At 61.7% G+C, this 56,159-nt stretch carries 56 protein-coding genes, 4 pseudogenes and 1 riboswitch (1 of these 61 running past the window's edge); of the genes and pseudogenes, 41 read left to right on the forward strand and 19 right to left on the reverse strand.

Annotation, left to right across the window (positions count from 1 at the left end):
• Positions 1-62 precede the first annotated feature (62 nt).
• Positions 63-764 carry an S-adenosylmethionine:tRNA ribosyltransferase-isomerase gene (locus tag NKI97_RS11945; RefSeq protein ID WP_352834214.1) on the forward strand — a complete coding sequence of 234 codons (702 nt, stop codon included), beginning with the start codon at positions 63-65 and terminating at the stop codon, positions 762-764.
• Positions 765-1,052: 288 nt separating this feature from the next.
• Here the strand turns inward: NKI97_RS11945 and NKI97_RS11950 are convergent, their stop codons facing one another.
• Positions 1,053-1,559: an alpha/beta fold hydrolase gene (locus NKI97_RS11950; RefSeq protein ID WP_502901477.1), complete on the reverse strand. Its 507-nt coding sequence runs from the start codon at positions 1,557-1,559 to the stop codon at positions 1,053-1,055.
• An 862-nt stretch (positions 1,560-2,421) separates the two neighbouring features.
• Between NKI97_RS11950 and NKI97_RS11955 the strand changes: the two genes are divergently transcribed.
• Positions 2,422-3,351 carry a hypothetical protein gene (locus NKI97_RS11955; RefSeq protein WP_352747817.1) on the forward strand — a complete coding sequence of 310 codons (930 nt, stop codon included), beginning with the start codon at positions 2,422-2,424 and terminating at the stop codon, positions 3,349-3,351.
• A gap of 848 nt (positions 3,352-4,199) precedes the next feature.
• Here NKI97_RS11955 and NKI97_RS11960 read toward each other — a convergent pair.
• Positions 4,200-4,727, reverse strand: coding sequence for a DUF5996 family protein (locus NKI97_RS11960; RefSeq protein WP_352747820.1), 528 nt, complete (start codon positions 4,725-4,727; stop codon positions 4,200-4,202).
• A 27-nt stretch (positions 4,728-4,754) separates the two neighbouring features.
• Between NKI97_RS11960 and NKI97_RS11965 the strand changes: the two genes are divergently transcribed.
• Positions 4,755-5,630, forward strand: coding sequence for a MurR/RpiR family transcriptional regulator (locus tag NKI97_RS11965; protein ID WP_352449995.1), 876 nt, complete (start codon positions 4,755-4,757; stop codon positions 5,628-5,630).
• A gap of 73 nt (positions 5,631-5,703) precedes the next feature.
• Here NKI97_RS11965 and NKI97_RS11970 read toward each other — a convergent pair whose 3' ends face one another.
• The 3 genes from NKI97_RS11970 to iolD all read right to left on the reverse strand — a co-directional run bounded on the left by NKI97_RS11970 (position 5,704) and on the right by iolD (position 9,395).
• Positions 5,704-6,519, reverse strand: a complete 816-nt coding sequence (locus NKI97_RS11970) for an SDR family oxidoreductase (RefSeq protein ID WP_352449994.1) — start codon at positions 6,517-6,519, stop codon at positions 5,704-5,706.
• A gap of 4 nt (positions 6,520-6,523) precedes the next feature.
• The gene (gene iolE, locus NKI97_RS11975; protein ID WP_352708317.1) at positions 6,524-7,423 is read right to left on the reverse strand and encodes a myo-inosose-2 dehydratase; all 900 of its coding nucleotides are present in this window, start codon (positions 7,421-7,423) and stop codon (positions 6,524-6,526) included.
• Between the two features lie 124 nt (positions 7,424-7,547).
• Positions 7,548-9,395, reverse strand: a complete 1,848-nt coding sequence (gene iolD / locus NKI97_RS11980; RefSeq protein WP_352449992.1) for a 3D-(3,5/4)-trihydroxycyclohexane-1,2-dione acylhydrolase (decyclizing) — start codon at positions 9,393-9,395, stop codon at positions 7,548-7,550.
• 107 nt (positions 9,396-9,502) lie between these two features.
• Between iolD and iolG the strand changes: the two genes are divergently transcribed.
• From iolG to NKI97_RS12045, 11 genes and pseudogenes are all read left to right on the forward strand, one after another.
• Complete coding sequence (iolG, locus tag NKI97_RS11985; RefSeq protein WP_352834219.1) at positions 9,503-10,510, forward strand: inositol 2-dehydrogenase; 1,008 nt, start codon at positions 9,503-9,505, stop codon at positions 10,508-10,510.
• Between the two features lie 3 nt (positions 10,511-10,513).
• Complete coding sequence (locus tag NKI97_RS11990; protein ID WP_352449990.1) at positions 10,514-11,950, forward strand: NAD-dependent succinate-semialdehyde dehydrogenase; 1,437 nt, start codon at positions 10,514-10,516, stop codon at positions 11,948-11,950.
• A gap of 10 nt (positions 11,951-11,960) precedes the next feature.
• On the forward strand, positions 11,961-12,776 hold the full coding sequence (locus NKI97_RS11995; protein WP_352449989.1) for an HpcH/HpaI aldolase family protein: 816 nt from the start codon (positions 11,961-11,963) through the stop codon (positions 12,774-12,776).
• Positions 12,776-13,741, forward strand: coding sequence for a hydroxyacid dehydrogenase (locus tag NKI97_RS12000; RefSeq protein WP_352834224.1), 966 nt, complete (start codon positions 12,776-12,778; stop codon positions 13,739-13,741). Before NKI97_RS11995 ends, NKI97_RS12000 begins: the two co-directional genes overlap by 1 nt.
• A complete protein-coding gene (locus NKI97_RS12005) occupies positions 13,731-14,855 on the forward strand; it encodes a Gfo/Idh/MocA family protein (RefSeq protein WP_352449987.1) in 1,125 nt (374 codons plus the stop codon). Before NKI97_RS12000 ends, NKI97_RS12005 begins: the two co-directional genes overlap by 11 nt.
• A 137-nt stretch (positions 14,856-14,992) precedes the next feature.
• Positions 14,993-15,733 carry an ATP-binding cassette domain-containing protein gene (locus tag NKI97_RS12010; protein WP_352449986.1) on the forward strand — a complete coding sequence of 247 codons (741 nt, stop codon included), beginning with the start codon at positions 14,993-14,995 and terminating at the stop codon, positions 15,731-15,733.
• Complete coding sequence (locus tag NKI97_RS12015; protein ID WP_156937342.1) at positions 15,726-16,826, forward strand: ABC transporter permease; 1,101 nt, start codon at positions 15,726-15,728, stop codon at positions 16,824-16,826. The genes NKI97_RS12010 and NKI97_RS12015 overlap by 8 nt, the downstream gene beginning before the upstream one ends.
• 58 nt (positions 16,827-16,884) lie before the next feature.
• Positions 16,885-17,889 (forward strand): substrate-binding domain-containing protein, encoded by a 1,005-nt coding sequence (locus tag NKI97_RS12020; protein ID WP_352834227.1) that lies wholly within the window; start codon positions 16,885-16,887, stop codon positions 17,887-17,889.
• A 208-nt stretch (positions 17,890-18,097) separates the two neighbouring features.
• A complete protein-coding gene (locus NKI97_RS12025) occupies positions 18,098-19,147 on the forward strand; it encodes a Gfo/Idh/MocA family protein (RefSeq protein WP_352449985.1) in 1,050 nt (349 codons plus the stop codon).
• Between the two features lie 306 nt (positions 19,148-19,453).
• Positions 19,454-19,946: pseudogene (locus tag NKI97_RS35485) on the forward strand (IS66 family transposase); the annotation flags it as partial.
• 762 nt (positions 19,947-20,708) lie between these two features.
• Positions 20,709-20,936 carry a transposase domain-containing protein gene (locus tag NKI97_RS12045; RefSeq protein ID WP_502901478.1) on the forward strand — a complete coding sequence of 76 codons (228 nt, stop codon included), beginning with the start codon at positions 20,709-20,711 and terminating at the stop codon, positions 20,934-20,936.
• 684 nt (positions 20,937-21,620) lie between these two features.
• On the opposite strand, the gene NKI97_RS12050 is transcribed toward NKI97_RS12045, so the two are convergent.
• The 6 genes from NKI97_RS12050 to NKI97_RS12075 form a co-directional block, all read right to left on the reverse strand.
• A complete protein-coding gene (locus NKI97_RS12050) occupies positions 21,621-21,881 on the reverse strand; it encodes a pyocin activator PrtN family protein (protein WP_352449984.1) in 261 nt (86 codons plus the stop codon).
• A 1,025-nt stretch (positions 21,882-22,906) separates the two neighbouring features.
• The gene (locus tag NKI97_RS12055; RefSeq protein WP_352449983.1) at positions 22,907-23,962 is read right to left on the reverse strand and encodes a lipocalin-like domain-containing protein; all 1,056 of its coding nucleotides are present in this window, start codon (positions 23,960-23,962) and stop codon (positions 22,907-22,909) included.
• The gene (locus tag NKI97_RS12060) at positions 23,952-26,360 is read right to left on the reverse strand and encodes an ABC transporter permease (protein WP_352450127.1); all 2,409 of its coding nucleotides are present in this window, start codon (positions 26,358-26,360) and stop codon (positions 23,952-23,954) included. The genes NKI97_RS12055 and NKI97_RS12060 overlap by 11 nt, the downstream gene beginning before the upstream one ends.
• On the reverse strand, positions 26,360-27,016 hold the full coding sequence (locus NKI97_RS12065; protein ID WP_031211739.1) for an ABC transporter ATP-binding protein: 657 nt from the start codon (positions 27,014-27,016) through the stop codon (positions 26,360-26,362). The genes NKI97_RS12060 and NKI97_RS12065 overlap by 1 nt, the downstream gene beginning before the upstream one ends.
• A gap of 371 nt (positions 27,017-27,387) precedes the next feature.
• Positions 27,388-27,573, reverse strand: coding sequence for a DUF3606 domain-containing protein (locus tag NKI97_RS12070; RefSeq protein WP_023676578.1), 186 nt, complete (start codon positions 27,571-27,573; stop codon positions 27,388-27,390).
• A 50-nt stretch (positions 27,574-27,623) separates the two neighbouring features.
• Positions 27,624-27,998, reverse strand: coding sequence for a DUF1488 family protein (locus NKI97_RS12075; protein WP_352834231.1), 375 nt, complete (start codon positions 27,996-27,998; stop codon positions 27,624-27,626).
• 411 nt (positions 27,999-28,409) lie between these two features.
• On the opposite strand from NKI97_RS12075, the gene NKI97_RS12080 reads away from it, so the two are divergent.
• The 9 genes and pseudogenes from NKI97_RS12080 (at position 28,410) to NKI97_RS12120 (ending at position 35,052) form a co-directional block, all read left to right on the forward strand.
• Positions 28,410-28,847 (forward strand): hypothetical protein, encoded by a 438-nt coding sequence (locus NKI97_RS12080; protein ID WP_352449982.1) that lies wholly within the window; start codon positions 28,410-28,412, stop codon positions 28,845-28,847.
• A gap of 629 nt (positions 28,848-29,476) precedes the next feature.
• The gene (gene groES, locus NKI97_RS12085) at positions 29,477-29,791 is read left to right on the forward strand and encodes a co-chaperone GroES (protein ID WP_352449981.1); all 315 of its coding nucleotides are present in this window, start codon (positions 29,477-29,479) and stop codon (positions 29,789-29,791) included.
• A 50-nt stretch (positions 29,792-29,841) separates the two neighbouring features.
• Complete coding sequence (groL, locus tag NKI97_RS12090; RefSeq protein WP_352449980.1) at positions 29,842-31,485, forward strand: chaperonin GroEL; 1,644 nt, start codon at positions 29,842-29,844, stop codon at positions 31,483-31,485.
• A 42-nt stretch (positions 31,486-31,527) separates the two neighbouring features.
• Positions 31,528-31,602 (forward strand): annotated as a pseudogene (locus NKI97_RS12095) (NADH-quinone oxidoreductase subunit D-related protein); the annotation flags it as partial.
• A 49-nt stretch (positions 31,603-31,651) separates the two neighbouring features.
• Complete coding sequence (locus tag NKI97_RS12100; RefSeq protein WP_352834234.1) at positions 31,652-32,044, forward strand: 4a-hydroxytetrahydrobiopterin dehydratase; 393 nt, start codon at positions 31,652-31,654, stop codon at positions 32,042-32,044.
• Between the two features lie 8 nt (positions 32,045-32,052).
• On the forward strand, positions 32,053-32,379 hold the full coding sequence (locus NKI97_RS12105; protein WP_352747838.1) for an antibiotic biosynthesis monooxygenase family protein: 327 nt from the start codon (positions 32,053-32,055) through the stop codon (positions 32,377-32,379).
• A 358-nt stretch (positions 32,380-32,737) separates the two neighbouring features.
• Positions 32,738-32,866, forward strand: a pseudogene (locus tag NKI97_RS12110) (DUF736 family protein); the annotation flags it as partial.
• A 370-nt stretch (positions 32,867-33,236) separates the two neighbouring features.
• Entirely contained in the window at positions 33,237-33,371 is a 135-nt protein-coding gene (locus NKI97_RS12115) for a hypothetical protein (protein WP_352747914.1), read from the forward strand.
• 1,129 nt (positions 33,372-34,500) lie between these two features.
• A complete protein-coding gene (locus NKI97_RS12120) occupies positions 34,501-35,052 on the forward strand; it encodes a hypothetical protein (protein ID WP_352834237.1) in 552 nt (183 codons plus the stop codon).
• Positions 35,053-35,142: 90 nt separating this feature from the next.
• Here NKI97_RS12120 and NKI97_RS12125 read toward each other — a convergent pair whose 3' ends face one another.
• Positions 35,143-35,556, reverse strand: a complete 414-nt coding sequence (locus NKI97_RS12125; protein ID WP_352834240.1) for a hypothetical protein — start codon at positions 35,554-35,556, stop codon at positions 35,143-35,145.
• A gap of 533 nt (positions 35,557-36,089) precedes the next feature.
• Here NKI97_RS12125 and NKI97_RS12130 point away from each other — a divergent pair.
• The 3 genes and pseudogenes from NKI97_RS12130 to NKI97_RS12140 all read left to right on the forward strand — a co-directional run.
• Positions 36,090-36,569, forward strand: a pseudogene (locus tag NKI97_RS12130) (IS1 family transposase); the annotation flags it as partial.
• The gene (locus tag NKI97_RS12135) at positions 36,566-36,871 is read left to right on the forward strand and encodes a hypothetical protein (protein ID WP_352834243.1); all 306 of its coding nucleotides are present in this window, start codon (positions 36,566-36,568) and stop codon (positions 36,869-36,871) included. The pseudogene NKI97_RS12130 and the gene NKI97_RS12135, both read left to right, overlap by 4 nt.
• A gap of 91 nt (positions 36,872-36,962) precedes the next feature.
• Positions 36,963-38,030 carry a cyclic nucleotide-gated potassium channel gene (locus NKI97_RS12140; RefSeq protein ID WP_352449975.1) on the forward strand — a complete coding sequence of 356 codons (1,068 nt, stop codon included), beginning with the start codon at positions 36,963-36,965 and terminating at the stop codon, positions 38,028-38,030.
• 341 nt (positions 38,031-38,371) lie between these two features.
• On the opposite strand, the gene NKI97_RS12145 is transcribed toward NKI97_RS12140, so the two are convergent.
• Positions 38,372-39,283 carry a phosphatase PAP2 family protein gene (locus NKI97_RS12145; protein ID WP_352834518.1) on the reverse strand — a complete coding sequence of 304 codons (912 nt, stop codon included), beginning with the start codon at positions 39,281-39,283 and terminating at the stop codon, positions 38,372-38,374.
• 348 nt (positions 39,284-39,631) lie between these two features.
• Here NKI97_RS12145 and NKI97_RS12150 point away from each other — a divergent pair, with 348 nt between their 5' ends.
• From NKI97_RS12150 to NKI97_RS12165, 4 genes are all read left to right on the forward strand, one after another.
• On the forward strand, positions 39,632-39,949 hold the full coding sequence (locus tag NKI97_RS12150; protein ID WP_352834246.1) for an ArsR/SmtB family transcription factor: 318 nt from the start codon (positions 39,632-39,634) through the stop codon (positions 39,947-39,949).
• Positions 39,946-40,428, forward strand: coding sequence for an SRPBCC family protein (locus NKI97_RS12155; protein ID WP_254818127.1), 483 nt, complete (start codon positions 39,946-39,948; stop codon positions 40,426-40,428). Before NKI97_RS12150 ends, NKI97_RS12155 begins: the two co-directional genes overlap by 4 nt.
• Before the next feature lie 346 nt (positions 40,429-40,774).
• A complete protein-coding gene (mgtE, locus tag NKI97_RS12160) occupies positions 40,775-42,172 on the forward strand; it encodes a magnesium transporter (RefSeq protein ID WP_502894205.1) in 1,398 nt (465 codons plus the stop codon).
• 140 nt (positions 42,173-42,312) lie between these two features.
• Entirely contained in the window at positions 42,313-42,699 is a 387-nt protein-coding gene (locus tag NKI97_RS12165; RefSeq protein ID WP_023676566.1) for a MerR family transcriptional regulator, read from the forward strand.
• A gap of 19 nt (positions 42,700-42,718) precedes the next feature.
• On the opposite strand, the gene NKI97_RS12170 is transcribed toward NKI97_RS12165, so the two are convergent.
• The 3 genes from NKI97_RS12170 to NKI97_RS12180 all read right to left on the reverse strand — a co-directional run bounded on the left by NKI97_RS12170 (position 42,719) and on the right by NKI97_RS12180 (position 44,884).
• Complete coding sequence (locus NKI97_RS12170; protein ID WP_352449971.1) at positions 42,719-43,225, reverse strand: methyltransferase family protein; 507 nt, start codon at positions 43,223-43,225, stop codon at positions 42,719-42,721.
• 16 nt (positions 43,226-43,241) lie between these two features.
• Entirely contained in the window at positions 43,242-44,240 is a 999-nt protein-coding gene (locus NKI97_RS12175; RefSeq protein ID WP_352834249.1) for a heparan-alpha-glucosaminide N-acetyltransferase, read from the reverse strand.
• Positions 44,241-44,458: 218 nt separating this feature from the next.
• Positions 44,459-44,884, reverse strand: coding sequence for an SRPBCC family protein (locus tag NKI97_RS12180; protein WP_352834252.1), 426 nt, complete (start codon positions 44,882-44,884; stop codon positions 44,459-44,461).
• An 89-nt stretch (positions 44,885-44,973) separates the two neighbouring features.
• Positions 44,974-45,171: riboswitch (cobalamin riboswitch) on the forward strand.
• Positions 45,172-45,207: 36 nt separating this feature from the next.
• Here NKI97_RS12180 and NKI97_RS12185 point away from each other — a divergent pair.
• Genes NKI97_RS12185 through cobO form a run of 4 tightly spaced genes read left to right on the forward strand, consistent with a single transcriptional unit; the run spans position 45,208 to position 47,318 of the window.
• Positions 45,208-45,387, forward strand: a complete 180-nt coding sequence (locus tag NKI97_RS12185) for a CbtB domain-containing protein (RefSeq protein WP_023676561.1) — start codon at positions 45,208-45,210, stop codon at positions 45,385-45,387.
• Positions 45,388-45,402: 15 nt separating this feature from the next.
• Positions 45,403-46,185, forward strand: a complete 783-nt coding sequence (locus NKI97_RS12190; protein ID WP_352834255.1) for a CbtA family protein — start codon at positions 45,403-45,405, stop codon at positions 46,183-46,185.
• Positions 46,178-46,699, forward strand: a complete 522-nt coding sequence (gene cobU, locus NKI97_RS12195; RefSeq protein ID WP_352834258.1) for a bifunctional adenosylcobinamide kinase/adenosylcobinamide-phosphate guanylyltransferase — start codon at positions 46,178-46,180, stop codon at positions 46,697-46,699. Before NKI97_RS12190 ends, cobU begins: the two co-directional genes overlap by 8 nt.
• Before the next feature lies 1 nt (position 46,700).
• Positions 46,701-47,318 (forward strand): cob(I)yrinic acid a,c-diamide adenosyltransferase, encoded by a 618-nt coding sequence (gene cobO / locus NKI97_RS12200; RefSeq protein WP_352747859.1) that lies wholly within the window; start codon positions 46,701-46,703, stop codon positions 47,316-47,318.
• 345 nt (positions 47,319-47,663) lie between these two features.
• Here the strand turns inward: cobO and cbiB are convergent, their stop codons facing one another.
• The gene (cbiB, locus tag NKI97_RS12205) at positions 47,664-48,635 is read right to left on the reverse strand and encodes an adenosylcobinamide-phosphate synthase CbiB (RefSeq protein ID WP_352834261.1); all 972 of its coding nucleotides are present in this window, start codon (positions 48,633-48,635) and stop codon (positions 47,664-47,666) included.
• On the opposite strand from cbiB, the gene cobD reads away from it, so the two are divergent.
• From cobD to NKI97_RS12220, 3 genes are all read left to right on the forward strand, one after another.
• Positions 48,634-49,692 carry a threonine-phosphate decarboxylase CobD gene (cobD, locus tag NKI97_RS12210; protein ID WP_352834264.1) on the forward strand — a complete coding sequence of 353 codons (1,059 nt, stop codon included), beginning with the start codon at positions 48,634-48,636 and terminating at the stop codon, positions 49,690-49,692. The two genes, cbiB and cobD, sit on opposite strands and share 2 nt — an antisense overlap.
• A complete protein-coding gene (locus NKI97_RS12215) occupies positions 49,689-50,192 on the forward strand; it encodes a tyrosine phosphatase family protein (protein WP_352742316.1) in 504 nt (167 codons plus the stop codon). Before cobD ends, NKI97_RS12215 begins: the two co-directional genes overlap by 4 nt.
• 119 nt (positions 50,193-50,311) lie before the next feature.
• Complete coding sequence (locus NKI97_RS12220) at positions 50,312-51,466, forward strand: serine hydrolase domain-containing protein (protein WP_352834267.1); 1,155 nt, start codon at positions 50,312-50,314, stop codon at positions 51,464-51,466.
• 64 nt (positions 51,467-51,530) lie between these two features.
• On the opposite strand, the gene NKI97_RS12225 is transcribed toward NKI97_RS12220, so the two are convergent.
• Together NKI97_RS12225 and NKI97_RS12230 are read right to left on the reverse strand one after the other, a co-directional pair.
• Complete coding sequence (locus NKI97_RS12225; RefSeq protein WP_352834270.1) at positions 51,531-52,334, reverse strand: creatininase family protein; 804 nt, start codon at positions 52,332-52,334, stop codon at positions 51,531-51,533.
• Positions 52,335-52,390: 56 nt separating this feature from the next.
• The gene (locus tag NKI97_RS12230) at positions 52,391-52,774 is read right to left on the reverse strand and encodes a RidA family protein (protein WP_352679907.1); all 384 of its coding nucleotides are present in this window, start codon (positions 52,772-52,774) and stop codon (positions 52,391-52,393) included.
• 276 nt (positions 52,775-53,050) lie between these two features.
• On the opposite strand from NKI97_RS12230, the gene NKI97_RS12235 reads away from it, so the two are divergent.
• The 4 genes from NKI97_RS12235 to NKI97_RS12250 all read left to right on the forward strand — a co-directional run.
• On the forward strand, positions 53,051-54,055 hold the full coding sequence (locus NKI97_RS12235; protein WP_352834273.1) for an ABC transporter substrate-binding protein: 1,005 nt from the start codon (positions 53,051-53,053) through the stop codon (positions 54,053-54,055).
• A 3-nt stretch (positions 54,056-54,058) separates the two neighbouring features.
• Entirely contained in the window at positions 54,059-54,901 is an 843-nt protein-coding gene (locus NKI97_RS12240) for an ABC transporter ATP-binding protein (protein WP_352679913.1), read from the forward strand.
• Positions 54,888-55,739, forward strand: coding sequence for an ABC transporter permease (locus NKI97_RS12245; protein ID WP_352587607.1), 852 nt, complete (start codon positions 54,888-54,890; stop codon positions 55,737-55,739). The genes NKI97_RS12240 and NKI97_RS12245 overlap by 14 nt, the downstream gene beginning before the upstream one ends.
• 193 nt (positions 55,740-55,932) lie before the next feature.
• Positions 55,933-56,159: the 5' portion of a cytosine deaminase gene (locus NKI97_RS12250; RefSeq protein WP_352834275.1), read on the forward strand. It continues 1,072 nt past the right edge of the window; 227 of the gene's 1,299 nt are visible here — the first part of the coding sequence; its start codon is at positions 55,933-55,935; its stop codon lies off the right edge, out of view.

Consider the following 56,159-nt stretch of genomic DNA (forward strand, 5'->3'; position numbering starts at 1 on the left):
CGGTGCTTGCAGCACTGGCGCACTACGGCCGGCCGATCCAATACGCGCATGTTCCCGAGCCGTTGGCATTGTGGGATGTTTGGACGAAGATTGCCGCCGGGCCGGTCGCGTTCGAGGCGCCGTCGGCAGGCTTCGCGCTCGACTGGCGCACGCTCCAAGCCTGGCGTCGGCACGACGTTGGTTTTGCAACCCTCACGCATGCTGCGGGCGTCTCTTCCACCGGCGATCCCGCGCTCGACTCGCGCCTTCCCTTCGACGAGCCCTACCGCATCCCTGGGCGCACCGCGGCGCAGGTCGCGCGGGCGAAGCTCCGCGGCAGCCGCATCATTGCGATCGGCACGAGCGTAGTGCGCGCACTTGAGGCAGCCGCCAATCCCGGCGGCAATGTGCGTGCCGGAAATGGCATTGCGACAGGGCGCATCGCGCGGGGCACGCGGCTTCGCGTGGTCGATGCGATTCTCACAGGCGTCCACCAGCCCGGCGAAAGCCATTTCGAGCTCCTGCGCGCCTTTGCCGACGATGCTCTGCTCGCCAAGGCCTCCGCAGCCTTCACTGCGTATCGATACCGCGCGCATGAATTCGGCGATTCCATGCTGCTCAATCGCCAACCGCCGCTTCTATCGCGCGAACAAAATCGGGGCGAGGGGCTCGAGACGAAGGCTTTACTCGAGGTGTGCCATGATGTCGGCAGGATCGGTGGTATTTCGTGCTCGGCGCGCAAGGAAGTCGGAGCTATGTTACAGCGGACCAAATTCGGCATTTGACCCAAAGTCGAAGTTCCGAAGCCCTCACATTGGGTCCGCATTGCGGGCGAAGCGGACAACATGGCTTGCCGGGCGTCAATGCTTCGATACGTGCCACGGCAGGCAGAGCCTAGCAGGGTCCCAAGAATCGCAGGATTTCGGCCGCGAGCGCATCCGGTGCTTCCTCAGCCATGTGGTGACCACAGTCCAGGCCCTTCCCCTGCAGTCTCGCCGCCGTCCACGGTCGCCAAACTTCGAGAACATCGCCGTAAAGCTGCTCAAGGTCATCACGCAGCGACCACAGAACCATCATTCAATACGGCGGCCCGCCTCTCGGTCTTCCGCGTCGTGCAGACGGTCTATCGTGATACCTGCCCTATAATCTTCTATCATTCCGTGAATGACCCGCGGATCGTGAACGGCCGCGCTGTAATCGGCATAGGCCTCTGGGCCCATCTGTTCGGCGGAGCCACCATGCCAAGCATCGGGATCGGCATTGATAGCGCGCTCCGGCTTCTCTTGCTGGGCGAAGAAGAACCAATGCCACCACGCGGTTGCAAAGCGTGTATCACATCGTTCAAGCGCTTCGAGGATAGGAACGGCATCGAGCACGATGAGATGTGTCACCGCGGAGGGATGATCCATAGCAGTCCGAAAGGCGGTGTGGCTTCCCCGATCGTGCCCGGCGATTGCGAAGCGATCAAATCCAAGGTGCTGCATCAGGGCGATGTCAACGTTAGCATTGCTAATTGCCGTAGGTTCGGCGCATTTATCAAATGCACTGTCAATCGCCAATTGGCCTAATTGGTCAATCAAGTGTCTGCGCTAACCATATGACAGTTCGCGGTGCTTAGCGTCGTTCGACGCATTGAGTTCGTCATTGCGGACAATGCAGTGTTCGTTCGCTAGTGCGGCTAGCGCCATCGGCTAGTGTTTGTTCGTACGCGTCGTATTGGCCTGTCTAGCGTCAATGAAATTGGCGCGTAGTGTTTCTCGTATTCGCCGTTCAGTTGCCGCACGTACTGCGCGCCTGTGTTTGCGCTTGCCGTCGAATGACAGGAGCGTGTCACCATAAAACGCAACACGGTTTGCGGAGCGCTATAGAGTAAGCAGCAACAAAGGATGCCGCTTATGACACTTCTCCAGATCGCTTATCTCTGCCTCGCCGCGGGCGCGTTCATTGCCTTCGTTGGCTACCTCATCGCGTTCTTCGGTATGGGAGGGCACTGAACCGCAGCGCGATCTTTCCGGATTTCGGAAAAAGATTTGTCGTGCGTGACAAAGGATTTGTCACCCATGACAAAAAATCTTCGATAAATGGCTAGGTCATCGTCCAACGGAGCGACCTCGATGACCCTGCTTCAAATCGCTTACGCAATGCTCGCCGTCTTGTATATTGTGCCGTGGTGGCGTTGGCGGTAGGACATTCAGATGTCGCAAGATAACGAAGACGAAGCAATTCCCAAGTCTTCGTCGGCTACTGCCGCGATCGTGCAGTTCATTGAACGGGTAGGAAGGCCCTTCGTACCCGACGTCGTGAAGAGCTGGGCGTCGCGCCCGACTATCACCGAACGACCGAAAGAGAACAGGTGGCATCTGGCGAGACAGTCGGATCCTTCAACTGCAAAACGATTGGTGGCTGACTAACAACAGCGACCGTCCTCTGCGTATGGTGGGGGTGGAAATCGACCGACCACGTGTCAAGGGCGATCTTATTGTGGATGGGCCGAGGGCGCACGATGGCGAACCTGTCATCCCGCCAAAGGCGACGGTCCCGATTTCCACGCACTTCATGGTCCCCACTAGGAAGCATCACCTGAAGGCCACGAAACGCTACGATTTCACATTCGTCGATCACAACGGGCATCGGACGCGAAAACGGGGCATCGAATACAAGCCCGAGCGCCAACGCGTCAAGACGACGAAACTCAACTCCGAGGCGATTGCAGAGATCGCTGACCAAGACGAGAAGGCTCTGGCGTCGCTCCTGAAAGAGGAGATTGGGCGCTATGCGCGGCACGGTCGCCAGCATGGCGGGCTGGGGACCATTTCGGCAGTAAAGGGGAACGCGAAGATAAAGTCGATCTACCAGGATTGGTGGGCGTCCGACCGCGCTTCCGAGCGGCAGGACATCGTGGTCGAGAGCGGGCCGAAGATCGTCTCTGAGATTGGCGATGCGATCGTTGAGTACGCCTCAAAGCTTCCCGAAGATCGCTTGGCGAAGTTCCCGTCACTTTTGCTGGACCGCCTCGATAGGGATCGCGAGTATTACGGCGTGTCTTACCTCATCGTATACGCGTTGTGGCGGCTCAACCGGCTCGAAGACGCGCTCCAAACGGTATACGAACGCTATGAATTCAAGCCTGCTCTCGTCGACAACATATTCCGGCGCTCGTACGTGAACCGGGTGCTCGAAAGGAACCAGCAGTACGGCTACAGCGACGTACTCGGGCTGCTGAATGGCATGCTGAGATACGAGCATCTGCATCTAGTAGAACGCGAGCTGGAGAAGATCGAATGGCTTGCTATGAATACGAGCGAGCACCCATTCCAGATCGCGCAAAAAATCACCTCGATTCGGGCGCTGCGAATAGCAAACCGTGAATGAAGGCTATGCGCGGTGAGCTCATTACGGTGGCGCTGTGGGGGCATTGAGCGATGACTGACGAGAGAGTTTTGCTGACCAAATGGTTCGGCTCTTTGAAGAGCCTGTTGCGGCGATTGGGATGCTGCTCTACGGCGCCTATCTTTACATGAGCAGGAGCAGTTTCCGCCAAGAGATGAACGCGGGCGTATCGAAACCGGACTAGGCTGCTACAACCATTCAAGTGGAAGCGAAGCGGATCGAGGGACAGAGAGAAATCGCACGCTGGCGTGCAAAATCGCGCCTTAGCGTAGAAAAGGCTTTGGCCCCGGGCTGAGCGAAACTGCGAAGCATGAGCTGCCGATCCCTTTCCAATCTACAAATCTACGCCACAGCCTACCATCAAGATCCGCAAGCGTGACCGCGAGCGCGCGGAGCGCGTCCTCTTGGCCGGTGGGCCGAAACCGTCACTCAAGAAAAACGGGCGATCGCACTCGCATGGGCGCATGGGAGCGACAAGTGTGCGAACACGCGATCACACGGACATCGGAATTCCGGCTGCTATCTGGCCCGGATGTGTGACGAGGGCCTGCTCATCAAGATCGGCTATGGCATCTATCGCGCCACAAATCGGAAGGCGGCATAATCGGATCTTGGCTAATCTCCGGAGAATGGCAACGTTTGCAGCGGTTCGATCGCTCGAATGGAAGCTATGGCGAGAAATCGGCGACGCGGCCAGGACATCCATGTCGATTTCAATGATGGACTGGACGGACTGTCCGGAAAAGCTAATAAAAATCAAAGCTTAAGGGGGTTTAAGTTGGCGATGCAGTACCAAATGCAGTACCGCTGAAGCGCAGCCGATGATGTTTTCAGGGTCGTAGGACGGACTTGCCGTTGCGAACGTCGGCGCGACAGAGCACTTGCGGAGCCCGTGGTCGCAGAGGTTGCCCGAATGCACATTCGAGACCGGCTGAATCCCAGTCCGCGAGGTCTGCGGCGGCGCGATATGTGCTCTCCAAGAAGACCATGAGGCTTGCTTCCGGATCGGTAACTCTGCGGATCGCATAAGGCAGCAGGTATTCTCCAAGTCGTAGTGGGCGGCGTCGGCAAAGATCTTCGCCGCCGCGAAGCCTTTTGGTCGGGCGGTGGAGCGGTCGACTTTCCGGCCTTCTATTCCTAAGCCTGTCCGAAACCGCTGCTCCTCTGACGCGTCTCCTTCGCACGGACCCGTCGCAGCCCTCTTGGTGCGCGGACGCGCGATGCGCACTCTTCGGCGCTCCGATCCGTTTTTCTAGCGCGAAGCTGACCTGCGCAGTACGACCGGAAGTCACAACTTGTGGCCCGATGACAGAGTTGACAACTCTCTGCTGGTCAAAAACCTTCAAAGACGCCATCATGCAACAAAAATTGCAAGGATGTGCATCGTGGACGAGAAGGTCGAGGCTCCCAAGGACTATGAGGATCTCATCCGCGTGATACACGACCGGTATGATGGGATGAGCAAGTCGTACCAGAAGATTGCGTTGTATCTCACCCAAAATCCGAATGACGTCGCGGTGCGATCGGTGAACTCGATCGGGGAAGGCAGCGGCGTTCACGCGTCCAGCTTCGTCCGATTTGCCCAAGCATTGGGGTATGAGGGGTTCAAGGACCTGCAGAGCCTCTTCCAGAAACGATTGTCCACCGCGGCTCCCGGCTTCGAAGCCCGCGTCAAGGCGTTGGAGAAGGAACTGGGGGAGCGGACGGATCGCAGCGAGATGGGATTCATGCACGATCTGGTCGTCCGTGACATCGCGTCCCTGAAAGAGATGCTCACCGGTATTCAGCCCGAGGATCTGGCGGAAGCCGTTAGCCTGCTCGAGAAGGCCGACGTCGTCTATCTGATGGGACAACTTCGCTCGGCACCGGTCGTCGAACTCCTTCGCTATATACTGACCATGCTGGGTAAGCGCTGCGTGCTCCTGGATCCGGGCGGCGGACTGGCCACGCATATGGCCCGCGCGATGCGGAAGACGGACCTGCTGTTTGCGGTGTCGTTCCGCTTCTATGCGAACGAGGTCGTCAATGTTGTGGAAGAAGCCGCGGGGAGAGGTATACCCATCGTGGCGATCTCGGACAGCACGCTGTCTCCATTGGCCAAGAGCGCGCGCGTTCTCTTCGCCGTTCCGGAGCACGAATACACTTTCTCGCGCTCGCTGGCGGCTCCTATGTGTCTTGCCCAGGCTTTGACCGTGGCCTTGGCGGCCAGGCTTCAGAACAACGCAGTCAATCCCCGCATTCCAACGGTTACCGAGCGGTAGGGACTCCAAACCGCGAAACCTGTCGCAGCACCGGCGATCCTCCGGCCGTCGATTCTCAATCGGTGTCGGAAGGTTAAAACGCCATCGCCTTTTCAGGCACGGCCATGGGGCCGGATGCGGCACCAAGGACTGTCTGGTCGTAATCCACCACCGAACCTGTCATGAGCCCGGCATCGTCCGAAACAAGGAAGTTTACCGCCCGCGCGACCTCGCGGGGGTCGATCAGGCGCCCGAAGGGCAGGTGTGCAACGGCTTTCGCTTCCCAGTCGGGATCGCCCTTCTCGCTCGCCTGCAATTCCCGCTCGTGGTCGGACGCCATCCAGCCGATATCCAGCTGGTTGACGCGGATGCGGTTCTTCATGACGGAAAATGCCGTATTGCGGGTCAAGGTTGCCAGCGCCGCCTTGGTAGCACAGTAGACGTTGATGAAGGGCTGGCCGGCATGTTCCGAGATCGAGCCGATGTTGCAGATCGCACCCTCAATGCCATTGCGGATCATGTGCCTGATGGCCTCCTGCATGAGGAAATAAGGTCCGCGCACATTGACGGCGAACAGGGCGTCGAAGAGTTCGGGCGACGTATCGAGGATGGTGCCACGGTCCGTGCGGGCACCAGCGTTCACCAGCACATGTATCTTGCCGTAGACGCGCTCGGCCTCCGCGATCACGCGTCGGCAATCCTCGACTTTGCCGAGATCGGCATTGACGAAGTGGACCGGCACGCCGGTTTCGCGCGTGATCGCGTCGGCCACGGCACGGCCTTTGGTCTCGTTGCGGCCGAGCGTCACGACGCCTGCAGCGCCCGCTTCGGCAAGCCGATGCGCGATGGCCGCTCCCAACCCCTGCGTCGAGCCGGTGACGACACAGACCTTTCCATCTATCCGGTTCATGCGTTCAGCCCTCCACCCTGTAGCCAGCCGCGGCCATCACACGCAGCAATTCCTTGTGGCCGATCTTCGCCATTTCGAGCGGCGGACTTTTGACGGGATCCTGCTCGGCTTCAACGACGAACCAGCCTTCGTAGCCGTGGCTCGCCAAGCGCTTGACGATCGCCTCGAAATCGAGCGAGCCATCACCGGGCACGGTGAAGGCTCCCTTGACCACCGCGTCGAGAAAACTTTCCCGGCTGCGGTCGAGCCCGTCCACGACCGCTTGGCGGATGTCCTTGGTGTGTACATGCGAAATGCGGGCGTGGTGCTTGTCCACCACCCGCAGCACGTCGCCTCCGGCAAAGGCCATATGGCCGGCATCGTAGAGCAGGGGCAGACCCTCGCCGGAATGCTTCATCAGCAGATCGACCTCCTGTTCGCTTTCGATCGGCGCGGCCATGTGGTGGTGGTAGCAAATCGGCATGCCCTGACCCGCGCACCATTCGCCGAAAGTGGTGAGCTTACGGCCGTAGGCCTTGATCTGATCGTCGTCGAGACGCGGGCGCATAGCCAGCGGCGTTCCGCGGTCGCCCTGAATGGTGCGACCCGTCTCGCCATAGACGATGCAGGGCGCGTTGGTCGCCTTGAACAACTCCATCTGCGCGGCGATGCGGTCCTTCTCTTCATCGATATTGCCGACCAGCAAGCGGCCGGAGAACCAGCCGCCACAGACGCTCATGGCATGCTGCCTCAGGATGGGCTCAAGCACCGCCGCGTCCATCGGGAAGCGGCGGCCAGTCTCCATGCCGGTGAAGCCGGCCTCACGGGCCTGCCGCAGGCACTCCTCCAGCGAGACGTCGTCGCTCAGTTCGGGAAGGTCGTCGTTCCACCAGGCGATCGGCGCGATTCCAAGCTTGGCTCTCATCGTCATCTCCAATCATGATTTTCGAATGCTGCTGGCTGCCTGCGCAGCGACAAAACTGCCGGGAACAATGCTCAGGGAGTTTTGCATCGTTCCGGCAGGGGACGCCCCCGCGCGCCCGAACGGTTCAGACACCCACGCGCTGCTTCTTGCGACCTTCGGTTTGCACGGCATGCGCGTCGCGGACCTGCTGGCGCCCGCTGATCTCGGGCACGCCGACGTCCCACCAGGCATCGCCCGGGGTCCAGGTGAAGGCGTCGGAGACGATGGTGATGACGGTGGTGCGGTCGGTGGTCTTCGCCCATTCGATCGCCTGACCGAGATCGGCGAGGCTTTCGACACGGCGCGTCAGGGCGCCCATGGCTTCCGCGTGCTTGGCGAAGTCGACCGAGAACGGCTCCTTCACCCGGCAGTCCTTAATCAGATTATTGAAAGAGGCGCCGCCCTTGGCGTTCTGCAGCCGATTGATCACCGCATAGCCGCCATTGTCGCATACCACGAGAATCATCTTGTGGCCGGCGAGCACCGACGAATAGATGTCGGAGTTCATCATCATGTAGGTGCCGTCGCCGATCATGACGATCGGCGTCCGGGTAGGGTCGGCCATGGCCGCGCCCCAGCCGGCAGAGATTTCATAACCCATGCAGGAGAAGCCGAACTCGCAGTCGAAAGTGTTGGGGTCCTTCACCCGCCAGTTCTTCATCACCTCGCCGGGCAGTCCACCGGCCGCGGTGATCAGCAGGTCACGCTCGCCCGCCTTGGCGTTCACCACGCCTACGACCTGCGCATAGGTCGGGACCGGCTCGTTGGTCGGCTTCTGGAAGCCGTCAAGCATCGTGTTCCACTTGGCGAACTCGATGCGACCCTTGTCTGTCCAGGCCCTCTCCGCTTTCCAGTCGCCGAGGGCACCTTCGAGTTCGCTCATCGTCTCCAGCGCGTCGCCGACGACGGCGAGCGCCCGGTGCTTGGTGGCATCCCAGCGTGCGGCATTGATCGAGACGAACTTTGCGTCGGCCGAGAAGGCGCTCCAGGATCCGGTGGTGAAGTCCATGAGCCGTGTGCCGACGGCGATGATCACGTCGGCTTCCGCCGCCAGCGCGTTGGCCGAGGTTGAGCCGACGATGCCGATCGGTCCGACATGCGCGGGGTGGTCGTGCGTAACCGTGCCCTTGCCGGCAATCGTCTCCGCGAGCGGGATCCCATGCCTTTTGGCGAAATCGCCAAGGACCTTCTCTGCACCCGAATAACGCACGCCACCACCCGAGATGATCAGCGGCCGCTTTGCGCTTTTGAGGAGGCGCGTCGCTTCGGCGAGCCGGCTGCGATCGGGCCGGGGGCGCGGCACCTCATTCACCGTCTGTTCGAAGAAGGCTTCGGGATAATCCCAGGCGATCTCCTGCACATCCTGCGGCAAAGCGATGAAGGCAGGCCCGCAATCGGCCGGATCAAGCAGCACCGCAACCGCCTGCGGCAACGACGAGATGATCTGCTCGGGATGGACGATGCGGTCCCAGTAGCGCGTGACTGCCTTAAAGGCGTCATTGACGTTGATGGTCGGGTCGCCGAAGTGCTCGACCTGCTGCATGACCGGATCGGGCCGGCGACTGACGAAGGTGTCGCCTGAGAGCATCAGCACCGGCAGCCGGTTCGAATGGGCGACACCTGCCGCCGTCACCATGTTCAGCGCACCCGGACCGATCGAGGTCGCCGCAACCATGATCTGGCGCCGGCGCTTCGCCTTTGCAAAGCCGATCGCTGCAAGCGCCATCGACTGCTCATTCTGGCCGCGCCAGGTCGGCAGCACGTCCTTCACCGCCTCGAGTGCTTCAGAAAGGCACGTCACGTTGCCGTGCCCGAAGATGGCGAAGACTCCCGGAAAAAGCGGAACTTTCTCGCCGTCGACGACCGTGAACTGGTTGCACAGATAGCGCACGAGCGCCTGTGCCATGGTCAGACGGACGGTGGCCCTGGTCATCTTTGTCTCCTCCCTAACGACGGTCTTTCCAAATCTATACGGAATGCCCATTGACAAATCAATATGTTTGCAACGATCATTGCAAAAATTCAAACCGGGAGGACTTCATGCTCAGGATAGCTGTGCTCGGCTGCGGTCGGATTGGCAGGATGCATGCGGCAAACATCGCCGCACATCCTCGTGCGGAACTAGCCACCGTCTATGACATCAACGAATCGTCCGCGGAGACTGTCGCGGCGCGGCACGGCGTTCGCGCTTCGGGGTCGGCCGACGAGGTATTTGCCTCGGCAGATGTAGATGCGGTCCTTGTCGCGACGGTGACTGACACGCATGCCGACTACATCGAAAAGGCGGTGGCCGCTGGCAAACCCGTGCTCTGCGAGAAGCCGATCGATCTTAGCCTGGAAAGGGTGAACCGTTGCGCCGAAGCAATTTTGTCCAAGGGCGTGCCGGTCCAGATCGGCTTCAACCGACGTTTCGACCCCGGTCATCGTGCGGCGTGGAACGCCGTACGATCCGGCGAGATCGGCGACCTGCACCAGGTTATTATCACCTCGCGTGATCCGGGCATGCCGCCCCGTTCCTACTACGAGGTCGCGGGCGGGCTTTTTCGCGACATGACGATCCACGATTTCGACCTCGCCCGCTTCATGCTGGGAGAGGAGCCGGAGGAGGTGTTCGCCATCGGAGGCCGGCTGATCGACCCGGCGATGATGGAGGAACTGAACGACTACGACAGCGTCATGGTCGTGATGCGAACCAAAAGCGGCAAGCAGTGCCACATCAACAATTCCCGCACCTCAACCTATGGATACGACCAGCGCGTCGAGCTTCTGGGCAGCACCGGCATGGTGATCAGCGGCAACAGGAAGCCTCACGAACTGCGCCGCTACTCGGTCGCGCAAACCGAAGCCGCCGCGCCTTATCTCGACTTCTTCATCGAGCGATACCGCGAAGCGTTCGATGCCGAGATCGACGCCTTCGTCACCTGCGTCGAGAAGGGCGAGCCGCCGCTGGTCGGTTTTGAGGACGGGCGCCGCGCCCTGATCCTGGCTGAGGCGGCGATGAAATCGGCGGTCGAAGGCCGCTTCGTGAAGGTCAGCGAGATCGGATAAGCCATGTACGCGAACTACGGACTGTTTATCGACGGGAAGTGGCGCAAGGCATCCGATGGCGGGACGGCGCCGGTGATGAGCCCGGTGACGGAAAAGCCGCTGGGCGAGGCTCCGGTCGCCACCCGCGCGGACACGGAAGAGGCGCTGGTTAGCGCCGCCCGTGGGTTTTCCGCATGGAAATCCAAGGGTGGTTCTGAGCGCGCGTCCGCCCTGCATGCTATCGCGGACGAGATGATCCGCCGCAAGGACGAAGCCGCGCGGATGATCTCCAGCGAGACCGGCAAACCTATTGCCCAGTCCGAGCGCGAATGGGGGCTGGCGGTCGATCAGTTCCGCTGGTACGCCGAGGAGGCCCGCCGGATCTATGGGCGCGTCATCGAATCGCGCGTGCCCGGCGGTCGTTTCGAAGTTCTGCACGAGCCTGTCGGGATCGCAGCCGCCTTCACCGCCTGGAACTTTCCGGCGGCACTGGTCGCCCGCAAGGTGGCGCCGGCGCTTGGCGCTGGCTGCTCGACCATCGTCCGGCCGTCAAGTCAGACGCCCGGGACGGCGATGCTGATGGTTGACTGCATCCGCGCCTGCAATCTTCCTGCCGGCACGGTCAGCCTGGTCGTTGGGCCCACGAGCACGACCTATGCGCCGATCATGGCTTCGCCGGCGGTGCGCAAGGTGTCCCTCACCGGCTCGACCCGCGTCGGCCAGCAGATGATCCGCGATGCTGCCGACACAGTGAAGAAGGTGTCTATGGAGCTTGGCGGCAACGCGCCCCTGATCGTCTTCGACGACGCCGATCTGGATGCCGCGCTCAACGTCTCCGTGCCGACCAAATACGCCAATTCCGGCCAGGTCTGCGTCACACCGGATCGTTTCTTCGTCCACGAAAGCCTGCACGACGCCTTCGTCGAGGGCTTTGTGCAACGCGCCAAAGCGTTGAAACTGGGCGACGGGCTCGACCCATCCGTGCAGATGGGCCCGCTCATCAATGCCGGCCGGCTTTCCGAGATCGAAGACATCGTGTCCGACGCCATGAAAGCCGGTGCGAAGCTCGTCGCGGGCGGCCATCGGGTTGCGGCGTTCAATGCCGGCCATTTTCATGAGCCCACGGTCCTGACCGATGTTGCCGACGACATGCGGGTCTTTGCCGAGGAGAATTTCGGGCCAATCGCGGCGATCAGCCGGTTTTCCTCGGATGAGGAGGCGCTCGAGCGGGCGAATGCTTCGCCAATGGGATTGTCGGCCTATGCCTTCACGTCGAGCCCGAAGCGTGCGCGCCGGACGGTGGCCGAGCTGAAGGCAGGCATGGTGGGCATCAACAGCTTCGCTCTTGCCGCGTCCGAGGCTCCGTTCGGCGGCACGAAATATTCCGGAATGGGTCGCGAAGGCGGCAGCGAAGGTATCGGTGACTACCTCGACACCAAGCTTGCGCAGATCGTGTTCTGAGGAGGCCGCCTTGATCAAGAACGAGCTCAAGCAGATCTGGGCCGAAGGGCGGCCCACGATCAATGGCTGGCTTTCGATCGGCAATCCATTCACCGCCGAGATCATGGCCGCGCAGGGCTATGACAGCGTGAGCATCGATGTCCAGCACGGCGCGCTCGACTATTCGATGCTGCTTCCGATGTTCCAGGCGATGCGTGCATCCAGGGTGGTGCCCATGGCGCGCGTGCCGTGGCTGGAGCCGGGCATCATCATGAAGGTGCTGGATGCCGGCGCCTATGGCGTGATCTGTCCCATGATCAACACGCCGGAACAGGCGGCTCAGCTCGTCAGCTACCTGCGCTATCCGCCGGCCGGCCAGCGCAGTTTTGGGCCGACGCGTGCCAACTTCTCGGCGGGTGCCAACTACGCGGCCGAGGCCAATGACGAGATCCTGGCTTTCGCCATGGTCGAGACCGCCGAGGCGATGCGCAATCTCGATGCGATCGCCGCAACGCCAGGGCTCGACGGCATCTATGTCGGTCCCGCAGACCTGACCTTCAGCCTGCACCAGGGGCGTCTCGCGCCGTCCTTCGATCGCGAGGAGCCTGACATGATCGCCGCTCTGCGGACGATCGTTGCGGCCTGCAAGAAGAACGGCAAACGCGCCGCGCTCCATTGCGGCACGGCCGACTACGCCGCACGTGCCGTCGAATGGGGTTTCGAGATGACAACCGTCTCGGGTGACTCCCGACTGCTTGCCTCCGCCGCGCAGGCAAGTGTCGCTCGCTTCCGCGAATTGACGGGTGCGAAAGCCGTCCCGGCCGAAGCCGGCAAGGGAGGCTATTGATGCCCCACGTCCTGGTCGCCGGAAAGCTTCATCCGAGCGGCATCGAACTTCTCGATGGGTCGCCCGGCGTCACCTACGACTATGTCGAAGATGTCTCCGAACCAAGCTACGCACCTCTGATCGGCAAGGCCGATGGCCTCGTCATTCGCACCCAGCCCTTGTCGGCTCCGACCGTCGCACGCGCCGAGAGGTTGAAGATCGTCTCGCGCCATGGCGTCGGCTACGACGCTGTCGATCTATCCTCCCTAAATCGGCGCGGGATCGCTCTCGCGGTCGTCGGCGATGTGAACTCGGTGTCGGTGGCCGAGCACGCCATGATGCTGTTGCTGGCGGCAACCAAGCGGCTGATCCGAGCGGATCGTTCGGTGCGCGGTAACGAATGGGGTTGGCGCAACCGGCTGGAGCCAAGCGAACTCTCGGGCAAGCGGCTTCTGATCCTCGGGTTCGGCCGGATCGGCCGCCACCTGGCGCGCATGGCGGCGGCATTCGGCATGGACGTGCGTGCCTATGATCCATTCCTTGAGAGGCAAGGCTGGCCGGAGGGGCCGGTCGCGCCGGTGAGCGATTTGCAAACGGGACTCGCCTGGGCCGATGCGATCTCCGTCAACGTACCCAAGGCCGAGCGCCCGGTGATCGGCCCCGTGGAACTCTCGGCGATGAAACCGACTGCTGTTCTCATCAACACAGCGCGGGGCGGCATCGTCGACGAGGCGGCGCTGATCGCGGCGCTGCTAGCGGGGCGCATCGCAGCGGCCGGTATCGACGTCTTCGACGATGAACCACCCGCCGCGGACCATCCGCTCTTCGGCTTCGACCAGGTGATTCTGACGCCGCACATTGCCGGGCTCACCGCCGAGTGCGGCGAGCGCATGGCAATCTCGTCCGTGCAGAACGTGCTCGATTTTTTCGCCGGGCGGATCGACTCAGCGCTGGTGGTAAACGGAGCCGAGTTGAATGGCCGGTGAAAAACCTCAACTCAGAATCGGCCTGATCGGCACCGGCTTCATGGGCAAGACCCATGTGTTCGGCTTTGCTGCCGCACAACGTGTCTTCGATCTTCCCTACGAACTGGTGCTCCACACGGTTGCGGACAGAACCGAGGACCTCGCCGCGCAGGCGGCGCAGGCCTTGGGGTTCGCGCGGGCGAGCGGGGACTGGAGGCGTCTGGTCGAGGACCCGGAGATCGATATGATCGATATCACGGCGCCGAACTGCTTCCACAAGGAGATGGCGCTCGCCGCCATTGCCGCCGGCAAGCACGTCTATTGCGAGAAGCCGCTGGCGCCCCTTGCGGCGGATGCCCGACGGATGGCCGAGGCGGCGGAAGCGGCCGGCGTCAGGACGCAGGTCGGGTTCAATTATCTCTGCAACCCGCTGCTCGCGCTGGCGCGGCAGATGATCCGCGCGGGCGAGTTGGGCGAGATCCGCAGCTATCGCGGCATTCACGCCGAGGACTACATGGCGGATGCGGAAAGCCCATTTACCTTCCGGCACGATCCTGTCGGCGGTGGCGCATTGGCGGATCTGGGCAGCCATGCTCTGGCCACGGCGGAGTTTCTGCTTGGCTCGGTGGAACGGGTCCTCGGCGATTCCGTCACCGTCATAGCGAGCCGTCCGGATGGCCGAGGCGGGCGCCGGACCATCGAGGTCGACGACATCGGTCGCGCATTTCTGCGTTTTGCCAATGGTGCATCCGGCAGCATCGAAGCGAGCTGGGTCGCCACCGGCCGCAAGATGCAGCACGATTTCGAGGTTTATGGCACCAAGGGGGCGCTCGTCTTCAGCCAGGAGCGCTTCAACGAGCTGCATTTCTACAGCACGGCCGATCCCGGCGGCCGGCGTGGCTTTCGGCGCATCGAGGCCGGTCCGGATCACGATCCCTATGGACTCTTCTGCGTCGCACCAGGCCATCAGCTCGGCTTCAACGATCTGAAGGCTATCGAGATTGCGCGGTTCGTCGATGCGATCGCCGGGAAGCGAGACGAGCCTTTCGGCTTCCGGGCCGGCCAACGCATCCAGGAACTCGTGGAGGCAATTCAGGGCTCGGCCCGGGAGAGCAAGTGGCTGCGAACAGACTGATGCGAGGGAGAGTTGGTCGCCGCCCCGCATGCGTCTGAAATAAACGTTGCATGTTTGTACATTTTGCAATATAGATTGCAGCCGGAGAGAGGTACGTCGGCTGAGTGCTCAAGTCGACGTCGCACAGGGAGGAGAATGTGTCTGTGCTGGACGTACGAAGCGTCTCGAAAAGCTTTGGTGCTATCCGCGCCTTGTCAGATGTTAGCTTCGCGGTTGCTGCCGGCGAGGTGGTTGGCCTGATGGGCGACAACGGTGCCGGGAAATCGACCATGGTGAAGCTGATTGCGGGGAACTTCCCACCCTCCGACGGCGAAATCGCGGTGGACGGCAAGGTCTGCCATTTCCACAAGCCGATCGAGGCACGGGGCGAAGGGATCGAGGTCGTCTATCAAGATCTGGCCTTGGCCGACAATCTGACGGCCGCCCAAAATGTCTTTCTCGGCCGCGAGATTAAGAAGGGGTTTTGGCCGCTCCGCGTGCTCGACAAGCAGGCGATGATCAACCGCTCGGCAAAACTGTTCGCGGAGCTGAAGTCGGAGACGCGGCCGCGCGATCTGGTCAAAAAAATGTCAGGCGGCCAGCGGCAGGCGGTCGCCATTGCCCGCACCCGGCTATCCAACTCCAAGCTCGTGCTGATGGATGAGCCGACCGCGGCGATTTCGGTCCGCCAGGTAGCCGAGGTGCTGGAGCTGATCCGGCGGCTCAAATCGCAAAATGTGTCGGTAATGCTGATCAGCCACCGCATGCCCGATGTGTTCGCGGTCTGCGACCGCATCATCGTGCTGAGACGCGGCTCGAAAGTGGCCGACAAGGCGACGGAGAAGACATCGCCGGAGGAGATCACCGGCCTAATTACGGGAGCGATCCGTGATGCATAGCCAGAGCGACATGCTGAAGGAAGGCCATGCGTCCATCGGTGATGTGGTCGGCATAATAGAGCAGAGCGTTTTCCAGAAGATGATCGCCAGCCAGGCCTTCTGGGTCGCGATCGCGCTTTTCGTGTTGGTGGTCTTCATGACGTGGCTGGAGCCCAGCTTCGGCACGGTCGACAACGTTACCAACACCACCCGCAATTTTGCACCTATCGCCATCATGGGGCTGGGCATGACGGTGGTGCTGATCACCGGCGGCATCGATCTGTCGGTCGGCTCGGTGATGGGGCTGGTCGCGATCGTCGCCGGCCTGCTGCTCACTTGGCACCAGCCTTGGTATGTGGCGTTTGGCGCGGGTCTGCTCGCAGGCATCGCCTGCGGAGCCTTTAACGGTTTCTTCGTGGCCTATATCGGCATGCCGTCCTTCGTGGTGACGCTAGGCATGCTGTCGATCGCGCGCTCGCTGGCGGTCGTGCTGTCCGGCAACCAGATGCTTTACCAGTTCGGACCCGATGCGCCGATCGTCAAGGCCATCGGCCAGGCCAAATGGCCGAGGCACACGCCTGACGGCTGGGTGCCTCATTGGATCCCGGAACTGTCCTCGCAGTTCTGGGTGATGGTGATCCTCGCGCTCATCGTCGGCTCCGTCTTCATTTTCACCGCCTGGGCGCGCCACCTCTTCGCGATCGGCGGCAACGAGAACGCCTCGCGGATGACCGGCGTCCCCGTCGACTGGATCAAATTCCAGGCCTATGTCTTCTGCGCATTTACCGCATCGATCGCGTCCCTGCTGCTGCTCGGCTACAGCGGCTCGGCCATCAACGCGATGGGAACCGGCTACGAGTTGAGGGTGATCGCCGGCACCGTCATCGGGGGGGCCAGCCTGATGGGCGGCTACGGAACCGCGTTTGGCGCTGTGATCGGTTCGGCCTTCCTCGAGGTCATCCGCAACGCGCTGCTGATGGCCGGGATCGATTCGAACTGGCAGGGCGCCTTTGTCGGGGCCTTCATCATTCTTGCCGTGCTTCTCGGCATGCAGACCTCGGGCAAGTCGCTGCGGGCGACGCTGGAGGGTATGTTTACCTGGAAGCGCAAATAGAATCCGGCGGCCGCAAGCCGTCGGGGATAGTGGACGTCAAAACAAAGTGGAGGAACAGGTGAAAAAATACATTCTGACGGCGGCCGTGGCGTTTTCCGCGCTGATGGCAGGGCAGGCCTATGCCCAGCAGAAATACGTCTTCGCCCTTGTGCCGAAGAACATGAACAATCCTTTCTTCGACCAGGCTCGTGACGGCTGCAAGAAGGCCGAAGCCGAATCCAGCGGCGCGATCGAATGCATGTATATCGGCCCCGGCGAGCATGGCGGCGGCGAGGAGCAGGTGCAGATCGTGCAGGACCTGGTGGCCAAGAAGGTCGACGGCATCGCCGTCGCCCCGTCGAACGCCGCGGCAATGGCCGTCGCGCTTCAGGCCGCCAAGGAATCGGGCATTCCCGTGCTTACCTGGGACTCGGATGTGCTACCGGAGAACAAGGACCTGCGTGTCGCCTATATCGGCACGCACAATTACGAAATTGGCGTCAACCTCGCCAAGATCGTGCAGACCATCAAGCCGAAAGGTGGCACCATCTGTATCCAGTCGGGCGGAGCTGCCGCGGCCAACCACAATGAGCGCATGAAGGGTATACGCGATACGCTGGCCGGCAAGGAGTCGGCCGCCTCGCCAGGTGATGCCCTGACCGGCCAGAACGGCTGGACGGAAGCACCGGGCTGCCCTCTCTATACCAACGACGACTTCCCTCTGTCGGTTCAGCAGTTCCAGGACTTCATGGCGAAGACGCCAAACCTCGACGCCTTCGTGCCGACAGGCGGCTTTCCGCAATTCATACCGGATGCGAATCGCGCTGCGGTCGAGCCGTACAAGGATAAGATCGCCAAGAAGGAGCTGGCTCTGGTCGTCGCCGACACGCTGCCGGTGCAGATGGACCAGATGAAGGAAGGCCTGTCGCTCGGCCAGGTCGGACAGCGGCCGTTCGAAATGGGCTACAAGACCATGCTGGCGCTGAAGGACATCAAGGACGGCAAGCCCGCGCCGGCCGACCCGACCTACACCGGTCTCGACGTCTGCACCCCCGAAACCGCCGACACCTGCATCGGAAAGTAGGCGGGGGGCGCAACTCTGCGGCGGGCGAGGGATGACTCTTGCCCGCCTTTGCCCCTGAGAGGCGACAACAGACCCATCGAGCGACTGGCAAATCGACCGCTGCCGTCAGGCCTCAGAGACGCTCCGCTGGCCACGGCGTGACCATTTTTAGACGAGTGCCGGGAGTGATCCCATTCGGGAGGAGCAATTGAGAAAGATACGATATGCCGTGGTGGGCGCGGGCTGGATCACACAGGAAGCCTTTATGCCCGGTGTGTCCCAGACCGGAAACTCGACAATCACGGCGATCGTCAGCGGCTCGGCCAAAAACGCCGCCAAGCTCGCCGAATTCTACGGCGTGGAACACGTCTTCAGCTATGAGCAGTACGACCAGATGCTCGCATCGGACGTCGCCGATGCAGTTTACGTGGCATTGCCGAACTCCATGCATGCCGACTATGCGATCCGAGCCCTGAGAGCCGGCAAGCACGCGCTCGTTGAGAAGCCGCTGGCCACGACCGAGGCGGAATGCGAGGCGATGATCGCCGCCGCCAATGAGAGCGGAGCGTACCTGATGACGGCGTATCGGCTGCACAACGAGCCCGGCACTGTCGAGGTCCTGGAGCGCATCCGCAGCGGTGAGATCGGCGATCCCCGCATCTTTGCCGCGGTCTTCTCCTTCGTAGCGTCGTCCGACAATCACCGCCTCAAGGCCGCCTATTGGGGCGGTCCCTTGCAGGACATCGGCGTCTACTGCCTGAATGCCGCGCGCCATATCTTTGCCACTGAGCCGATCGAGGCAGTCGCGGTAAGGAGTTTCGGCAGCGCCTCAGTCGGGGAGGTAGAGGAAAGCATTGCCGTGACGTTGCGCTTCCCCGAGGGCCGGCTTGCACAGTTCATTGCCAGCTTCGGCGCGGACAATTCGGATTTTTACCACGTGGCCGGAACGAAGGGGAGCGTAACGGCCGACCCTGGCTTCCGTTTCGAGACTGCCGTGCAAATGAAGCTTCGGCATGGCGACATCAGAACCGAAAAGACGTTCCCGCAGACAGACCATTTCGCCGGACAGACCGCGTATTTCTCCGACTGCATCCTGAATGCACAACCGCCTGAAGCCGACGGTGGAGAAGGATTTGCCGACGTGCGCGCCCTGCTTGCCATTGAGCGCGCCGCCAGCACCGGTCAGCCTCAGAAGATAGACACGCCGGCACGGCAGGTTCATCCTACTGCGGATATGATCCGCATCTTGCCTACAACGGACCAGCGGCTGCTTCTCTGACGCGCTTTCGCCCGCGGAGCCGGCCAGGATTCATTGCGAGAAGCGTCTCACGAAACGGCATCGCGTACCGCGTTGTACCGTGCAACCGTTCATGCGGAGGCAGTCACGATCTTGTTTCCGAACGTGCTCGACGGGCTGCGCTGGGTGAAATTCATCCAGGCGGCCGCCGACTCGCACGAGGCCGGAAAAGCCCGGACAACCGGCTGGCTTGACTGAACGCATTGGAATAATACGGAAGTCAACTTGAGTATACGCGTTGGAATTATCGGCGTAGGGGTAATGGGTGCGGATCACGCGCGGATGCTCGCATCACCTCAAGCCCGGCTTGCCGCCGGACGGGAGCATTCCGCGCCCATCATCGCTGCCCTGAAACCATGGTTCGAAAAGCAGCTATCGATGATCTCCTCCGGCTCTGGCCTGGCCGAAGACATCCGGCATGGGCTCGGCCACTGGCAAGGCCTGACCCGCTTCCTGGACGATGGCCGCCTGGAACTCGACACCAACCCGGTCGAAAACGCGATCAGGCCAGTATGCCTGACCAGAAAAAAATGCCCTGTTTGCAGGTCACGAAGTCGGGGCCGAAAATTGGGCGCTGCTCGCCTCCATCGCCACCTGCAGGCTCAACGACGTCAACCCGGTCGCCTACCTCGCCGAAACCCTCGACGCCATCATCAACGGCCATCCGCAGACCCAGATCGAGGAACTCATGCCCTGGCGATTCCGAAAAACGTCAAGCCCAAATCCACAGGCGATCCGCGAGGCGCTCACCCTAAGTTTTATCATTGACGGTCTGACTTGACGTCTGGCCCGAGGGCGGCGTTCGCTACTATTCCGAAACTTAAGGTTTCGCCCTACCGCGTAATTGGGGTCGGCTGTCTTAAGAGGGCCGCTGCCCAGGGTGCCTACTTCTTAACGCATTGGCGGACTGGTGCGGCCGAGCAAACTTCGCCCACGCCGCAGTCCAGGTCGCGTGAACAAGGTTTCGGCATTTGCGGTGGCTCCAGCGTGACGAAGGGCGTCCTCGGCTCTTCCCCCGGTCTCGCCGTTCTCGGGAGGAAGGCGCCGGGATCACCGAGCGACTTCACATATCGATAGAATGACCGAATGTCGCTCTCCGGCATGACGCGAACGTTGTACCAAGGCATCGGCGGCAATGTGCGAAGTGTCTTGATGTAGGTTACATACCCGTCTTCGCTAAGGTCTTGCGCGCTCCATCTCAGATTGCTTGCATAGGTTGTGCCCCACGGCCCCGCCAACCTATTACTTTCCCTCTCAATGCCTTGGTGGGGTCGAGCGCGCCTTCGGCTTCCCTGTAGCCGTCAGTATGGCAGTCGTGACAGCTGCCGATGATGGAAACCAGCCGTCCTCTCTCGACAGACACCTCCTCTGCCGCAAACGCTGCCCCCGATGCTGTCAATATTGCTGAGCCAACCAGGAGCTTAATGAAGTGCATGGTAGCCTCCAGCGCCCTCACACCGCTCGCTCAAAGCCAATAACAACGTCGAGACTTTACCACAATTTTGCAAGTTGGGGTGGGGAAAGCAACGGATCGTTGGAGGCAATGGTCCCTAAGAGGCTCCTGGGACACTGTCGACAATCGCAGCACAGCACTACGTTCGACAACTGGGCGCTGCTCGCCTCCATCGTGGCCACCTGCAGGCTCAACGACGTCAACCCGGTCGCCTACCTCGCCGAAACCCTCGACGCCATCATCAACGGCCATCCGCAAACCCAGATCGAGGAACTCATGCCCTGGCGATTCCGGAAAACGTCAAGCCCAAATCCATAGGCGATCCGCGAGGCGCTTACGCTTCCACCGCAACGGTCTCGCTGCTTTCGCCCCTGCGCACCGAGATCAATTCGGGTCTGTCGCGAGGAACGGCCTATCCCGCGGACTGGCGTCCTCGCTTCACCGATGCCTATCGCCTGCAGGCCCAGGCCTGGATCCATTCAACACTCAGCGGAATTCCGGCCGGAGCAAGCTGCTGGACGGATACCGGGCTGCAATCGCCGCCGAGGCGGGTCTGCAATCACTATCAGAAGGGCGAAAAGGCAGTTATTGGCGCAATGAGTAAGCCAGAACTGTACAAATAGCTGACGGCATTTGAATTCATAATGACCTCGGCAGCCGACTAATAATCTTCCTTTTTCAGGCCCCTCCCGTCAGCGTGTTCCACGCAGCCGGTGCGCTGCTTCGGCTCGTCGCAGGGACACATGCGTGTTCTGTAGGATCATTTCGCGAAACGCCTCGTTTGATACTGCAAAGTTGTACCATCGTGTCCAACATCAGATGGGACGCAGTCCCAACAAACATGCAGTTCAGACAGTCGATTACGCGTCTTTGTTGAAGTGGTGCTGTACCAAATGCAGTACCGGCCTTGAAACGGTTGATCCAGTTCGTCGCTCATCAGGCCATAAGCCGCGGGCGGCTGTGTACGGGAGGGCTGAACGAAACCTCATTCACGCTCCCTCGCTACTCCGTGAGACCCCTCATTTCCTTTCTCGCAGCCTCAGTCCGGAACTCAAGGTATTTGGCCAAATCGGCGAGATGGACGCCCTTGGCACACTTCTGACTGTCCTCGATCCGCGCGAGCGGAAGGGCAATTTCCCCCATGGAAATCTTTCGGACCAACTTCGGCGGCGTCAGGTGGGAGAAATAGTCTCGGCAGACCTCATCGATCGGGATGATGGCCTTGCCACCATACTGAGCCATCAAAAGCAGTGCTGTGTTCATTCCAGGTTGCTATCCCTGTTAGGAGCTTGGCAGACTAGCAAGCCGCCCAACGGGTTCAACGGCCGGGCAGGGGGCGCGTGCAAAAGGGTGGGCGCGACCTAAGCAACGGCCGGGGCGTTCAAGTCGCTAGAGGGATACCGCCAATACAGTGCTGTGACCGAGTTCGTTTGCTGACGGGCTTCTTAATCGGCGCAAATCGGTCCGACTCCAACCTCCGCAACCAGTTCCAGCATAAATCACTAATAGTCGCGATCTGATCAAGGCCCCGCCGGAAAAAACGGCAAGGCTTTTCCCACGGCAGGTTTGGCGAAGCGCGGAAGGGCACTCTGCCGCCCAGAGTAAGCGGCCTGCACGGTGAAGACGAGAGGGACGCTTTTCCAAGCGCGGAGTTCGAATCCCTCCGAGCCCACCAAGTCGCCTCCCTGCAATGCTGGCCTGGACCTCTCAAATCGTCACGTTAATGATGTCGGTATCGGTGGTTGCGTGTCCCCGCAACCACTTCTGTCATAGTACGATAACCGTCTCGGTCTAACCGAGGCGGTTTTTTCGTGTGGCGAGTTGAAAATGTCTGGATTGCGTGAGGCCGTGAGGCCGGGCATTAAGGCGCATATTTTGCGGGAAGGCCTTCATGAACCTCAATCATCGGCAGAATGCGCCGTGCAGCGTAACCATCCGGTGTGGACCGCGGCAGACGCCGTTTCGCGTGTTAGACTGCTTGGCATGGAGATCGACACCGACAAGATTGACGCGTGCAGCGGTGGTGCTTCGACGTAGAAATCGGAAAACACGCTCGCGGCAACTCTGCACTACGCAGATGCGCGCCCATCTCCGGCCACGCAACATCGATCCGCAATTCGGGGCCATGTAGTGGTAGGTGGCGGCGCAGGACCGCTACATCGCCAGAGCCATTACCTGAGATAGTGGGTTTGAGGTGGTGGTAGAGGGAAGGGCGCTGGAAACTAACCTTCTCCATTTTCGGCAATTCGCCAACCGTCGCGATCTCGCGATTGAGCAGTGTCCTCCAGTCACTCATAGCCTGTCATCTCGAGATAGCCGCGCCCGGCATGGGTGCCCTCAAATCGGATCGGGCCTTCCCAATAGGGAGAGCGTGTGTCCATCCAGGCTTCTGGGTTTAGCGTCCGGATGGTCACATCCACTCCGTTTTCCGGCAATTGCACCCTCCAGCGGATCGGCACGCTACGTCCCGCGACTGCCGCCGTTTCGAGCGGCGTCACCCTTAGCGCGCCGGGGGCCTGCGGCTGCGGCCTGCCGTCGGCCTTGATCCATGTGGCCGATGTAAAGCCCGCGCCTCCGTCGCGCAGGCGAAAGCCCATCATCTTTTCGCCGCCGTCGAAATGCAAGGAGAACCAGTCCCACCCGGTCTGATCCTCAGCCAGCGGCTGCGAGGACCATTCGTGGTCCAACCACGCCTGACCGGACACCGCGATCACGCCCGCCGGAAGGGTCAGTGTACCGGTCACGTGGTAGAATGGTTGCGAGTAGTAATAGCTCGCCTGCCCCTTCTCGGATTTCACCGAGTAGCCCTGCACTCCCTGCGGCACCAGAGGGCCTTTGGCGTCCAGTGCCAGTTCGTAGGAAAACGCCTGTCCCGCCGCGTGCAGATCGAGCGCCGACAGCGCATCCGCCTCTGGCAGGGCCCGACCTGCCATCTGCCAGTTGTCAATCCAGGCCGCAAAGGGTGCAGCCGAAACCCCCGCCTGGCCGATGCCGCCCCGTGCCAGCCGTTCGGCCACGAATTGGTGCGTTCGCGTCGTCAGCCCGGCATGGCCCATCCAAAGCTGCGGACTGGACCAGCCGGACCGCTCCACCGGGGCCAGGGCGGATCGGAAAAGAGTCCATTGCACGCCATAGTCCGCTCCATCCGCAGCTTGCAGGTTGGCCGTCAAATACCACCATTCGATCCGGTAACCGGGGTGCGGGCCGTGGTCTGCCGGAAAGTTGAATGCAGTCCCCGGCTGCGGCACTGAAAACCCGTCAGCCTCTGTGCCAAGCCCAGCAAAACCCTGGCCAAAGGCAGGTGCGGCCAAGCTCATGTAGATCAGCAATGCTCTAACGCTCATGTGCAAATACCTTCAGCAAATCCGATGGCGAAAGACGCGCCAGCCGCCAGGCAGGCACGGCGGCTGCAAGTCCGGCCGCCAGCAACGCGAGCGCCGCCAGCCGCGCCCAGTCACCGGGAAAAAGGTGCATCGGCAGACGCCAGCCAAAAGCCTCCACATTCACCACCGCCATTAGAACAAAGGCGAGCCCGATACCTACAGGCAGAGCGGCCAGCATGGTCAAGGCTGCCAACAACAAGCCGCGCCAAAGCTCCAGCCATACGAGGTGGCGGCGGGGCAGACCCATGGCCCAGACCGGCGCCAGTTGCGGTAGGCGCATCCCCGACAGGGTCATGAGGCTCGCAAACATCGCCAGCCCCGCGACTCCCAGCGTCAGCACATTCAGCGCGGCTGTCACTCTGAATGTGCGCTCAAACACTTTGAGCGAAAAGACCTTGATCCCGGCCTGGTCAATCACGTTCTGCGCGGGCAGCCCGAATTCCGCCCGCAAACCCGCAGCCAGTGCTTCGGCCTTGCCGGGGGCAATCCGAATGGCATAGCGCAGGCGGGAGACGTCAGGATAGTGCTGGAGCAGTGTGTCGATCCCGATGATCACTTGGCCGATCGGGTTGCCATAGTCGGCATAGACGCCGACGATGCTGGCCCGCCAGCCACCGGGCAGCGTGATCTGGTCCCCTAAGCCCAACTCCTGGCGCCGCGCCAGTTGTTCGTTGATCAGGGCGCCGTCGCCTGTGGCGATCCGGTCCCACACCCCCGGCACTGCAGAGAGGATCGGCCAGTTGTCGCGATAGGTGCCATGATCGGCCACGCCGTATATTGCCGCGGGCTGGCCTGCGACCCGGCCCTCAATGCTCCAGATCGGCAGGACCGCGTCGCTGCGCTGGGCCAGCCAGTCGCGTATCGCCGTGGCCTCTGCTTCGGTGCGGGCGGTCACGTAAAGCTCTGAGGCGAGACGCTGATCGAGCCAGCCGGTGAAGGTCAGCCGAAAGCTCGACACCATCGTGCTGACGCCCACATTGACGGCCAGCGCAAGCAGCAGTGCCATTAGCGCCAATGACAGGCCGGGAAGCTGTTGACGCGTGTCGGCCCAAAACCATTCAGCCAATGGTCCACGCGCCAAGCGGCCGCCAAGGTGCAATATCCCCGTCAGCACGAGCGGCAGCGCCAGTGCCGCCCCCATCAGCAGTGCCGCCAGAAGCGCAAAGCCCGCCTCGAGGCCGGATCCGAAGTGTGCAATTCCCGCCGCCGTCAACAGGAGCACCATCGCAGCCACGCCTTGCGCGCGCAGGGCCCGCTCTGAAGCCCGCGCCCAGGCCCGAGGCTGGGCCGGCGCAAGCAGCGGCAGGTGCCATAGCCGCCAGAGGCTTTGTGCGGCCGCTACCAGCGTGCCGATTACCGCGATCGCCAGCCCCGCTGCCCACACTGCGGGGCGGATCGACAGCGTTCCCGGCACATCGACCCCGTAAAGTCCGCGCAGGGTGGCGGCGACGTCGGGCAAAAGGGCCGAGGCGACTACATAGCCAAGTGCCACGCCCACCAATCCCGCGAGGAGGGCGAAGATCAGCAGCTCGGCGATCAGCAAAAGGACCAGCACGCGGGCCGGCAAGCCCAGTGCGCGCAGCGTGCGAAACACCGGGCGGCGCTGTTCAAAAGCCAGACCGATGGCGGAATGCACGATGAAGAGCCCCACCGCAAAGGCAAGAAAACCGAAAGCCGTCAGGTTCAGGTGAAAACTGTCGGTCAGCCTGGCAAGATCCCCCGTTTCACTCGGCTCGCGCAGGGTCAGGCCGGGGGCTGTCACCTCTAGAGGGGCACGGCCAATCGGTTGGTCCGGCCAGAGCAAAAGACGAGAGATCTTGTCCTTTGCCCCAAGCAAGACCTGCGCCTGCCCGATGTCGGTGAGGACTGTGCCAGGCGGCAAACCCTCGGCCACGCGCACGGGAGGTGTTGCTTGCTCGGTTAGTCGTGCCGCGGTTTCCGGAGTTGCATAGAGCACCCCGGGCGCCGTGATGAACGGCAATAGCTCATCACCCACTGCAACATCCACCTGCTGCGCCTGCGGCGGCAAAGTCAGTGGGTCAATGCCGAGGACGCGCAACCGCACATCCCCAAACCGCATTTCACCTTCAATCACCGGCGAAGCCAGCCAGCCTGCTCGCCGCAGTCTCACAAACACCTGTTGATCCATCCGGGTCCCGTCCTCACGCACCAGTTGCGCGAGCCGGTCCTGCCCAAGGATCGCCGCTGCACGGTCATAGCTCGCCCGCGCCTCACCGTTGATCGCCTGAATCGCTGACCACAACGCCGTTGCCAGCGATAGCCCCAAAAGCAGCATCGCCAGTTGGACAGGCCGCCTGCGCCAATGCGACAAGAGCGCTGACAACCCGGTCCACACCATCAAGCCAGCCGTCCCGCGTGCAGGTGAACGTGGGCGTTCAGCCGGTTTGCCAGACGGTTGGAATGGGTAACCATTAACAGGGCGGCACCCGTTTCAGCCACCAGCGACAGCATAAGATCGAGTACAGCGTCCCCTGTTGCCTCATCGAGATTGCCCGTGGGCTCATCGGCCAAAACCAGCCGGGGCCGAACGGCTAGGGTCCGCCCAATCGCCACCCGCTGTTGTTGCCCACTCGACAGCTGTTCAGGGTAGCGCGTTAGGACCTTGGCCAGGCCCAGCCGTTCAGCAAGGACCTTCAGCCACGCCGGATCAGGACGGCCGGCAAGTCGAGCCTGAAAGGCAAGGTTGGCTGCCACATCAAGCGAAGGGATCAGGTTGAACTGCTGGAACACAAGTCCGACTGTTCCCCGCCGCAGGGCGGCAAGGGCCGTATCGTTCAGCCCCACAATATTGGTACCGCCAAGGTGGATTTCTCCCGCATCAGGGCTGTCGAGCCCTGCAACGAGGTGCAAAAGCGTGCTCTTGCCGCTGCCAGACTCGCCGGTCAGCGCAAGGCTCTTGCCCGCCTCCAGCGAAAGATCGATCCCGTGCAGAACATGCAACGGCCCTTCGCCAGTGGGGTAGAATTTGTCGATCTGGTCCAGCCTCAGCAGCATGTTACTCCCCGGAGGCCCGCGTGCTTCTGACACGGCATGCCAGTGAAATAGCGCCAAACAACGACCCCTTTCATACAGCCTCCAAACCCACTGCCTTAATTGGACAATGGTTTTCTTCAGAGGCTCGCGTTTTGCATCTAACGCGACCTCCACTTGGAATTCGATGTACAATTACGATCTAGAGCGGTTCTCAGCTAGGCGGGATAGGCGTTGACCGTGCCGTCGCAACTCACTCTCCAAACGGAACTGGAGCGCTGCCTTCAATTCCTCAGCAGTGCCGATGCCGTTGCCGAAAAGCGCCATGATTATGCCTGCAGCCTGGTCACACTCAGGCGTGCTCGGCTCTATGCCAGCCTCACGGGAATACGCGATCAAACCTTTCGGGCAAAGAGTTCCTCTTCGATCTTTGCGCGGTTGTTTCCATACTTTTTTACCAGCCTGAGGGCATCAGCCCGTTCGAGATGGTGCTTCTTCATGAGGTACCCGACTTCATAGTCTTCGCCACCGTCGACCCGTGCTCTGTCTTGCGGACCACGCTTTGACTTGTCGTCTGCCATGACAACCTCCATGGGCGATCGCCTCGCCCAAACATGTCAAGGATAATCCTCTAATCGACGGGGACAAGGACGTAGTCGCCAACCATGTCGAAACCGCACAACTCCGCGGTCGCAGGGATAAGCCGATCCCTTACGGGGAACGCTTTGCTCGTCCGCCGTTCGAAGCGTCGAGGTCTTCTGGGCTGGTACACGTACTTGCGGCCGTGGGAGGAAGCTTTCCGCGCGACATCACGAATGGAGTCCCTTGATGCATCGAAGGTCGCCAAATAACCCGCTTCGGCTGTGGCTGCTTCCGGTTTTGCGTTCGCGAGCGCTTCAATCTCAATCAAGAACGGCATTTCAAACATGCCATCGTAGCCGAGAAAATGGAGGTATTGTCCGGCCTCGTCGTAGCTGCGGCTTCGGTTCGGAAAAGTCAGCGCCAAGGTTGAACATACCTCAAGCCGTCAAGAACCGCGTAGCGAACGTCTGTTGCAGGCTCGCGGCCTTGCGTCTCTTCGCATTGTGCGCGTTCAGAATTACGGCGGTTTCGAAGCTAAACTGCCACTCGCTTGATCCCGCTGCCCGGCCAGCGATGGAGCCGGGCTACTCCAGCACAGACTCTGCCCGTCGATCACCTCGATCGGCACGGACTCCAGACCGACATCGTCGAACAGCCGCGCATTTGACCGCGTTCGCCAAATTAATGGCCGGATCTTTGCGAAGCCTCCGCATTTTCGTGGGGGAAGCCCTCCCAGCATCATCGTGATTGGACTTCACGATCGGTTGGAGTCACGCTGGCCGCAGGCATAAGAAGGATATGGGTGGACCAACTATCGTCCGAATAGGAGGCCAAAATGAAACACCAGACGATCGAGCAACTGCAGATCGTCGCCGAGATCGATCAGGCCTACCCGCGCCAGGCCATGTCGCGCAGCGAGCGTCTTGAACACTGGGCGGAGCTCCTTGAACGGAACCCTGACCGGCGCCTCTCGACGCTGCACCAGACCGAGTATCAGCCGGTTAGAGCACGCGGGGCCATGCGCGGCGACGGCTCGCCGATCTCAGTCGCTTTCGAGGATCCTGTCCTCCGCGCCGCCGGGTTGGAAAACGACAACTACGGCGAAGCGAAGCGGTTCTTCGAACTGACCGACAGGCAATTGCATGAGATCATCTGCTATTGCCATTTCGGCGCGACGGTGACCGCCGCAACGGCCGCCCGTCACATCCGTGCGGCGATTGCCGGGAGACAGCCCGGCATGTTCGCTCGGATGCGTGAGGCGTTCGTCGGATAAAGCCAGCGCCGTTTCGCAGCATCATTTTTGAAGCGGCTCGCATGGAAAGCCGCCGCCGTAGCGCAGGCAACCGCTCCCCACGCGGGGAGGCTGCGTTGCATGAGGGGGTGCGGCTTTCCGCAGGAGCACGCCGACGCCCCTCCTGCATCTTTTCCATCCGAACCGGAAAGATCCCAATGCTGCCAGTACATCCGTGGTCAGCGCCGTGGTTCAAAGGCTCGAACAGAGCGACATGCGCGCCGGATAAGCGCTATACATTCGCCGTCGAAAATTCGGTGCTTCATGGTTGGTCGAAGGTCGCGGACCTATGTCGATCGGGACCGGGAAAGCCAAATCGTGCCAAATTTTCGCGAACTGTATATAAACATTCAATCAAGGCTCAATAGGTTTGGTGCGTAATTGCGGGTTAATATAGTCTGTTGTCGGCAAAAGTAAGAGGGATGAATTACAATAAAATTGCTTATGGCTCCGCCTTTCGGACGGCCAAAAGCGCCGGTAACAACGACTGATTTACATTTCAAATATTTTCGGTTGAGGAATTAAAAATTTGGCACTCCTATCATTCGAGTGCCAAAGGGGCTATGTTAAGTGTTGCAGTCGCTCTATGTGCGGCGGCAGAAAGAACCCCAATGAAATTCCGACCACTCCACGACCGCGTCGTCATTCGGCGCGCGGAAGGCGATACCAAATCCAAGGGCGGGATCATTATTCCCGACACCGCCAAGGAAAAGCCTCAGGAAGGCGAAGTGATCGCCGTCGGCCCGGGCTCGCGTAACGAGAGCGGCAAGCTGATCCCGCTCGACGTCAAGGCCGGCGATCTCATCCTGTTCGGCAAATGGTCCGGCACCGAGGTCAAGATCGATGGCGAGGACCTCCTGATCATGAAGGAGAGCGACATTTTGGGCATCGTCGAGAAGACCAAAGCGGCCAAGAAAGCCGCCTGACCGGGCGATTTCCGATCCCGCAATTTCAAGACTGAACTGGACGTAAAATCATGTCTGCCAAGGAAATCAAATTCGCTACCGATGCCCGCAACCGGATGCTTCGCGGCGTCGAAATTCTGAACAACGCCGTCAAGGTGACGCTCGGCCCCAAAGGCCGCAATGTCGTCATCGACAAGGCCTATGGCGCGCCGCGCATCACCAAGGATGGTGTCGCCGTCGCCAAGGAAATCGAGCTTGCCGACAAGTTCGAGAACATGGGCGCCCAGATGGTGCGCGAAGTGGCCTCGAAGACCAACGACCTTGCCGGCGACGGCACGACGACAGCCACGGTGCTGGCCGCTTCCATCCTGCGCGAAGGTGCCAAATTCGTTGCCGCGGGCATGAACCCAATGGATCTCAAGCGCGGCATCGACCTTGCTGTGGCTGCTGTGGTGAAGGACATTCAAACCAGGGCCAGGAAAGTCAAATCTTCGGACGAGATCGCCCAGGTTGGTACGATCGCCGCCAATGGCGACGCGTCGGTCGGCGCCATGATCGCCAAGGCGATGAACAAGGTCGGCAATGAGGGCGTGATCACCGTCGAAGAAGCCAAGACAGCCGAAACCGAACTCGATGTCGTCGAAGGCATGCAGTTCGACCGCGGCTATCTCTCGCCCTATTTCGTCACCAATGCCGAGAAGATGCGCGCGGAGCTGGAGGACCCTTACGTTCTCATCCATGAGAAGAAGCTCGGCAACTTGCAGGCGTTGCTGCCGATCCTCGAAGCTGTGGTTCAAAGCGGTAAGCCGCTGCTGATCATCTCGGAAGACGTCGAAGGCGAGGCGCTGGCGACGCTGGTCGTCAACAAGCTGCGCGGCGGCCTCAAGGTCGCGGCCGTCAAGGCGCCAGGCTTCGGTGACCGGCGCAAGGCGATGCTGGAAGACATTGCCGTGCTCACCGCCGGCCAGATGATTTCCGAGGATCTCGGCATCAAACTCGAGAACGTCACCATCGACATGCTCGGGCGGGCTAAGCGCGTGCTCATAGAGAAGGATACGACGACGATCATCGACGGCGCCGGCGAGAAAGCCACCATCCAGGCGCGCGTCCAGCAGATCAAGTTGCAGATCGAGGAAACGACCTCGGATTACGACAAGGAGAAACTCCAGGAGCGGCTGGCGAAGCTGGCTGGCGGCGTTGCTGTCATTCGCGTCGGCGGCGCGACCGAGACGGAAGTCAAGGAAAAGAAGGACCGCATCGATGATGCGCTGAACGCCACTCGTGCAGCCGTGGAAGAAGGCATCGTTGCCGGCGGCGGTGTTGCGCTTTTGCGCGCCAAGGCAGCTTTGACTGAGCTTACTGGCGCGAATGCTGACATGACGGCAGGTATTTCGATTGTGCTGAGAGCACTTGAAGCGCCGATCCGCCAGATTGCCGAGAATTCCGGCGTCGAGGGCTCGATCGTCGTCGGCAAGCTCGCCGACAGCAAGGATCACAATCAGGGTTTTGATGCCCAGAACGAGATCTACGTCGACATGATCAAGGCCGGTATCGTCGACCCCGCCAAGGTCGTTCGGACGGCCCTGCAGGATGCCGGCTCGATTGCCGCGCTCCTGATCACCGCTGAAGCAATGATCGCGGACATTCCGCAGAAGGATGCGTCCGCTATGGGTGGCGCAGGAGGTATGGGCGGAATGGGCGGAATGGACTACTGAGCGGCGCCTGAAACTATAGCCAGGACGACGGAAGGCCCAGCACGCGGGCACATGCGAGCCGATATCTTGGCGATCATCGGCTCGCTCGACATCGTGTTCGGGGAGATCGATCGATAGGCGCTCGTCGCTGTCGTTTTTGCTGCTAAAAATGGTCTTGGAGAAGAACATGACCGACACTCTTGCCGAGAAAACATGTACGCCTTGTCGCGGCGGCGTCCCGCCGCTCACGCGTGATGAAGCCCAACGCTTCCAGGCACAGGCTCCTGATTGGGAGCTGGGTGACGATGCCCACCGCATCCAGCGGAGCGTTCGATGCCGCAATTTCCGGGACGCGCTCACCCTTGTTCAGGAGATCGGTGCGCTCGCCGAAAGCGAGGGCCATCACCCCGACATCAGCTTCGGCTGGGGTTATGTGACGGTGTCCCTGAGCACCAAGAAGATCAAAGGACTGCACGAGAACGATTTCATCATGGCGAGCAAGATCGATCGGATGCTCGATCGCTCGGGGGGCCCCTCGACCGCCAACGGTGACACGGCAAATCCATTGCCAATCAAGTGAGGTCGTTTATGCCACACATCCGAACCGACGATCAGCCCGTCACCCAAATCACCATCGTCGATTCTGAACCGGACAAGCAGGCCGAGGCATTGTCCGTCGTGACCGAGCGAGCGCGCTTTATGGCGCGCCAGCCTGGCTTCATCTCAATCAGCCTGCATCGCAGCCTCGACGGGCGGCGCATCGTCAACTACGTCCAATGGCAGAATCGCGATCTCTTGCGATCGGCTCATCAATCGCCGGAATTCCGCAAGGAGTGGGGTCACTTCGATCAGTTGACGGACGAGATCGATCCCAATCTGTACGAGGTAGCCCAGGTGATAGATAGTGGTCAGTAGGCGTGCTGTTCAGGTGACCTGAACCGCCGGGTCGAGACAGCCGACATGAGCTGGTGAATTTACATGCACCAACGGCCCCTCCATGCACCAGTGCTCTCCGGCGGGCCTGGGGGGCCGATCCGCAATGCACTACGTCGATGTTCCACATTTGACGGCAATCAAGAAAGACAGCGCCATTCGGGTCCACGGTTCCATTGTCCCGGACAAATTTCGATTTCACCGGGCGAGGAGAAGCAAGTGCCAGACAAGGATCGAGTTATTGGATCGGCCAAAAGGGCCAAAGGCACCTCACTCCGCATCGAACTTACGTGGCGCACTGCATAACACCGAGTTCGGGGCAGCATAGAAGAAGACCTCGAGCGAGGGACGCGACTACCCCGTCAAGCTCGACGATCCAAGCTTCTCCGCTCCGATATCTGCGAGCCCGGTCGAGACCGACACCGAGGGCGCGTTCTCGCTCATCGGGTCTCGCCGCGCCGCAGAGTGATCCGACCTATAACACGAAGCCCAGCCGCAAGGCGGAGCTTCGCCATATTCAGGTTCGCCACTGCTTGGCACCTCTGTCAGATGCGGCACGTTACACTTTGGCAGGTGCCTTGCGCGCCTTCCTCACCGGCGACTTAACTGCCATTGGGGTTGTTCACAACGCTCTCCGGCGAGCCGTGACGGCTCGCAGTAAACTTCGTCAACGCTTATGAAAGGTGCAACGGAATGGCCCAGATCGGAACCTTCACCTGCAACGACGACGGCTTCTTCGGCAACATCTCAACCCTGGCGCTCGACGGGAAGCTTGCCATCCTGCCCGCCGAGAAATCGAATGCCAAAATATGCCAGACCACCGCGTTCTCTACAAAGACATGGAGATCGGTGCGGCGTGGGATCGCACCGGCGAGAAGGCTGTCGCCCTCTCTCCGTATGCATCGACGATTCATCCTTCGTGCAACCCGATCCGCGCAACTCTGTTCCAATCCGATGCCGAGAAAAGTGCTTAGGGCCTGCACTGGAGCCGGCTCTCGGAGCGCGACGAGCGAGGCTGATCGGATGCTCCTATTGCGCCTCAGCGAGCCTTTCGCGTCAACTCGGGCGCTGGTTAAACACTCCGACCCGATCTCCCGTCAGGCGGCTGGCGTGCGTAGCGAAGGTCAAGGGCGGCGGGACGCTTGCCAATGGCTGCGGACGCTCATCGCGACGCAATTTGCGGCAAGCAGGTCGGCCGACGAAGCCTTGCCCTTGAAGCGAGCACGGCGGCAGACTGCCTGTGCGTCAGGATAGGGGTGCATGCACTGTCGTCCGCAGCACCATGACAATGATGTCTGCATGCTTGGCTCACCCCGGCGTCGGCTATTTGCGCGGAACCTCCCACGCATGGTGAATGGCGGGCGCGCTCCAGCAGCACGATCTTATCCGCTGATCCATGGTTTCCGGGAAGCTGCGCGCATCGCTGATCAATGGTGCGGTTTCCATTCCGACGCGCTCTCGGCAGGGAGCGGGCGAGGCGAGCGTCCTCCATTCGCCGGTTTTCGCGCACGGGCGATATCCGGAATGACGTTGCAATGCGTAGCGACCGTTGACGCGAATGTTGCGGCAGAGGCAGTGTTCGCGGCGATTCGTTCGCCCAACAGTCGGTCGCCGACGAACGTTGCCGTAGTTGACTTAACTGCGGTCGAGCCTCGGCCGGATAGCTTGTGTGTCCGGCTGCGAGACCCGCCGCAGATAGCCTGTTTGTCCAGCGCCCTTCTACAGCATCACGTTGACAGTGGCATTCCTGGTCGAATGCATTTCGGCTTGTTGCGTTGCGGGAATTGCGGTGGGAGGGTTGTTTCAGGAGGGGGCGGGACGGGAGGGACGGCAAGATAAAGCGAGCTGGCGCTCGCCCTCGCTTCGCTCGTAAGCGTCTGTCTGCACATTGTTTTTTCCGGCGCGTGCGGACACCGAGCGGCACGGCGCGAGGTGCGAAGGGTGCTGGTTGGTCCGTTATCCCACTGATCTGAACAGGAAAGTTTAGGTGCCGCAGCGATGTGCGATCCGCCATTCTTCGCCGCAGCAAGTCTTTGCGCGCCGTAGCACGCTCTGCGCTCCGGCCATCTTGAAGCACCAAATCCATCTCCCGATGCTGTCGTCATGGCAGATCGTGACAGCGACAAATTCCAGGTTCGCACTGGCCGGATGCAGCGCAGCAGCGCGCCGGTCAATGCGCGCACGCTGCCCTTTGTGCGCCAGGTCGAGATCGCCATCCGCAAGCAAGGCGGCAATCCCAATCGCATCGGCGCAAGCAGCCGTGCCGGGAAGGGGAGTGGCCGATTCAACGCGCGCGGCCGAGGCGGCAAGCTGGCGGCAGATTTGCCAAAGGCCAGCGGCGGCTGGCGGCAGGACGAGAGCGGGGTCCGGTTTCGCTCGCGCCGCGTCGTGGTGAAGGCACGCGTCGTCAAGCTGCCGGGGCGAGGGAAGGCGAGCGGGCGCGGCCAAAAGTTCGTGACGACCAGCAAGGCCGTCGATGCGCATCTGCGCTATCTCCAGCGCGACGGCGTCACCAGGGACGGCGAGAAGGGAAAGGTGTACTCGGCCTTCGAGGACGAGGCCGACGGCAAGGCCTTCGTCGAGCGCGGCCGCGGCGACCGGCATCAGTTCCGCTTCATCGTCGCACCGGAGGCGGCTTTGCGGTGCCGCCGGTGATGCTGCCGTCGGCAGCGATGGTGGCATCGGTGCCGTAGCGGCTGACGGCGGTCAGACGTGAGGCGCTGGAGAACGGCGCCTGGTCGTAGATCAGCTTGCGATCGCCTCGGCATCGCCGCTTGTGGTGGTCGTGATCGCCGTCGCGGCGGCAGCCGCCGCGGCCGGCTCCTCGGGTGCAGCTTCCGTGTCGGTCGACTGATCTGTCGTGCCGACCGCGGCCGGTTCGGTGCCGACCGTGGCCGCCGCGTCCGGACTCTCGGTCACCGGTGCGCTACCGGAAGCGGGCTCATCCCCCGCACTCGGCTGATCCGATGAGCCGCCGCTGCCCATAGCGGCCCCGCTATTGCCGAAGCCGCCGCTCGCGCCAGCATCTGGCGAAGTCGCTTGCGCCTCCTGCGCAAAAGCCGCCATCCCTACGGAGCTTCTAATATAGGAAACAAAATATGTATCGACGCCAAAGACGCCGGCGGCAAGCAATGCCGCACCAACAAGCAACTTGTTCATGATTCCCCCGAGCCCAAGTTGCTTACTTCTACTCAGCCACAGCCAAGCGAATACGACACCGCATCATCATAGTGGGAATATCCACAGGGAAATTTTTAGGAGCCGTGAGCGTAGGAGAGGTATTTTTTAGACACCCAAGAGCCCCTCGGCTGATCTGAGGGATGCCATTGGGAGCGCCTTTGATTGATCGTCCACTGCAACACAGAATTATCGCCCGTGCGGCCGTCACTGACCTTCACGCGAAAGCTCTGAAGAAACGGCGAGGGACCGGGTTCCGATGACTACGGGACCCCGCGTGGGGATAGGTTTCGTTGAGACTGGCCTCGCATGTGTCACCCTTAGCGTGTGGGCGATACGGCAAGCTTCGAAATTGAGCTATCAAGAGGCCGAAATCGGTTCCGCATTGAGCGATACAACTTGAGATACAAACTGTGATACAAACCGCTACGAAATCCCGGAAAAAACGCTTTAAAATCAACATGGGAACCGGTGCAGTGTTGCATCTCGACCGCACCATCAAATTCGAAAGCGGAACCAGCGACGGCCATAGGGCTTATCTAGAGGCTGTTGAAGGTGCCTTCGGCGGCGACATCGACTACGCCATGCTGATCAAGCTCTATGGCACCTCGCTGGACAGCGCCAAGGGCCGCTATAGCCCCGCCGAATGCACTGGTGCGCGGAAAGAGCGGATCGAAGGCAACCCAGACATCAAGCACATCAGCACGTCATTTGCAGAGGGCCAGAACCTCACGATGCGGATGCATATGCGCCGCTTCACGCGTCTGACTAATGGCTTTTCCAAGAAGGTTGAAGCTCACGCAAACGCGGTCGCTTTGCACTTCATGTACTACAATTTTGTGCGTATCCATGCTTCACTACGCGTGACCCCGGCAATGGCCGCTGGCGTGACCGGCAAGCTTTGGGAGATCGCAAACATCGTTGCGCTGATCGAAGCTAAGGAAGCTGAAAAACCAATGGTGCGCGGCTTATATAAAAAACGAGCGGAGCCATGAGGACCTTTGCTGAGAGGCTAGTTGGCAAGTCGATTAAGAGCATCGAGAGCGGCGATCCCGGCTACTGCATTAGCATCATACTTTCTGATGGGGCCGGATTTGCCGTAAATACAGAGGTTATCGCGCGCCTACCGGAAGCGCATGAGAAACTCATCGAGCGGGTTTCCATCACAGAGAGGGAAGTCACCCTACACCTGAGGGGCGACGGTTTTATGGGCATTTCTATTGATCGAGAGCGCTTCCCAAAAGTGGTTGAATTTTTCATCTATAGCGACGACGAAGGTATGGTGGTTGAAAATTAAGAGGGGTCGATTTCAAACTGACCCACTACCACCTTTGCGCTTGCCTTGAAGGCTCCTATTCTGGAGGGTAGTATCCGCTCGTGGGCATAGAATGTCGGTACTGCCTTTCTTAAGAATTTACGCGCTGCTCAACGCGGTGCTGGCTGCGACTGGGCTTGTGGCGGTGGCTACGCTCACGATACCGGACCTGTCCGGACGAAGCAGACTGGCTTTGGCTGCCGTGCTCGCGGTCATTTGGGGCGTCTATCTCCTGGAATTGGCCGAGAAACTGCTCAAGCGCCGGGCGGGAGACGTTCGGGACAGGACGCCGGCAATCGCCATTGATGTGCTCGCGGTTTTGGTTCCACTAGCCGCATTTCTGCTCGTCGGCACGCCCGACCGGAGCCTCTACTGTGCTGTCTGGCTGCTGAAACCGCTGCGCGATTCAACTTTCTTCCCGCTGCTGGGCAGAATCCTGACCAACGAAGCGCGCAACCTGATCGGCGTCGCCACCGTCTTCGGCATCGTTCTTTTCGGTTTTGCGCTCGCAGCCTATGTCATCGAGCGCGACGTCCAACCGCAACAGTTCGGCAGCATCCCCCAGGCAATGTGGTGGGCGGTGGTCACGCTGTCCACCACCGGCTATGGCGACGCTATTCCGGAAAGCTTCGCCGGCCGCGTCCTTGCCGGGGCGGTCATGATGAGTGGCATCGGCATCTTCGCGCTCTGGGCTGGCATTCTTGCCACCGGCTTTTATCAAGAAGTCCGTCGCGAGGATTTCGTCCGCAATTGGCAATTGGTCGCCGCCGTGCCGTTGTTTCAGAAGCTCGGCCCGGCCACACTAGTCGAGATCGTGCGCGCATTACGACCTCGCATCGTGCCGGCGGGCGCTGTGATCTGCCGCAATGGCGAGACCGGTGACCAGATGTTCTTCGTCGTGGAGGGGCGCGTCAGCGTCGCGACGCCGAACCCAGTGGATCTGGGCCCTGGCGCCTTCTTCGGCGAGATGGCGCTGATCACCGGCGAACCGCGCTCGGCGACCGTCAGCGCCACAACGGTGGTCTCACTCCTGTCGCTACACTCGGCGGATTTCCAGATGCTGTGCAGCAGCAGCCCGGAGATCGCAGAAACCATCCGCAAGACCGCGCTCGAGCGGCGCGGCGCGGCAGCTAAGGGTTGACCGTACTAGGTGTTCGTCAGAGGAGGATGTGATGGCAAGGCTGCCAGCTGCCTGCCGATGGTGGCTGGCTGGAACTACATGCTTTGCCGCTGCCGAACCATCCTCAATACAGGTCGCCACGGAATCGTAGAAAAATGGCTTAAATCAACGCGGGAGGCGTTGCGGCGCTGCATCTCGACCGCACCATCAAATTCGAAAGCGGAATCTCTTGCCCGTTGAATTCGAGCACGGCAGGGAGCGTCCTTGTCGGGGCACGTGCTTTTGTCTGATTGCGGTCGCGAGTTTGGCTTATGCGAAGTGGCCATCGGCAGGCATGGCCATCTATCGACAAGCGCACATAACTATTCGCGCACCAGGCGTCCGGTCGCCCACCAAATCACCGACACAACAACGATCGATGCGTAGCCGTCCACGGCATAGTGCCAGCCAGTGAACACCGATCCGTACAGGATCAGGGCTGCAAAGGTCCAACCCAGAACGCCAAGCCAGCGATTGATCGATGACAGCAAATAGGCGTTCAATGCGGCAAAGGCGACATGCATGCTTGGCATGGCCGAGATGCCGCCGCCAAGACTTGGCCGGCCGCTTTGGTAAGCCATCAGGAGATATGCCGCGGGTTCCCGCACCATGTAACTATGGTCCAGCCTGTCCAAGGCCGCATTCAATCCGTGGAAGCGATCCACGCCGACAAAGTGGTGGTAGTAAACCGGTCCGACCGATGCCAGCGCCAGGGCCAAGACCGTTCCGAGGACGGACAACGTCAGCGCTGCTGCGCAGAGATAGCGGATGCGGGCAATCTCGTCGGACCAGAGCGACACGAAAAGGATGGCGCCGAACCACTGGTAAAACCAAATGACTTCATAGCTGTTGAAGACGACGAACGACCAATTGTTGCTGTCGAGCTTATGGACGATCTCCCATGGCGGCATCCCGTGCAGCCATTCATCAGCGTCGGCCAACCAGTTGTCGGCATAGTATGGGACGACGGACGGGATGGCGATCTTGTAGGTAGAGAACGCGGTCAAGCTGGCAAAGAAGAACAGCAGCACCAGCAGACAACCGCGCCAGCGCCCTTGAACCAAATCCAGTGCGTAGCGAACCGGTTGCCGCCGGCCATGGATTAGCGCGGCACAGCAGACGCCACCGATAAACAACACCGGAATGCCAACAAGAAACTTGTGAGAATAGATTAAGGCGGACGTATAGAATATTTCTGGATATAATGCAGATGCGCCTAAAACGTATGTCGCCATGAACAAGGAGAGGCGCAATTGCCATATGGCGGAGGGCCTGTAGCGAGAGGCTTCCGTGGTTAGGGCCAAACCAATTTACCTGTTCTTAACGTTTCGCCGGAGAGACACATACACCGGTAAGGTAAAAACCTTGCCGCCAGGTTTACTTTTCCCCGGTGGTCGACATTTGCCGGCCGGCCCGCATGCGGTGGATCGATTCCCTGAGCAGTCTTGCATCCGCATCGCTGTCCATGCCCCCGAGTCAAGGAATTGCCCCGGAGCCTCGGGGCCGAGCCGGCCGGTTGCTTGAACACGGGCCCGCCACCGCTCCCTGTTTGACATATCATAAGTTTTAGCTTATCATAAGTCATGATTTATGATTATGCAGGAATGGTGGCCTTGGCCGATCCGACGCGCCGCAAGGTGTTCGAGCTCATCGCCGATCGGCCACACTCGGTCATCGATCTGACGCGAGTGCTTCCGGTCTCGCAGCCGGCGGTATCGCAGCACCTCAAGGTTTTGAAGCAAGCCCGGCTGGTCCGCGCAGAGCCGAAAGGTGCCAGCAACATCTATCATCTCGACCCGCATGGGCTCGGCGAGATGCGTGCCTGGCTCGACCGCATGTGGGGCGATGCGCTCGACGCCTTCAAACGGGAAGTCGACAACAGCAAGGAGAAGAGGAAATGACGACCATGATCAAGCCCGCGCCGGTCAGGAAGTCGGTGACCGTGGAGGTGCCGCTCGACAAGGCGTTCGATGTGTTCACCACAGGATTCGGGCGCTGGTGGCCGGCTTCGCATTCGATCGGCAAATCCGCCCTGACGACCGCGGTGATCGAACCGAAAGCCGGCGGCCGCTGGTACGAGATCGGCGAGGATGGGTCACAATGCGATTGGGGCGAGGTTCTCGCCTGGGATCCGCCGTCCAGGCTGACGCTCGCCTGGCGCATTGGAGCCGGCTGGCGCTACGATCCGGCATTGCTGACCGAAGTCGAGATCCGCTTTGTCGCGCTCGGCGAGAACGCGACGCGTGTGGAACTCGAGCACAGGCTTCTGGAGAACATGGGCGAAACCGCAGAGGCGATGCGCGAGGCCTTCGAATCCGAGGGTGGCTGGAGCGGTCTCCTGGACCGCTATGCGGCTGAGGCCAAGCGCCACGCCGCCTGATCGGGAAGCCTTCCAGTCCAATACCAGCGAGGCCCTCGCACTGTCGGCCTCGCCGTTTTGAATCAGTGTCGATCTGCCCATCTGGTTGGGGGCGGGGAGATACGCTGCCCTTTACCTGCCGCCGCGAAGGTTTGCAGCGCCGCAGGTTTGTAGAACGTCCTCTCCTCCTACCATCCGGTATGCGCCGCGTCGTTTGGACGCGCGAACGGCGCTGTAGCAATTTGTCGTTGTGCATGGTCCTTTCGCAAAATCGATTCCGATTGTCAGGATCATGGTCTAGACCTGACAGGCACCTTATCCGGAAATCCGATGGCGGGAGGCGCTGGTGGAAGGCCAGGACGAACAGATGACCGGCGCCAGGGCGGCCGAGGAGCGCCGCGCCGACATCTATGACGAGGACGGCGTCATCCTGTCGTCGTTCCTCGCCCAGATCGGTGCCGCGATCGCCGATCGCGATACGCTGACGTTGAAGCGCGAAGTCGACGATCTGCACCAGTCGGAACTCGGCCACCTGCTCGAGGCCCTGCACCCGGAACAGCGACGCGCGCTGGTCGAATTGCTGGGCAAGGATTTCGATTTTTCCGCGCTGACCGAGGTTGACGAGGCGATCCGCCGCGACATAGTCGACAGTCTGCCCAATGCGCAGATCGCCCAGGCGGTGCAGGATCTCGATTCCGACGACGCGGTCTACATTCTCGAAGACCTCGACCAGGAGGACCAGGACGAGATCCTGTCGCAGCTGCCGTTCACCGAGCGGATCAGGCTGCGGCGTTCGCTTGACTATCCCGAAGAGACCGCCGGCCGCCGCATGCAGACGGAGTTCGTCGCGGTGCCGCCGTTCTGGACGATCGGCCAGACCATCGACTACATGCGCGAGGACAACAATCTTCCCGACCGTTTCAGCCAGATCTTCGTCATCGATCCGAGCTTCAAGCTGCTCGGCGCCATCGACCTCGACCAGATCCTGCGTACCAAGCGCTCGGTCAAGGTCGAAGAGGTCATGCATGAGACCAGGCATGCCATCCCGGCCACCATGGACCAGGAGGAGGCGGCACGCGAATTCGAACAATACGATCTTCTGTCCGCCGCCGTCGTCGACGAGAACGAGCGGCTGGTCGGCGTGCTGACCATCGACGACGTCGTCGACGTCATCCAGCAGGAGGCCGAGGAAGATCTGCTGCGCATGGGCGGCGTCGGCGACGAAGAACTCTCGGACAGCATCTTTTCGACCTCGCGCTCGCGCGTGCCCTGGCTGCTGGTCAATCTTTTGACGGCTTTCCTGGCGGCCTCGGTGATCGGCCTGTTCGACCGCACCATCGAGCATATCGTGGCGCTGGCGGTGCTGATGCCGATCGTCGCCGGCATGGGCGGCAATGCCGGCTCGCAGACCATGACGGTCACGGTGCGGGCGCTGGCGACCAGGGACCTCGACATCTACAATGCCGGCCGCATCATCCGCCGCGAAATCGGGGTGGGCTTCATCAACGGCATCATTTTTGCCATCCTGATCGGCCTCGTGGCTGCTGCCTGGTTCCACGATCGCAATCTCGGCGGCATCATTGCGGCTGCGATGATCATCAATATGTTCGTGGCGGCTCTGGCGGGCATCCTTATCCCGCTGCTGCTCGACCGCTTCAAGATCGATCCGGCTGTGGCTTCGGCGGTTTTCGTCACCACGGTCACCGATGTCGTCGGGTTCTTTGCCTTTCTCGGGCTCGCCACATGGTGGTTCGGCGTGCGCTGAACGTCACCTCAATTGACTTTTACGTAAATGCCATGCGAGGCTTTGAAAGGTGCCTTGTCCGCCGATTCTGGTACGCGCCTGGGCACCGGCGGCGCCGGCCAGTTGGAACTCGCGGCGTGGCCGGGGGCATTGGAGTGACGATGCGGGAATATTATTCGATCACGGAGCTGACCCGCGAATTCGACGTGTCGACGCGGACGTTGCGCTTCTATGAGGACGAAGGGCTGGTGCAGCCGGTAAGACGCGGCCGCACCCGGCTGTTCCGCCCATCGGACCGTCATCTCATCCGCCAGATCATGCGGGGAAAAAGGCTCGGCTTCTCGATCAACGAGATCCGCGAGATCATCCAGATGTACAGGGAGCCGCCCGGCGAGGTAGGCCAGCTCAAGCTGATGATCAAGCGCATCGAGGAAAAGCGCGAGGATCTTCGCCAGAAACGCCGCGACCTCGAAGAGACCCTGGCAGAGCTCGACCAAGCCGAGGAATCCTGCGTCGAGCGGCTGGTGGAACTCGGCGTCACCACATGAGCGTGGCGTCAGCGCCGGCTCAAATCCAGCGCCGCACCCTTTTGGCGTAGTCCCGGTATTTCTTGCCGAATTTGGCCGTCAGCACCTTCTCCTCGCTCTCGATCGTCAGCTTCTGCGTCAGGAACGCCGCGATGACTGCCAGCGGCAGGAACCAGGCGATCCCAGTGACAAAGGCGAGGCTGACCAGCAGCAGCGTGTTGGCGAGGTAGATCGGGTTGCGGCTGACGGCGAAGGGTCCGGTGGTCACCAGATGGTCAGGCACGCCGTTCGGGTTGAGCGTCGTCTTGGCGCGGATCATGGTGCGGATTGCCGTGAACCAGAGCGCGGCAACCGCCACCAACCCCACAAGGCCGGCGGCGAACAGGATGTCGCCGAGAAGATCGCCGATCCACGGCAGCGGGTAGAACAGCCCTAGCGCGACGCTGACGATGATGGCGGCGACATAGATCAGCGGCGGCCATGGGATGTGCCCCAGCTTCGGCTGCCCAGGATTTTGCTGCACGGGTTTCGGGTGACTGTCGCTCATTATTGTCCTCCCTCGATTAGCGCGTTCCCGGTTCCGCCGCCTCGGTTTGGGCGGTGCAGGTGCCGGCGAGCTCGCCAATATGCGCCTTCCACTCCGGGGACTGGTCGTTGCTGTAGAGCCGGTCAAGCGAGGCTTCGCCCTGGAGAGTGTCCAGCATGCAGGCACAATAGCTGGAGCAGAACTCGGTGTCGCGTGCCTGCTCGCAGGATATCTGGCAGGATTTCAGAAAACGCACCTCCCTGGTTTCGGCCTGCGCCGGCGTGAATTGCGAAAACAGCCAGACCGAGCCGATCAGCACCGGCTGATGGATCAAATAGAAGGCAAGGCTGTGCCGGCCGATGAAGACCAGCGGATTTGCCCAGCGGCCAGGCGCCAAGGCCGACAGCCGCGTCAGCGCGCCGGAGGTGGCGGCGAGCTTGGTAACCGCGATGCCGGCAAGTACGGCGCCGAACCAGGGCAGCAGTGGAACGTAGTCGTTGGAGCGCGGGTTGGTCGCCGACAGGCCGACCCACCACAAAGCCGGATGATCGAAAAGCTCAGATCGCAGGTAGAAAGGCGCGGCAATGGCGAGGGCCGCCACGGCAAGCGTCAGTAGCGCCGGCAGGCGCAGGAACGCCAGGCCGAGCAGGCTGGCGAGCGCGATCTCGTGCAATATGCCGAAGAAGATGAAGCCGTCGGGCGTGGCGATGCGGGTGACCAGCGATATTGCGAGCGCTGCGCCGGCAACCGTGGCGAAGCGCTTCCAGAAGCCGGTCCAGCGGATTTTCTTGCCATGGGCGAGATAGAGGCTGATGCCGACCAGGAACAGGAAGCTCGAGGCGATGCAGCGCGCGTAGATTTTCCACCAGCCGAAGGCGGTGAGGCCGGGATCGGTGTAGCCGAAGAATTCGAGGTCCCAGGTGAAATGATAGCTCGCCATGGCAAGCAAAGCGATGCCGCGTGCAATGTCGATAACGGCGATGCGCTTCGACTTCGGTTGATCCTGAACGGCTGCGCTCGGCGTGTCGATGCTCATGGTCTCGCTGTCTTGGTTCAGCCCCGGCAAGACGACTATCACGGATGCCACCGTCAAAAGAAGCAGGGCCTTGCGTCGTGTTGGCGCCGGTCGGCATCAGAGCTGCTTTAGGCCAGAGCCGGAAAGCTTTTGGCCGGCGTGCTGGCGTTCTTCGGCCTGGGCGCGGTTTTCGCGACACTCGGCCTGCTGGCGGCGGCCTGCGGCTTCGTCACCTGGCGCTATCTGCCCAAATCGCTTTGATGTGCGAGCGCCGCATGGCGCTCGCGCACCCAGCTGTGGAAGCGGTGCAAGTCGTATTCCTCGGGCATCAGCACGCCGGCCTTGTGGCGCATCGAGCGCAGGCCCATCTGGTTGACCTCGCAGATATCAGCATCCTCCTCCAGCACCTGGGTACCGAAGGCGACAATGTTGTCGATATCCGCGGCCGGATCGGCGAGCGCTTCGCGTCGCGGCAGACGAGCAGCCAGTTGCGATACCAGATGGCCTCGAGATCGCGCTGATAGGCTGCGATGTCCCAATAGGCTGTTTGACGGCAGCGTCGGCTCGGGCCGCGTCAGGCCGTTGTAGGGATCGCTTGTTCGGGCTGGGTTGCATGCCGGCTTCCTCCCCACCGCCAGCCGACACCCGGCTGCGAAAATTGTCAATCGCGGCGCCGGTCTGCGAACTTGGCGAGGCGGCGCATTCGCCACACGATCCGGCGGAATTTGGTTTGCCGGGCGCGGCGATTCTGCCTATAGTCGCTGATGTCGTCGGTTCCGTTTGGAACCAAGAGGGAATGCGGTGCGGGCGAAATTGTTTGCCCAATGCCGCGGCTGCCCCCGCAACTGTGTGCGGTAGTCCTCTCCATATGCCACTGAAGGTTCGCCTTCGGGAAGGTGGGGAAGGGCGCTGATCCGCGAGCCAGGAGACCTGCCGGCGACAGGAAACTGACTTCTATGCCCTCGGGTGGAGGGCGAAAGGACAAGACATGAATACCGCTTCCGTTTCGCTCGGCGCTTCCGCCTCCTCGCAGTCGCGTCTCATGCAGCTGGCGCTTGCTGCATTCCTCGGCATTTTCGTCATGGGCTTTGTCGGCTTCTCGCATATCGATGCGGTCCACAATGCCGCGCACGACTATCGCCATTCGATGGGCTTTCCCTGCCACTGACAAGGGGCTGACATCATGACACTGTTTCGCAACGTCGTGTTCATCGCGGCGATCGCAGGGCTTGTGGCCGGCGTGGCTCTCGCCTGCATGCAAGCCTATGCCACGGTGCCGCTCATCCTGAAGGCGGAAATCTACGAACAGGCCGGCGGCGGCCATGACCATGCCGCGGCACCTGCGGCACCGGCCGAAAACGCCGCGGGCACGACGGCTATGAGCAGCGCCGCGCCGGCACCGGCTGAAGCAATGGCTCCGGCGGAAGGCGAAGGCTGGGCGCCGGCCGACGGTTTCGAACGCTTCGCCTTCAGCGTCGTTGCCAATATCGTCACCGGCATCGGCTTCGCGCTGGTCCTGGTCGCGGTTTCGGAATTCGCCGGCGGCATCGGCAACTGGCGCCAGGGCGTGTTCTGGGGGCTTGCCGGCTTTGCCGTGTTCACGCTGGCGCCGGGCCTCGGCCTGCCGCCGGAACTGCCGGCGATGCCGGCGGCCGACCTTGTCCAACGCCAGATATGGTGGTGGGCAACAGTGGTGGCGACAGCGGCCGGTCTCGGCCTTATCGTCTTCCGCAGATCGCTGCCGCTGGTGGCTCTTGCCGTGGCGTTGATCGTTGCGCCGCATATCGTCGGCGCGCCGCAGCCCGATAGCTTCGAAACGGCGATCCCGGAAGGCCTGCACCACCAGTTCTTGGTGGCGGTGACGCTGACCAATCTGGTGTTCTGGCTGGTGCTCGGCGCGGTCGTCGGCGTGGTGCGCGGACGCTTCACGGGCACGGCGACCAGCCTGCGCGACAGCTTTGCCTGACCGCGCTGCCGGGGCACTGACCCTGGTCATCGGCGGTGGGCGCTCCGGCAAGAGCGCGCATGCCGAGAGGCTGGTAACGGCCTGTCCGGCGCCGTGGAGCTATATTGCCACCGCGCAAGCCTATGACGAGGAGATGCGCCAGCGCATCGCGCTGCACCGCTCGCGGCGCGGCGCCGGCTGGACGACCATCGATGCGCCGCTCGACCTTGCCGGCGCGATCGGAGCGCTGCCTGACGGCCAGCCGGTGCTGATCGACTGCCTGACGCTGTGGCTGACCAACCATATGCTGGCCGACCATGATGTCGAGGCCGAATGCCGGAGGCTGGCCGATGTGTTGTCGCGGCCGCGTGGGCCGTGGTTCGTGGTGTCCAACGAGGTCGGCCAGGGCATCGTGCCGGACAATGCGCTGGCAAGACGGTTTCGCGACGCCGCCGGTCGGTTGAATCAGGATGTCGCGGCTGTTGCCAGCACCGTGCTTTTGATGGTGGCGGGGCTGCCGCTCAAGGTGAAATGACATGGCTGATACTGTCGATCCCAAGGACGAAGAACGCCACCGCGCCAAGATGGCCAAGCGCAAGGCGGTGCAGGACGCCGAGGTCGCGGCCAAGACGGTCGAGAAGGGGCTGCTGATCGTCAACACCGGACCGGGCAAGGGCAAGACCACGGCCGCCTTCGGGCTGGCGCTCAGGATGCTCGGCTATGGCAAGCGCGTCGGCGTCGTCCAGTTCATCAAGGGCAAGTGGCACACCGGCGAGAAGGACGCGTTTGCTAGTTTTGGCGATCGCGTCGTCTGGCACGCCATGGGCGAGGGCTTTACCTGGGAGACACAGGACCTGAAGCGCGACATCGCGGCGGCCGAGGCTGCCTGGGCGAAAGCGCTGGAGCTGATGGCCGAGCCGTCGATCAGCCTCGTGGTGCTCGACGAGCTGAACATCGCGCTGCGCTACGACTACCTCGATCTCGAAAAGGTGGTCGCGGCGCTGAAGGCGCGTCGCGAAGGCCTGCATGTCGTCGTCACCGGCCGCAACGCCAAACCGGTATTGGTCGAGGCGGCCGATCTGGTCACCGAGATGGGCGTGACCAAGCACCACTTCTCCGCCGGCGTGAAGGCGCAGCAGGGGATCGAGTTCTGAGGGGTGTTGCTGGGGAGGCAGAGGCGCGGTGTCTCGACCTCTCAAGATTTGGGTTCCTCGCCCGCCGCGAAGCGGGGGAGAGGTGGCCGCGAAGCGGCCGGAGAGGGGGCTTTCGTAGAGCGCGGTTCCCCTCTCCGTCTCGGCTTCGCCGAGCCACCTCTCCCCACTTTCGTGGGGCGAGGAACCCAAGCTGGAACTAAGCTGCGAACCTTCAAGGCTGAAGGCGCCCTATTTTGTTCTTGCTTTGTGCCGGCAGCTATGCTACTAATTTCGGTATGGTGCTAATTGGCTCCAACGACCCGTCGCTTGGCGGGTTTTTTGTTTCCGCTCGATCTCGAGCGCAGATCACGCCAAGATAACAACCACCGCGACCACGCCGAACAGCGCGATCAGCAGAAAATCGGCAGTCCGGTAGAGTTTCAGCGCCCGTCGGATGTCGGTGCTCTCGACATCATCGCGCCGGCCGCCTTCGCCCATCAATGCGTCTTCGACCATGACGCCGTCATAGGAACGGGGGCCGGCGAGCGCCAGGCCGAGCGCGCCGGCCATCGCTGCTTCCGGCCAGCCGGCATTGGGCGAGCGGTGTTTTTTCGCATCGCGCCGCACGGCGTGCCAGGCGCCGTTGGCGTCGGCGCCCTTGACCAGAAAAGCGGCGAGTACGATCAGCAGCGCCGTCAGCCGCGACGCCGGCAGATTGATCCAATCGTCGAAGCGCGCAGCCGCCCAGCCGAAGGCTTCGTGGCGCGGGGTGCGATGGCCGATCATCGAATCGGCGGTGTTGGCGGCCTTGTAGGCGACGCCGCCGGCGAGCCCGCCGATACCGAGCCAGAAGGCCGGAGCGACGACGCCGTCGGAGAAATTCTCGGCCAGGCTTTCGATCGCGGCGCGGCAGACAGCGGCCCTGTCGAGCTTTTCCGGGTCGCGACCGACGATCCGCGAGACGGCAATGCGGCCCATGTCCAGTCCGCCGCTGTCGAGGGCGTCGGCGACCGCTTCGACATGCTCGGCCAGGCTCTTCTGCGACAGCAGCGACGTCGCCAGGATTGCGGTAACCAACAAGCCGAGGGGAATGCTCCAAAGCAAGGTTTCGAGCCAGAGGGCGAGGGCGGCCGGCACCAGCACGATCACCAGCAGCGTGACGACGCCCCAGCCGCGACGGTGGGCGTCGGAATCAGTGGCGCGGTTGAGCCTGCGGTCGAGAAAGGATATCAGCCTGCCGAACCAGGTGACGGGATGGCCAATGGCATCGAAGAGCCGGGCCGGGTAGCCGAGTACAAGTTCGATGGCCAGCGACAGGAAAGTGATCAGGATCGGCATGAAGGCTCTTGATGGAGTGACGGCGGCAGTGGACCACGGCGGAAGCCTTGGCCGGGCGAGGGCGCTTTTCCCTCACGCGCCGCTGCCTTTCGTCGACCTCTCGACCGGGATTAATCCGCACTCCTACCCGCTTTTCGATTTGCCCGCCACCGCCCTGTCGCGATTGCCGGAAACAGCGCGCGGCCGCGACTTGGCTGAACGCGCGGCAAGCGCCTATGGCGCCCCGTCGGCGGCGAATGTCGCAGCGGCGCCCGGCACGCAGATCTTGTTGCCGCGCGTCGCTTCCCTGGTCAGCCCGGGCACGGCGCTGGTGCTCGGGCCGACTTATGCCGAGCATCGGCGGGCAGCGGCGATCGCCGGCCATGCGGCGGCTGAAGTCGATGATTTCGAAGCCCTGGCGGCGGCCGACCTTGCCGTCGTCGTCAACCCCAACAACCCGGACGGGCGTGTCGTCGAGCGCGAAAGATTGCTTCGACTTGCCGGGACATTACGAGCCAGAGGTGGGCTGCTGGTGGTCGACGAGGCTTTCATGGATGTCGGCCCGCGCAGCGAAAGCCTGGCCGGCGACGTCGACCAGGGCGGCATCGTCGTGCTGCGTTCGTTCGGCAAGTTCTTCGGCCTGGCCGGCCTGCGGCTTGGCTTTGCACTGGCCGATGCGCTGACGGTCGAGCGGCTGGAGGCGCAATTCGGGCCATGGGCGGTTGCCGGGCCGGCGCTCGAATATGGCATAAGGGCGCTTGCCGATACCGGCTGGCAGGCCGGGATGCGGCGCCGTCTGGCCGAGGATGCCGCACGGCTCGATACGCTGTTCGGCCGCTTCGGCGTGCCTGTCGCCGGTGGCACCGCGCTGTTCCGCTATATCAGGCTGGCGAACGCTGCCGGCCTGTTTTCGGCGCTTGGCCAGCGCGGCATCCTGCTTCGGCATTTCGCCGATCGTCCGGATGTGCTGCGCGCCGGCCTGCCGGGAGCCGACGAAGAATGGCGGCGGCTCGAATCCGCACTTGCCGGCTGGGCCTCGCGGCGCGACGATGATGCCAAGGGAGAAACGATCCAATGATCCATGTCTGCTCGCTGTCCAAAGTCGAGGAAACGGTAACGAAGACCGGGGCCGGCCGGCTGCTTTCGCTGCTTGCCGCCGGAACGGAGGTGATGCGACCGGCCTCGATCACCAGGGAAAACCATCTGCATCTGGTCATGCATGACATTGCGGTGGCGCAAGAGGGCATGACGATGCCGGGCGAGGAGCATGTTCTGAACCTGCTCGATTTCGCACGGCAATGGAATCGCTCGCGGCCGCTGGTGGTGCATTGCTATGCCGGCATCAGCCGCTCGACCGCCTCGGCCTACATCATCGCGGCAGCGCTGGCGCCGAAGCGCGACGAGGCCGAGTTGGCCGAGACGCTGCGCGCGCTGTCGCCCACGGCGACACCCAATCCTCGGCTGATCGCAATTGCCGACGCACTGCTCGATCGCAGAGGCCGGATGATCGAAGCGATCCAGGCGATCGGGCGCGGCGCGGATGCTTTCGAAGGCACGCCGTTCGAATTGAAAATCTGAGCCTAAAAACAAATTCCAGGAAAAGTGCGCAGGAGTTCTAGCACACGGCCAAGGGGCGAATGATGATCGGGAGAATTTTGGCCATGGTTGTTGGCGTGGTCTGCGCGACAGGCAGCGCCATGGCCGCGTCCATGCCGGCTCTCAAGTCGATCGACCTGGCAGCGCTCCAAGCCACTGTCGAGGGTTTGGCCAAGGAACTTATGCTGCCCGGTGCCATGGTTTTGCTCAAGACTCCGCGGGGCAACCTCGTCTTCGGCTACGGTACGACTGAACTGGGTGCCACGAACCCGCCGCGCGCCGATACCCACTTCCGTGCGGCCTCGAACACCAAGACGATGACCGCCGCTGTCATCGTGCAACTGGTGCAGGAAGGGAAACTGAGCTTCGCCGATCTGATCTCGAAATACGTCCAGCGCGTTCCCAACGGCGACGAGATAACCATTCGGCAGCTCATAACAATGCGGAGCGGCCTCCCTAACTTCACCAATGCGCCGGAACTTGCCGAAAGCCTGGACAAGTATCCTTACAGGGTATGGACCGCTGATGAAGTACTCGGCATGGCGTTCAAACGGCCGCCGGACTTCGCGCCGGGTGCCGAATTCGAGTACAACAACACCAACTACTATCTGCTCGGCCTTGTTGCCGAGAAGATCGACGGCAAGCCGCTCTCGACCATCTTCCGGGACCGCCTGTTCGGGCCGCTCGGCATGAAGAACACCGCGTTGCCGCCGAGCACGTCGAACGCCATCCCCGAGCCATACTCAAACGGCTATCTCTACGGCAGTACTTCATACGCCCTGGCTGATGTGCCCTATCCGGACGACCTCCAGGCTGCGGCCAGGGCGGGAACGCTCAAGCCCAACGACGACACATGGCAGAACCCGTCCGCCTACTTTGCGGCTGGCGGAGTCATCTCCACCGCGGATGACCTCGCGACCTGGATGCGCGCGCTGGTCGGGGGCAAGCTCTTCAATGCCGACTTCCAGCGGCAGTGGCTTGCAAGCCCTGAGGCGCCGGAGCCTGGCGAACCCGCCATGCAAAAATATGGCTATGGCATCCTAACGCTGACCTTCGGGCCTAACGAAATCTACTATCACGAAGGCGAGATGCCCGGTTACCAGTCCTTCATGGGCTACGATCCGGCCAATGACGTCACCCTGGTCATATGGACCAACCTGACTCTCGCGCTCGACGGCCAGGCGACTGCCAACACCTTGATGGTGAAGATACTGGACGAAATCTACACGGTGTCGCCGCTTCAAGAGGTGAAGTGAGGATCCTCGCGCGCGAATGGGATCGCCCCTCGTGAGCGAGGCCTGAGCTGGTGGGATCAAACACCTACGCCAACCAATCCGCCAGCTTTGCCTTGCTCACGTCCCTCAGCAGGCCGATGAAGCCGTCGGCCTGATGTTCGGCGGTCAGCCGGCCTTTTTCGGCGGTGGCAATGCTGGCGTCGCCGACCACGCCATTCGGGTTGAGATCGCTGGCGATCCAGGCGAAGGCGTGCGTTCCGGTGTGGCGCAGCAGCGAAAATTCCTTTTCGGCGCGGGCGACCTTGGACACGAAATTGTCGGCCTTCCCCATATCGACGAGGTCGGGCCGGAAGTGCAGCATCAGCGAGGTCTCGACGTCGCCGCCATGAATGCCGTGGCGGTCCTCGATCTCGGTGTACATGCCGGCCGGCCGGCCAAAACGCTGCCAGCTGGTCTTTACCGCCAGCATTTTTGCCCGCACGCGCAATTCGCGGGTGATAATGCCCATGATCTCCTCATTGCCGCCATGCGAGTTGACGACAATCAGTTTTCGGACGCCGGCGCGCGCGACCGACAGGCCAAGTTCGGTCCACGCCTCGACCAAGGTCGTCGCCGGCAAAGTGAGGGTGCCGGGCGCATGCAAATGCTCGTTCGACTTGCCTACCGCCTGGACCGGCAGGATGCGGATGTCGAGATCGCCGGGCAGGCGCGCGATCACCGTGTCGAGCATGCCGTTCATGATCGAGGTGTCGGTCGAGACCGGCAGATGCGGCCCGTGCTGCTCGATCGCCGCCAGCGGCAGAACGGCAATGGTCGCCTCAGGATCGACGGTCGCGTATTCGGTGGTCCGGTAGTCACCCCACCATACGCGTTTTTTTGCAGCGGTCATGTCATGCCTCTTGAACCGACAAGCCCAGACCTAACGCGGGAACGATCGGCTGTCGATCATCCCGCCGCAATGACCTCGATCTCGACCTTGAATTCCGGCCGGGCAAAACCGGACACGATCATCAGCGTCGAGGCCGGCGCCGGGCTGGCGAACAGCCGGTCGCGAACCTCCATATAGGGGCGCAGGAAGGCGCGGTCGGTGACATAGGTGTTGATGCGGACGATGTCGGACAGGCCGAGCCCGGCCTCGCCGAGAATCGCCGATATGTTCCGGAAACAAAGCTCGGCCTGTGCGGCGGCCTCCTCGGGGATCTGGTCGTCCGGGGTGATTGCGACCTGGCCCGAACACAGCACCAGCCGCTTGCCGGGCGGCAGTTCGACGCCATGGCTGTAGCGGGCGAAGGGCGGCTTGATCGACTTCGGCGTGAGAAATTTGAACATGGCAATCTCCGTTCACGGCAGCCTAAAGCGGGATCGATGCGGGCATCAAGATGGCGGTGCATGTCACGAGGGCGATTGTGGACAGGCGATCAAAAAATAGGCACGATGCCTTTCGTACAGCATGACCCGTCCGGCCTTCGCGCCGCCATTGCTCAGGCGGGCATTGCACAAGCGGGCGGTCCCGGCGCAACGCGCCGGTGGCATGTGTCTTGCTTCTTGAAACAATGGTGTCGAGCCCGGCGCGTGACGCGCCGGAGCGAACAAAGGGTGGTGTGGATGTACGGAAAACTCAAGATTTCGGCGGGCGTGATCGTGCTGCTTGGCGCAGGCACGCTTGCCGCGGCAGCGAACGAAAAAGTCACCTTCGGCACCAACTGGCTGGCTGAGCCGGAGCATGGGGGTTACTACCAGGCCGTGGCGGACGGCACCTATGCGGCCTGCGGCATCGACGTGACGATCATGCAGGGCGGCCCACAGGTCAGCGGCCGGCCGCTGCTGCTGGCCGGCAAGATCGATTTTTACATGGGCGGCAATCTGCTGTCGGCCTTCGATGCCGTGCAGCAAGGCATACCGATGCGCGTCGTGGCGGCCGACTTCCAGAAGGACCCGCAGGTCATCATGTCCCATCCCGGGCAGGGGCTGGACAAATGGGAAGACCTGAAGAACGCCGAGCAGTACATCCTTGGCGATGAAGGTGCGCAGACCTTCTTCCAGTGGATGGTCACCGACCTCGGCTTCGACGCCGCCAAGCGCGCGCCCTACACCTTCAATCCGGCGCCGTTCATCGCCAACAAGAAGTCGATCCAGCAGGGTTACGTCACCTCGGAGCCATTCGCCGTCCAGAAGCAGGGCGGTTTCACGCCGAACCAGTTCCTGCTGGCCGACTATGGCTGGGACACATATGCAACGACGGTCGAGACCATGCAGGAGACGGTCGACAAGCGGCCCGAGGTGGTCCAGTGCTTCGTCGATGGCTCGGCCAAAGGCTGGTACAATTATCTCTACGGCGACAACAAGGCCGCCAACGAGATGATCAAGAAGGAAAATCCGGACATGACGGATGAGCAGATCGCCTTCTCGATCGAGCAGCTAAAGAAGTTCGGCGTGGTCGATTCCGGCGACAGCGAAAAGCTCGGCATCGGCGCCATGACCGATGCGCGCATCCAGAGTTTCTATGACAAGATGGTCAAGGCCAAGGTCACGCCGGCGGGCATCGACATCAAGAAGGCCTACACGCTGGCCTTCGTCAACAAGAGCGTCGGGCTCGACCTGAAGAAGTAGGCCGTGAAGCTGGAGAAAGTGGCGCAACAGCCAGGAAGTATACCAGGGCCGACGCTGTTGGCGCTGCGCGGTGTCGGCAAGGTGTTTTCCAACGGCGTCACCGCGCTCAGCAATGTCGAGCTGACGATCCGGGAAGGCGATTTCCTCAGCCTGCTCGGGCCGTCGGGCTGCGGCAAATCGACGGCGCTGCGGCTGATTGCCGGCCTGTCGACGCCGACCTCGGGCGTGCTCGACTGGCGCGGCAGCGGCGCCCTCGAGCGGTTGAATATCGGCGACCGTTCAAATATCGGCTTCGTCTTCCAGGAGCCGACGCTGCTGCCCTGGGCCGACGTCTTCGACAATGTCTGGCTGCCGCTGCGGCTGAAGGGCGTGTCGCGTGCCAAGGCGGCGCCGGCGGTGATGGAGATGCTGGCGCGGGTTCACCTGACCGGCTTCGAGAAGGCGGTGCCGCGCGAACTGTCGGGCGGCATGAAGATGCGCGTCTCTATCGCCCGCGCCATGGTAACCAAGCCGCGCATTCTGTTGATGGACGAGCCGTTCGCCGCACTCGACGAGATCACCCGCTTCAAGCTCAACAACGACCTTCTCGAGCTATGGCAGGATGAGCGTTTTACCGTCGTTTTCGTCACCCACAGCGTCTTCGAAAGCGTATTCCTCTCCAACCGGATCGTCGTCATGGCGGCGCGGCCGGGCCGGGTGTTTGCCGAGCTTGCCGTCGATGCATCCTATCCGCGCGACGAGGCGTTTCGCACCTCGCCCGACTATGCCGCGCTCTGCCGCCAGGCATCCGACGTGCTGATCGGCGCCATCAACTCAACTGCCGGACCGCATCATGACGGCCATTGAAGAACAGATCCCGGCGCTCGACCCGGAGGAGGCGCGCCGCGTCCGCCAGGAGCGCTTCGAGCGCATCGGCAGATGGCTGCTGCCGCTGGCGATCATGATCCTGGCCATCTGGCTGTGGGACCGCATTTGTGTCTGGAACGACATTCCGAAATACATCCTGCCGCGCCCCGGCGTGGTGCTGCAAACGCTGCACGACGATGCCGGGCTGCTGTTCTCCTCGCTGCTGGTGACACTCAGGATCACCTTCTTGAGCCTGCTTCTCGCCGTGGTCGGCGGTGTCGGGCTGGCAGTGCTGTTCGCTCAGTCGAAATGGGTGGAGATGTCGTTCTTTCCCTTCGCCATCGTGCTGCAGGTGACGCCGATCGTCGCGATCTTTCCGCTGATCAATATCTATGTCGACAACCAGACGACGAAGCTTTTGCTTTGCGCCTGGATCGTCGCCTTCTTCCCGATCCTCTCCAACACCACGCTCGGCCTCAATTCCGTCGACCGCAATTTGCGCGACATGTTCAAGCTCAACGGTGCGACCCGCTGGCAGCAATTGCGCTATCTGCGGCTGCCGGCGGCGATGCCTTATTTCCTCGGCGGGCTGAAGATCGCCGGCGGCCTGTCGCTGATCGGCGCGGTGGTGGCCGAGTTCGTCGCCGGCGCCACCGGCCAGTCGTCCGGCCTCGCCTCGCGCATCATCGAGGCCGGCTACAGGCTCAACGCACCAAGACTGTTCGCGGCGCTGATCCTGATCTCGCTCACCGGCATCCTGATCTTCCTGGTGCTGTCGCTGATTTCGCATCTTATTTTGCGGCGCTGGCACGAGAGCGCGCTGAGGCAGGAGCGGTGATGGTGGGCAGCGCCAGCACCCTCCTCTGTCCTGCCGGACATCTCCCCCTCAAGGGGGGAGATTGGATGCTATCCAGGATTTCGCTAATCGCCAACGTTGCAAGACGAGCGCCATGGGCGAGGCTGCCAATCTCCCCCCTTGAGGGGGAGATGCCAAGTAGTGGTAAAGAGGGCAGGACAGAGGGGGGTACGCCTTGATACCAGCTTCTGGTTCCTACCATCTCGCCAAGGTTCGGCTTCACGCCTCCCTGACGCCCGGCCTTGCCGCTCCTTCCGACGCCGACGGTTTTGCACTCGCAGATATCGCGGTCGCCGACGGCAGGATTTCCAGCATTGCGGCGCATCGATCCAACGCACCGGCGGACGCCCTCGATCTCGGCGGCCGCATCGTGCTGCCGTGCTTCGTCGATTGCCACACCCA

Source organism: Mesorhizobium sp. M0296 (assembly GCF_040321675.1).
GTDB lineage: Bacteria > Pseudomonadota > Alphaproteobacteria > Rhizobiales > Rhizobiaceae > Mesorhizobium.

Bases quoted from the DNA above. Each gene is read 5' to 3' on its own strand.
- NKI97_RS12050 (WP_352449984.1), bottom strand. From the start codon at position 21,881: ATGAACACAGCACTGCTTTTGATGGCTCAGTATGGTGGCAAGGCCATC.
- cobO (WP_352747859.1), top strand. From the start codon at position 46,701: ATGGCTGATACTGTCGATCCCAAGGACGAAGAACGCCACCGCGCCAAG.
- NKI97_RS12190 (WP_352834255.1), top strand. From the start codon at position 45,403: ATGACACTGTTTCGCAACGTCGTGTTCATCGCGGCGATCGCAGGGCTT.
- NKI97_RS12120 (WP_352834237.1), top strand. From the start codon at position 34,501: ATGGCAGATCGTGACAGCGACAAATTCCAGGTTCGCACTGGCCGGATG.
- NKI97_RS12060 (WP_352450127.1), bottom strand. From the start codon at position 26,360: ATGGTGTGGACCGGGTTGTCAGCGCTCTTGTCGCATTGGCGCAGGCGG.
- cbiB (WP_352834261.1), bottom strand. From the start codon at position 48,635: ATGCCGATCCTGATCACTTTCCTGTCGCTGGCCATCGAACTTGTACTC.
- NKI97_RS12215 (WP_352742316.1), top strand. From the start codon at position 49,689: ATGATCCATGTCTGCTCGCTGTCCAAAGTCGAGGAAACGGTAACGAAG.
- NKI97_RS12105 (WP_352747838.1), top strand. From the start codon at position 32,053: ATGCCACACATCCGAACCGACGATCAGCCCGTCACCCAAATCACCATC.
- NKI97_RS12230 (WP_352679907.1), bottom strand. From the start codon at position 52,774: ATGTTCAAATTTCTCACGCCGAAGTCGATCAAGCCGCCCTTCGCCCGC.
- NKI97_RS12065 (WP_031211739.1), bottom strand. From the start codon at position 27,016: ATGCTGCTGAGGCTGGACCAGATCGACAAATTCTACCCCACTGGCGAA.
- NKI97_RS12045 (WP_502901478.1), top strand. From the start codon at position 20,709: ATGGTCCCTAAGAGGCTCCTGGGACACTGTCGACAATCGCAGCACAGC.
- NKI97_RS12125 (WP_352834240.1), bottom strand. From the start codon at position 35,556: ATGAACAAGTTGCTTGTTGGTGCGGCATTGCTTGCCGCCGGCGTCTTT.
- cobD (WP_352834264.1), top strand. From the start codon at position 48,634: ATGAAGGCTCTTGATGGAGTGACGGCGGCAGTGGACCACGGCGGAAGC.
- iolG (WP_352834219.1), top strand. From the start codon at position 9,503: ATGCTCAGGATAGCTGTGCTCGGCTGCGGTCGGATTGGCAGGATGCAT.
- NKI97_RS12175 (WP_352834249.1), bottom strand. From the start codon at position 44,240: ATGAGCATCGACACGCCGAGCGCAGCCGTTCAGGATCAACCGAAGTCG.
- NKI97_RS12115 (WP_352747914.1), top strand. From the start codon at position 33,237: ATGGAGATCGGTGCGGCGTGGGATCGCACCGGCGAGAAGGCTGTCGCC.
- NKI97_RS12100 (WP_352834234.1), top strand. From the start codon at position 31,652: ATGACCGACACTCTTGCCGAGAAAACATGTACGCCTTGTCGCGGCGGC.
- NKI97_RS12140 (WP_352449975.1), top strand. From the start codon at position 36,963: ATGTCGGTACTGCCTTTCTTAAGAATTTACGCGCTGCTCAACGCGGTG.
- NKI97_RS12185 (WP_023676561.1), top strand. From the start codon at position 45,208: ATGAATACCGCTTCCGTTTCGCTCGGCGCTTCCGCCTCCTCGCAGTCG.
- NKI97_RS12145 (WP_352834518.1), bottom strand. From the start codon at position 39,283: ATGGCGACATACGTTTTAGGCGCATCTGCATTATATCCAGAAATATTC.
- iolE (WP_352708317.1), bottom strand. From the start codon at position 7,423: ATGAGAGCCAAGCTTGGAATCGCGCCGATCGCCTGGTGGAACGACGAC.
- NKI97_RS12165 (WP_023676566.1), top strand. From the start codon at position 42,313: ATGCGGGAATATTATTCGATCACGGAGCTGACCCGCGAATTCGACGTG.
- NKI97_RS12170 (WP_352449971.1), bottom strand. From the start codon at position 43,225: ATGAGCGACAGTCACCCGAAACCCGTGCAGCAAAATCCTGGGCAGCCG.
- NKI97_RS12015 (WP_156937342.1), top strand. From the start codon at position 15,726: ATGCATAGCCAGAGCGACATGCTGAAGGAAGGCCATGCGTCCATCGGT.
- NKI97_RS12150 (WP_352834246.1), top strand. From the start codon at position 39,632: ATGATTTATGATTATGCAGGAATGGTGGCCTTGGCCGATCCGACGCGC.
- groL (WP_352449980.1), top strand. From the start codon at position 29,842: ATGTCTGCCAAGGAAATCAAATTCGCTACCGATGCCCGCAACCGGATG.
- NKI97_RS12235 (WP_352834273.1), top strand. From the start codon at position 53,051: ATGTACGGAAAACTCAAGATTTCGGCGGGCGTGATCGTGCTGCTTGGC.
- NKI97_RS12000 (WP_352834224.1), top strand. From the start codon at position 12,776: ATGCCCCACGTCCTGGTCGCCGGAAAGCTTCATCCGAGCGGCATCGAA.
- NKI97_RS12080 (WP_352449982.1), top strand. From the start codon at position 28,410: ATGAAACACCAGACGATCGAGCAACTGCAGATCGTCGCCGAGATCGAT.
- mgtE (WP_502894205.1), top strand. From the start codon at position 40,775: ATGACCGGCGCCAGGGCGGCCGAGGAGCGCCGCGCCGACATCTATGAC.
- NKI97_RS12135 (WP_352834243.1), top strand. From the start codon at position 36,566: ATGAGGACCTTTGCTGAGAGGCTAGTTGGCAAGTCGATTAAGAGCATC.
- NKI97_RS12005 (WP_352449987.1), top strand. From the start codon at position 13,731: ATGGCCGGTGAAAAACCTCAACTCAGAATCGGCCTGATCGGCACCGGC.
- NKI97_RS11970 (WP_352449994.1), bottom strand. From the start codon at position 6,519: ATGAACCGGATAGATGGAAAGGTCTGTGTCGTCACCGGCTCGACGCAG.
- NKI97_RS12225 (WP_352834270.1), bottom strand. From the start codon at position 52,334: ATGACCGCTGCAAAAAAACGCGTATGGTGGGGTGACTACCGGACCACC.
- NKI97_RS11990 (WP_352449990.1), top strand. From the start codon at position 10,514: ATGTACGCGAACTACGGACTGTTTATCGACGGGAAGTGGCGCAAGGCA.
- NKI97_RS12155 (WP_254818127.1), top strand. From the start codon at position 39,946: ATGACGACCATGATCAAGCCCGCGCCGGTCAGGAAGTCGGTGACCGTG.
- iolD (WP_352449992.1), bottom strand. From the start codon at position 9,395: ATGACCAGGGCCACCGTCCGTCTGACCATGGCACAGGCGCTCGTGCGC.
- groES (WP_352449981.1), top strand. From the start codon at position 29,477: ATGAAATTCCGACCACTCCACGACCGCGTCGTCATTCGGCGCGCGGAA.
- NKI97_RS12070 (WP_023676578.1), bottom strand. From the start codon at position 27,573: ATGGCAGACGACAAGTCAAAGCGTGGTCCGCAAGACAGAGCACGGGTC.
- NKI97_RS12220 (WP_352834267.1), top strand. From the start codon at position 50,312: ATGGCCGCGTCCATGCCGGCTCTCAAGTCGATCGACCTGGCAGCGCTC.
- NKI97_RS12245 (WP_352587607.1), top strand. From the start codon at position 54,888: ATGACGGCCATTGAAGAACAGATCCCGGCGCTCGACCCGGAGGAGGCG.
- NKI97_RS11960 (WP_352747820.1), bottom strand. From the start codon at position 4,727: ATGATGGCGTCTTTGAAGGTTTTTGACCAGCAGAGAGTTGTCAACTCT.
- NKI97_RS12055 (WP_352449983.1), bottom strand. From the start codon at position 23,962: ATGAGCGTTAGAGCATTGCTGATCTACATGAGCTTGGCCGCACCTGCC.